The sequence below is a fragment of the Lachnoclostridium sp. An76 genome (assembly GCF_002161355.1).
GTDB classification, from domain to species: Bacteria; Bacillota; Clostridia; order Lachnospirales; family Lachnospiraceae; genus Mediterraneibacter; species Mediterraneibacter caccavium.
Genome location: NZ_NFHL01000012.1, coordinates 1 through 57,671 on the forward strand (window position 1 = coordinate 1; position 57,671 = coordinate 57,671).

Sequence of the window (57,671 nt, forward strand, 5' to 3'; positions counted from 1 at the left end):
AGCGCGGTGAAGGCATCCCCGTACTGTACGTCCCGGGGCACGCTGTTCAGGGCGCTCTCCACCTTGTCCGCGCAGCTTTTCATGGCGGAGACGTGCTCCTTGCACTGTTCCAGGATGGTCTTTAAGTCCTGGCACATGGTCTCGATCTCTGAGGTCTGGAATACTCGGTTCATTACTTTTTCCCTCTCTTTTCTTTTGTGTGCTCTGCGTGGGCGCCCCGCCTGTTTCACATTTCTCCTCTTCTCCTCACAGCAAGCGCCTCTGTTTTTGCTCATCTTCTTCCCGCTGACAGACAGAGTTGCAGCATGGTTTAAAAACGCGCACGGGCAGGTGCAGAAAATAGCGCCGATCCATATCGACGCTATTATACCTATATTTTATATGATCTGCAATATGAACTTGTAGAGGGATTTCGATGGAAGCTCACTCGTGTATCGGCGTGATTACAATATTTTCCGGTGCGATCTCCGTCTTCCTTGTCACGATATCCTGGCTGCAAGAAGCAGACTTATCCATTGGAAAATTTCCGTGTAAGAAAATAAAAATCCAGCTTCGCACTTTGCACTAAAGCCGCTTATGGAAACACTGATCTTTCAGGAACAGGAGTTTCTCTTCCCGGAACATCACATGATCCGGCATTCCTCTGCTGTCCAGCTCTTCGATCTTTTCCCTCTGGACGAACCAGCAGATGGGCTGGACTCCGCCGCATTCCCCGTCATCCCCGTGTCTCTCCGGCCGGAGATAGTAGTTTCTCTCAAACGGAAGAAGCGCAGTGCTCTCCAGGTCAAACCGGAGCATATTCTCTCCCCGCTCTCCCCAGACAGGCACAAAGTCATGGGCACGGTATCCGAACCACTGTACGTCCTCCGGGATCTCCCTCTCTGTATGCAGGGTCACTCCCCAGTCTGCCGCTTCCGCCGTATGAGCGTCCACCCGGCGGATCCGCGAGAAGTTCTTGCACCCTGTCAGGCGCGCCGCCTCCCGGCTGACCGGATTTTGGAAGAGCTCCTTTGTCTCCCCCGCTGCCGCCACATGCCCTTCGTCTATCACGACCATCTCTTCGCTGAACCGATAGAGCTCATCCCGGTTGTGCGACACCATGACCACTGTCCCTTTATAATCCGCCAGCATTTCCATCAGTTCCTGCTGCAGCCGGTCTCTCAGATACATATCCAGCGCAGAGAACGGCTCGTCCAGCAGGATCACATCCGGCTCATACGCCATGATCCTCGCCAGCGCCACTCTCTGCTGCTGCCCTCCTGAGAGCTGGACGGGCAGACGCTTTCCCAGCCCTTTGAGCTGAAATTTTCTCATCATCTCACGCACACGCGCCTCTTTTTCCCGTCTGGTCCCCTTCAGCCCTGCCGCGATATTTTTCTCCACTGTCATTGTGGGAAACAGGGCATAATTCTGGAACAGGTATCCCACATTTCGTTTCTGGGGCTTCAGGTCGGTCCGGTTCTCCCGGTCAAAGAGAGTCCGTCCTTCCACCTCTATATGCCCCTCGTCCGGCGTCTCAATACCGGCGATGCATTTCAGCGTCATGCTCTTGCCGCAGCCGGAAGCGCCCAGGATGCCGATGCGACGGGACTCGCTCTGGAACTCCATATCCAGCAGGAAACTGTCCAGTTTCTTTTTGATCTGTACTTTGATCGGCACCGGCTACCACCTCCCGATATTTTTCATCTTCTTCCCGGAGATCAGGTTCATGAAAAAAATCACGGCAAACGCGATGACCATGACCACTGCCACCCAGATCCCGGCGGTCAGATAATCTCCATCCTGTATGACCATTGCGATCTTCTGGGAAATGGTCCCTGTCTTCCCCGGGATATTGCCTGCCAGCATGGACGTTGCGCCGTACTCTCCCAGCGCCCTTGCAAATGTCAGGATCGTCCCTGAGGCGATCCCCGGTCCCGCCGTGGGGATGATGATCTCCCAGAATATCTTTATCTCGGACATTCCGAGAGTCCTTCCCGCATACACGAGATTCACGTCGATCTGCTCCATGGCTGCCCTTGCGTTCCTGTACATGAGGGGAAAGGCGATCACTGTCGCCGCGATGACGCATCCCAGCCATGTCTGGACTACTTTGAACCCGAACTCATCGAACAGGAACTCTCCGAAAGGCCTTCTCCTGCTGAATAAGAGCAGGAGAAAGAAGCCCGCCACAGTGGGCGGCAGCACCATGGGAAGGGTCAGGATCCCATCAATGAGCGCCTTTTTCCCCGGGGACGCCTTCACAGCCTTGCGCGCTGCAAATATCCCCAGGAAGAACGAGATCACCGTTGCCACGATCCCGGTCTTTATAGATATAAACAAAGGACTCCAGTCCAGCTCTTTTAAAATCTCCATGATCTCTTCCATTGTATCCGGCTCCTCCGCCTGTTGTTATTCTACATCCGTGTCAAAATAATAAGACTCAAACACTGCTTTCGCCTCATCCGAGAGAACAAAAGCGAGAAAATCTTCTGCTGCTTTTGTCTGTGCCTCATCCGCTTCCTCATTTACCACGCGGGCGATCGGATAGATCACATCTCCGGTCAGGTCGCAGCTCACTGTCTGGAGGATTTCCAGGTCATCCTCATATCCGTATGTATCGGAATAATACGTCGTTCCCACCTCGCAGGATCCTTCCGCGACCGCAGTGAGCACCTTGCTCACGTTATCCTGCTCGCTGATCTCCACGCCGCCCAGAGCCTCTGAGACCTCCTGTGTGGTAATGGACGCCGGGTCGTCCGTCTCCGGAAGCATCCCCAGGTGAATGAGCGCCTGTCTTGTATACCTGCCAGCCGGCACACTTCCTCCTGCCAGGGCGATACTCTCCGCTTTTCCCATGTCTTCCAGCCCTGTGACCTGAGTCCCGCTGTCTTTCAAAGTGACGACGACAACCTGATTATTCACGACATTTGCCCGCGTTCCTTCGACCATCAGTCCGTCCGCCTCCAGGTCGTCCATCTGCTTCTGTGCCGCGGAAAAGAAAATATCGCACTCATACCCCTCCCGGATCTGTGTCAGGAGAGTGCCTGAGCTGTCTGCGTTAAATGTGATCTTTACCTCCGGGTGCTCCTCGTGGTACAGATCCGCCAGTTCTGTCATGACGGTATCCAGGCTCGCCGCGATAAATACCTGGATCTCTGTGTCCTCTTCCCCGGCTCCGCCGCCTTCCGCCTGCGCGTCTCCGCTGCCGTCAGCGTCCGCCCTGTCTTCGCCGGCCCTGCATCCTGCCATGGAAACTATCACAGCCAACGCTGTCAGCGCTGCCAGAAACTTCTTTTTCATTCCGCTGCCTCCTTCCATTCTTTACATCAATTATATTCGAATGCTTTTTAAAAAGCAATCGATTATCCTGAAAAGACGGCTGTTTTCGCCTGCTTCTGTGTGCAATAACAGCCGTCCTGTGGATCTGTATCTTACTGCGCCGCCCGGCCCGGTCAGCCAGCCGGTATATCGTCCGGCCATCTGCCGGACACTGTTCTAGAGAAAGATTTCTCTGTACTTTTCCTCTGCCAGTTCGGTCAGTTCTTTCTCAAAGCGTTCATACCTGGAGAGCAGCCTCATGCCGTCCTTGCTGACTCTGGCGCTGCCCCCGTTCTTTCCCCCGGGGCTGCGCTCAACGATGGTATAGCCCAGCTCTCTTTCCGCCCTCTCCAGCATCTTCCTGCCTTTGCTGTAAGATAGCCCCATCTTCTCACAGGCATCGCGGACAGACCCTTCCCCGCGGATACACTCCAGGAGCGTCTTTACCCCCGGTCCGAAGAATGGCTCTGTGCCCACAAGCTGTACCTTGAGCCTGGGTCGGATCTTCTTTTCTGTCCCACTCTGTCCTGCCATAGGCTATTTCACCGCTTTCTTCTTTCTCTCATAAGGCGTATCCGACAGCGGGAGCTTTGTCTGGAATTTCCCGTTCCACTTGTAGTATGCCCCTGCCACTGCGGGCGCTGTTGGGATGGATGTGATCTCCCCGATGCCGATGGCGCCGTATCCCACATCCACGCCGGGCTTCTCTACGATGATCGGCTCCACATCCGGCGTCTTATCCGCCTTAAAGAGTCCCAGCGTGCCATAGCGGGACACCGGATACCCGTCCTTGATCTCATACTGCTCTGTGAGCGCATAGCCAAGGCTCATGACCACGCCGCCCTCGATCTGCCCTTCCACGCTGATGGGGTTGACCGCTTTTCCTACATCGTGTGCCGCAACCACTTTTTTGATGGTCCCGTCTTCGTTCAACACACAGACCTGTGTCGCGTATCCGTAAGCCACATGGGATACCGGATTCGGCACATCGCTTCCCATCTTGTCTGTCTTAGCGAGGTATTCTCCCACATAATCCCTGCCTTCCAGCGTCTCCAGATCGCTTCTTTTCAAGTCCTCCATAAGTTTCTCGCAGGCGCGCTTTGCCGCCTCGCCTGTGATCAGCGTCTGGCGGGAACCGGATGTGGTCCCCGAATCCGGGGAATTCGCCGTGTTGGGACGGCAGTACACGATCCTGTCAATGCCAAGCCCTGTCGTCTCGGACACGACCTGGGTCAGCACAGTCCCAAGTCCCTGCCCGATGCAGGACGCCCCTGCATGGATCTCTACTTTTCCGTCTTTTACAAGAAGCCTGCAGCGCCCCCAGTCGGGAAGGCCTACGCCCACGCCTGCGTTTTTCATGGCGCATGCGATGCCCGCGTAAGGCTCGCTCTCATACACTTCTTTCACCGCCTCCAGTGTCTCCGCCACCCCGGTGGACGCGTCTGCGATCTGCCCGTTGGGGAGTACCTGTCCCGGACGGATGGCGTTGCGGTAGCGGATCTCCCAGGGAGAGATACCCACCTTTTCTGCCAGCAGGTCCAGGTTCCGCTCTGAGCCAAAACAGGTCTGTGTCACCCCGAAGCCGCGGAATGCCCCCGCAGGCGGATTGTTTGTATACACTGCCTTGCCGTCAATGTCAATGACCTGGAAATTATACGGTCCTGCGGCATGGGTGCAGGCTCTCTGGAGGACCGGCCCGCCCAGGGAAGCGTATGCCCCTGTGTCGGATACGACTACTGCCTTCATGGCGGTCAGATAGCCGTTCTCATCGCATGCCGTGGTGATGTCCATCCACATGGGATGGCGTTTCGGGTGCACGACGATGCTCTCCTGGCGGGACAGCTTCACCTTCACGATCCGCTTTGTCAGATAGGCCAGCAGCGCCGCATGATGCTGTACGGACACGTCTTCCTTTCCGCCGAATCCGCCGCCTACCAGCTTATTTTCCACGATCACCTTCTCCGGCGGCAGCCCCAGCATGATGCAGCACTCGTGCTGGGTATCATAGGTACCCTGGTCCGAAGAATAGATGAACACGCCGTCGTCAAAAGGCATTGCCACCGCGCACTCCGGCTCCAGGAACGCATGTTCTGTCCAGGGCGTCTCATAATGCGTGGTCACTTTATATTTTGACTCCGCGATCACTTTGTCCGCATCCCCCCGCACAAGATGTTCGTGTGCAAGGATATTCCCGTCCCCATGGACAAGGGGCGCGTCCGGCTTCATCGCCTCAAAGGGATCCAGCACCGGGTCCAGCACTTCGTAATCGACTTTTACTTTCAGCTTTGCCTGCTCCAGGATGTCCTGATTTTCTGCCACGACAAGGCAGATCGCATCGCCCAGATAATGGGTCACCTTCCCCACCGGGATCATGGTATCCCAGTCATGTTTCAGATGTCCCACCTTGACTTCGCCCGGGATATCGTCCGCTGTGTACACTCCGATGACCCCGTCCAGTGCGAGCGCTTCTTCCGGATGGATGGCCAGCACCTTTGCCCGTGGGTATTCAGAGCGCACCGCGCTCCCGTAGACCATGCCGTCCAGATAGATGTCATCGGGATATTCACCGGTACCCAGCACCTTCTCCTTCGCGTCGATCCTCTGGATCGCCTGGCCTACACTGACCTGCCCGCTCTCCTCATGCACCGGAAGATCCTCGCGGAAGATCTTCGCGCTTAAAAGGATCCCTTCTATGATCTTTTTATACCCTGTGCACCGGCAGATATTATTCCGGATCGCAGCCACCACTTCCAGCCGGGTGGGGTCGGGATTTTTATCGATCAGTCCTTTCGCGCACATGACCATGCCCGGGATGCAGAATCCGCACTGCACTGCCCCTGCTGTGGCAAAAGCGTAAGAATAGACTTCTTTCTCCCGCTCACTTAATCCTTCTGCCGTGACGATCTCTTTTCCCTCGACCTTTGAGAGCATGGGGATGCAGGCGCGGGTCGTCTTCCCGTCCACCAGCACGGTGCAGGTCCCGCAGGCGCCCTGGCTGCATCCGTCTTTTACAGAGGTCAGGTGCAGGTCGTCCCGGAGGAACCGCATCAGTTTTTTATCTTTTTCCGCCTCGTATGTTTTTCCATTTACCAGAACCTTGATCATAAGTCTTCTTCCTTTCATAGACTCCTTAAATCTTCCCGCCGGTCCACATCGATCAGCTCTTCCGCCTCTGCCTCCACGATCCTGATCTGTTCTCTGTGGCTGTCCATGATCTGGCGGCCGCCCACATCTCCTGTAAGCTCCGCCAGCCCGGGGAAGTATCTCCTGTCCCAAAGGACCGGATTTCCTGTTTTCCCGGACCTTCCCGCGCATATGATGCTTCCCGGGTGCAGGGCCGCTGTGTTAAAGATCCTCTGCATGGTGGCAGTCTCGATCCCCGGCTGGTCGCAGACCGAAAACAGGATGCCCCGCAGGCGGTCTTCTCTTCCCGCATCGGCAAATGCTCTCTGCACTGCCTGAAGCCCCAGTCGGAGCGACAGAGCGATCCCCCTCTCCGGCTCCCGGTTCTGCACGGCTGTGATCCCTCTTTTCTCTGCGGCTTCCGCGATCTGACGGTCACCGGTCACGATAAACGACGGGAAAGAGGAAAATGCCTCCGCCTTCTCCAGCATATGTTCATAGAGAGGCTTCTCCCGGACCAGCGCCCGGAGCTTGTCGCCCCCGAATCTCGTCCCTGCTCCAGCGGCGAGTATGACGATGGCATATCTGCCCTGCATCAATGCGAATCTGTCCACCGCCTCCAGCACGCCGCCGCCGATGGCTCTCGCCTTATCGGAGATCGTATAGCAGTGGGAGATCTCTGCCCTTGCGTCAATGTCGCCGATCTTAAGATTTTCTGTGACAGCCGAGCCTTCCTGGAGCATGCCTCTGACGATCCCGCTCATCTGCGCGTATACCGGCTCCCCGCCTGTGACTGCAACGACCTGTCCGGCTTCCACAAAATCGCCTATTTTGACCCTGGGCTCGATCTTTCCCGCTGCTGACGCCCGGATCAGCCGCTCAATGGTATAGCCGCCCACATTGCCCGGCACTCCGGTGTTTGGGATCGCGCTGCCCTGCCAGATCACATTTCCCAGTGTATGCCCTCTCTTCGTCTCCACCACACAGTGGCAGTCATTTCCGGCAGTAAATCCCGGTCCCACTCCAATGACAAAGGGAGCGTCCGTGATCTCTGTCCCGAGATTTTTCTTTGCCAGGATCGCGTCCACGATCACATCCGGCTCGAACCATCTCCGGCACCGGGCCTCCGGGTCCACTATCACCGGGATATCCCCCCGGCTTAAAACCTCACCGGCTTCTTCCTGCGAATCCGCCCGGAATGCTCTCATCTCTTCCACTTCCGCGCATCCCTCATAGACTGCCCTTGACAGGGCCACTGTCCGCCGGACTGTAAGAGGTTCTGCTATTTCTGTCATCAGGATCTGATGTCCCGCTCCGTAAAGCCGGGAAGCGATCCCCGTGGCAAGGTCGCCGGCTCCTTTGATCAGTATCTTCATGCTGTCTGTCCTGCCTTCCGTGAGATCATCTGCTGATCTTCATTTCCTGCTTGATTCATTTATTGCTTGTTTTATTTATTGCTTGTTTTGTTTATTGCTTCCTGACGTCCATACGCGAGGTGACGACCACCCTGCCGATCCCCCTGTCTTTCAGCAGGCTGCATATGGCAAGCGCCGTTTCCCTTCTCTCAGCGTTGTCCGCCTTATTTAAAACAACCGTGTATGCCGCCTGTTCCGGACAGCCTTTTCTCCCTGCCTCCGGGGAGGCGGCGAGAAGAGCGATATCCTCAGGGGTGACGGGCTCCGTCCCGTTTTTTTTCAGGATCTTCTCTGCCAGCTCTTTTCGGAAGCAGACGTTTTCCAGCTTTTCCTCTACTGCGTCCAGCCCATATACGCTCAGCACATGGGTCGTCCGGGGATGGATCACGGGCTCGTGTGCCGCCGGGACTTTCATCGGCATTTTCCGGGCTCCGTCCGCCTCGACCAGCACCGGAACGTTCAGTTTCCAGATCTGTTCCATGAACAATTCCGGCAGGCCGCAGAGCTTCCCGCCCGGGGCGGGAGATCCTGTCCACACCTGTCCGAAACGGTCCAGCTTTTCCCTGACCTGATCTGCAAAAGCCCTGGCTGCTTCCCGCAGCTTCCGGTCTGCCAGCCTTTCACCGGCCGCTGCCCTCAGAAAATACGGCTCGTCTTCCTCCAGGATATGGGTGCTGGTCGTGACCACGGCCTGCTGCCCCTGCCGGGCAAATTCCTCTGCCAGCCTGTGCAGAGCCGTCGTCTTGCCGCCCGCTCCCACAGCGGAGACCACCGGACATCGGGCAGGGCATCGGCATCCAGGGGATCCCGACGCTCCCGCGGCAGAAGCCGCAGGACGTCCCTTCTGTGCCCCCAAAATCCCCAGTGCATCTGCCAGAGAGGGGATTTCACACAATCGGTCTTCTCTGTAAATCCATATCATATTATTCTGCGCCGTGGCGGACATAAGTCCCTGCCTTTTCCACAAGGATCTTCCCGTTCTCCGCTGCCAGCGTTCCTCTCAGATATACCTGCTCCGCCCTGCCCCGGATCGCTGTCCCTTCCATGGGGCAGTAATCACAGGCAGACTGCTGGTCTTCCGCGCTCAGCGTCCACTCTGTATCCGGATCCCACACGACGATATCCGCGTCCGCTCCGGGGATGAGCGCGCCTTTCCACGGATAGAGATGATAGAGCTTCGCCGGATTTTCCGACAGGTAGATGCACATCTGCTCCGGCGTGATCCTCTCCTCATTGACCCCGAACTGCCAGATCAGCGCCGGGCGCTCCTCCGCCCCGGGCATCCCGCAGGGAGTCTTCGCAAAGTCCTCTGCCCCTGCCGTCTTCTGCTCTTTTGTAAAGCTGCAGTGATCTGTGGCGATCGTCTGGATCCGACCTTCCTTCAGCGCCTGCCAGAGCGTCTCCTGGTTCTTTTTCTTCCTCAGCGGGGGCGCGATCATATAGTGCCTTGCCTCTTCCGCGGGAAGGGAATATTTCTCATCATCCAGCACAAGATACTGGGGGCATGTCTCCACATAGACAGTCTGCCCCGCTTCCCTGGCTTTTAAGATCTCCCGGTACCCTGCGGCAGTGCTTAAATGCACGACGATGACAGGGGTATCCACGCATTTCGCGATCTTTAACAGCCGGGAGACCGCCTCTGCCTCCGCCTCTTTGGGGCGGGTCCACGGATAATCGGAGACGTCCTTTCTGTCTCCTTTTCTCTTCTCTACTTCTTTCAGCCTTGCCTTAATGATCCCGTCATTCTCACAATGGACTCCCGCGATCCCACCCAGTTCCTTTAACCGGGACAGGATCTCATACATCGTCTCGTCGTCCACCATGGTGTCATAGGTCATATACAGCTTAAAGGACATGGTCTCTTTTGCCACGATCTCTTCCAGCTCCCGGCTGATCTCTTCATTCCAGTCCGTGAGCGCCAGATGGAAGGCATAGTCGCAGGAAGCCTCCCCGTCCGCCTTTTCGTGCCAGTTGTCCAACGCCTGCCGCAGGCTCTCGCCCTGATACTGGGTGGCATAGTCAATGATGCAGGTCGTTCCCCCTGCCAGCTCCGCCTTTGTCCCTGTGTCAAACTTATCTGCGGTCACTGTATTGCTCACTTCCAGCGCCATATGCGTATGGGCGTCGATAAAGCCGGGGAAAAGGAGCTTCCCGCTCACATCCACGACCTCCGCGTCCCGGAATTCCAGGTCCTCGCCCACTGCGAGGATCTTTTCCCCTTTTACAAGAAGATCCACCTTTCTCATCCCATCTCCGCTGACAATTGTACCGCCCTTGAATAACCGTTTCATCACTGACCCCTTCTTTCTGTAAGTTCCCGGCCCGGCTGCGCCCCGGGAAAGATGGCGCCGCCGGACCGGCATTTGTTTCTAGTCTCTCAGGAGATATCCGTAATCCCTGCACACTGCCTCCATCAGTTTCTGCAGGCCGTCCGGGATCCTCGTCTCTTCCCCTTTTGTCCACACATAAGTATCTCCAAAGAACCTTACCTTACACTTCACTGCTTCTCTGTCGAGCACTGCAAATCCCTGGTTTTTACTGTCCTCCATGTCTTTTTCATCGGCGAACAGGGTAAATTTGTCCAGATAAGGAGCGCTGTCATACGGGCAGAAGCTCTTACAGTTGCCGCACTCATTGCACATATAGTCCACATGGATGATCTGGTGCTTCTCTATGCCCGGGACACGGATGGCGATGTTGGCCCGGTTGGGGCATACTTCCACGCAGTTCTCGCAGATGCCTTCACAGCCGAGGCAGCGTCCGCTTTCCTCTCTGTCCTCTCTCGCATCGGCAAGGTTTCCTCTTCTATTATACACGGTTTCTTCGTCTGTCTGTGAAACAATCTCCTCTGCCAGGCTTTCTCCGATGACTGCCTCCGCCGCTCTGCGCCCGTCCCGGATCCCTTCCACGACAGTGGCCGGGCCGCCGAGCCCGTCGCCCACTACATAGACTCCGGCAAGGTTCGTCTCGCATGTCTCTTCATTCACAAGGGCGCGGCCTCTGTCATTTACATGGATGCCGTTCGCCTCATAGAACCCTGTGGGCACTTTCTCTCCCACTGCAGCGATGACCGTGTCCGCCGGGATTTCTTTTTCTTCTTCTGTCTCAACGACGCCTCTCCTGCCGGACGCGTCATGATCGCCCAGCTTCATCACTTTGCAGAGAAGCCTGCCGTTTTCTGCTTTCACCGGGGCGAGCAGTTCCATGAACTCTACGCCGTCTTCCACAGCCATCTCCAGCTCTTCCTCGTCCGCCGGCATGTATCTCTTTGTCCTTCTGTATACAAGGTACACATGCTCCACGCCTTTCGTGCGCTTCGCTGCCCTTGCGGTATCCATGGCCGTGTTTCCTCCGCCGATGACGACCACATTTCTGCCGATATCCAGGTTTCCGTCCTTTTCCTTAAAGTCAGCGAGGAACTCCAGCGCATTGACCGGATCGCCTTTTTCCAGCTTCAGCCTGCCCGGCTCTGAAGCTCCCACTGCAAGGATCACTGCCGTGTATCCGGCATTCTTCAGCATGCTGATATCCGTGATCTCTGAATTCAGGTAAATGTTTACGCCCAGCTTCTCAAGAAGCGCCGCGTCTTTATCAATGGCATTCTCCGGGATACGGAAGCCGGGGATCACATGGCGCACCACGCCGCCCAGGGCGCCGCGCTTCTCAAACAGCGTCACATCCATTCCTGCTCTTCTCAGGAAGTACGCCGCCGCCATTCCTGCCGGTCCGCCGCCGATGACTGCTGCCTTTCCGGGTCTTGTCACAGCCGGAGCCGTGATCTTTCCGGTCAGGGCGTCATAGCCGTTCTCAGCCGCGATCTTCTTCATCTCGCGGATATGTACAGAATCCTCATAGAAATTGCGGGTGCATTTTCCCATGCACGGGTGGGCGCAGATCGTTCCCGTGATAAACGGGAGCGGGTTCTTCTCCGTAATCGCCTTCAGTGCCTCTTCGTATTTTCCTGCTTTCACAAGCTGCAGGTACGCCGGGATATCCTGATGGATGGGACATCCCTCTTTGCACGGAGCGGTGAAACAGTCCAGGAGCGGCACCTGTTTTTTCATCTTTCTCGACGGCAGCGGCTTCACCGCCTTCACATGATAGGGGCTCACCTTTGCATCTGCCGCCAGCTGAGCCGTCTTTTCCGCGCTGACGCCTGTAAACACATCGTTCTCCTTCTCCAGGAGCGACGCCATCTGTGCCGTCCTGTCATATCCGCCGGGTTTGAGCAGTGTGGTGGCCACGGTGACCGGCCAGATTCCGGCGTCCACGATACCTTTGATATTATGGAAATCCGCGCCGCCCGAATAGGAGATCCTCAGTTTTCCGTCAAATTCCTTCGCCAGCTTCGCCGCAAGGGAAATAGACAGAGGATACAGGGACTTCCCTGACATATACATTTCCTCGCTGGGGAGCTCGTTCTGCTTCACATCCACGGGGAAGGTGTTCGTGATCTTTACGCCGAACTCCAGCTCCCTCTCCTGACAGACTTTCATCAGACGGTCCAGCATGGGGACAGCGTCCTCCCACTGCAGGTCGTCCTTAAAGTGGAAATCTCCGAACGCCACATAGTCATATCCCATGTCATCCATAGTCTTTCTCGCGAACTCATATCCCAGAAGGGTCGGATTGCACTTGATAAACGTGTGGAATCCTTTCTCCGTGATCAGGTACATGGCGATCCGCTCGATCTCCTGGGGCGGGCATCCGTGAAGCGTAGAGATCGTCACAGAGTTGCAGATGTCGCCGGAAATACTCTCGATATCCTCTTTCGTCACATGCTCAAACAGATCCGCATGTTCCAAAAGATATGCCCGGCAGGATTTGAATATCTCGGAATCCTGGGCGCGCTTCATGGTATTTAAGAAATTGTCGATCTTCTCGGACTGGATGCCCGCCAGATCGTAGCCCACGCTGATGTTGAACTGGAATCCGTCCATACTCCCGAGTCCAAATTCCTTAGCCGCGATCTTGCAGAGGAACCATGCCTTGATGTATTCTCCCATCGCCTGCGGCACATACAGTTCAGTGGACCACTCGCAGTTATAGCACTCGTCGTCCGCCTTGATGCACGGCTTGTTCACGCAGGCGGACAGCTCTGCGCCGTCCATGATCTGCACGGTCTTCAGCTCAAAGAAACGGCTGCCCGTGTAATATGCCGCCACGATATTCTGCGTGAGCTGGGTGTGGGGTCCCGCGGCGGGACCGATGGGCGTCTCCAGCGTCCGCCCGAAGATCGTCCTTGCATATTTCTCATCTGCATGGTACGCATGGCGGGTTCCAAAGACAGTCCCGTACTTTTTATGTTCTGTCATCATCCAGTCAAGCAGCTGGGCAAATGACATTGGTCTCATAATATCACTCATATCTTTCCTCCTGTATCAGAAAATCAGGTTATGCAGCCGCGTCCGGTTTGTCCTTTGGCAGGATCAGGTTCAGGATCACAGCGAAGATAGTCGCCAGCACCACCGGAGAGGATGCAAAGGTATTGTTGATGATGGACTGGAAGCTCTCCAGGCTCATGCTCATGTTCAGGGCGCTGTGGATGCTCTGTGTCATCTGATCCAGGCAGCCGTCGCTTAAGGATACGCCCATGCCGATAGCGATGGAAAGCCCTGCCACTGTCGTATTGCGGTAAGTCAGCTTCTCTGTCACGAGCAGCTTGATGCCGGTCATGGCGATGGACGCGAACACGGAAGCAACCGCGCCGCCGAGCACGCACTGCGGGATCGTCCGCAGCAGTGCGGAAAACTTCGGGATCAGCCCCGCTACGAGAAGGATCACTGCCGCCACGGAGAAGACCTTTCTCGCCACAACTCTCGTAGATCCGACAATACCTACATTCTGGCTGTATGTCGCCGTCGGCGGGCAGCCGAACAGCGCGCCCACGATATTACTGATGCCGTACCCGATGATACCGCCGTTCAGCTCATCGTCCGTGGGGAGGCGGTCCATGCCGCCTGTAGTCGTGGCGGAGAAATCGCCCATGGCCTGGATCGAGTTGACCAGGAACAGGATCGCCAGGGGCAGGATCGCCGAGATGTCGAATTTCAGCCCGAATGCCAGCGGCATCGGCACCTGGAACCATCCCGCGGATGAGAGGGCGGAGAAGTCCACCATCCCGAAGCAGAGCGCCACCACATACCCGCAGAGGAGACCGATCAGGATCGACGCCAGCTTAAAGAGCCCTTTGCCGTAATGGTTCAGAAGGACTACGATGCCCAGCGTGATGAACGCTACCAGCCAGTTCTGCCAGGAGCCGTATACAAGAGCCGCTGTTTTTCCCTGCTGCTCCACGATCAGTTCATATGTATTGGAAGAGTTTCCTGCCATGTAGTTGACTGCGGTGCTGTAAAGGGAAAGCCCGATGGCCAGGATCACAGTCCCGATCACAAGTGGCGGGAATACCTTCCTGATCTGACGGATAAACAGCCCTACGAGGATCGCCACAACGCCGCCGATGATCATGGCGCCGAATATGGTATTGACGTCTTTCGCCTGGGCGGCGATGGCTGTCATAGTCGGCACATAGGCAAAGCTGACGCCGATGATGACCGGCAGGCCGCTTCCCAGTTTGATCTTCTGCGCATACAGCTGTAAAAGCGTGGAGAGCGCCGCAAACACAAGGGACACCTGGATCAGCAGGCCCATGTCCACATTGCCTCCCGCATTGTTCGCCGCATTGGCGACCAGGATCGCCGGCGTCACGCATCCCACGACCGCTGCCAGCACATGCTGCGCCGCCAGGGGGAGCACCTGTCCCATCGACGGTTTCCCGTCCCATTTGAATAACTGCGAATTGTCACGTTTCAGTTTTGTATCACTCATTTTTATTCACCCAATATTGCCCCCGGCAGATACAATGCCGGGCCCTTCCTTTCATTATTATTTGTGTCTTTGATCCAGACCATGACCCCTGGCCCTGACCCTTCTTCCTGGCCTTGACCTTTCTTCCCGGCCTTATCTGCTGTTGATCCTGGACGCCAGTTCCGCCGCTGCCTGGCGGCAGTCCGCCATGACCTTTGCCTCATCGATCTGCGTCAGCCTCCGGTCTTTCATCAGGACCCTGCCGTTGGCGACGGTCGTCACTACATCATGCCCAGTCACCCCGAATACGAGATGGCCGTTGATATTGTTCTCATTCATGGGCGTCAGCGGATCATATGCCACGATGATCACATCTCCTGCCGCCCCTTCTTTCAGCACGCCCAGCTCGGGTTCAAAGTACCTTCCCGCGATCTTTGCGTTATTCTCAAAGAGCATCTGCGGGACTTCCGACCACGCCGCGTTGGGATCGCAGAGATGATGTTTGTGCAGTACGTTCGCCACCTTAAAGGACTCCATCATGTCATGGGTATATCCGTCTGTCCCAAGCCCGGTCAGGATCCCTCTGTGCACCAGCTCCATGGTGGGCGGGCAGCCGCACGCATTGCCCATATTGGACTCCGGGTTATGTACGACCATGGTGCCTGTCTCTTTGATCAGGTCCATCTCGTGGGGATTGATGTAGATGCAGTGCCCGAGCAGCGTCTTTTCTCCCAGGATCCCGTGATCCATCAGCCGGTCCACGATCCGTTTCCCGTAATGCTTCAGGCAGTGGTGGAGATCCTCGATCCCCTCCGCCACATGGATGTGGTATCCCACTTCATCGGGCTTGTTCGCCGCCGCAAGCTCAAAGGTCTCATCCGAGATCGTAAACTGCGCGTGCATGCCCATCATGCCCGCGATCATCCCGCTCTCATCTTTCAGCGCATGCCGGATAAACTCCGCGTTCTCCATCACGGACGCCCGCGCCTTGTCCATGCCGTCCCGGTCTGAGATCTCATAGCACAGACAGGACCTGACTCCCGTCTCCTTTGCCGCCTTTTCGATCTCAAAAAGAGAGCCTCCGACCGAGCCGAAACTTGCGTGATGGTCAAAGACCGTGGTCACCCCGTTTTTGATACAGTCCACATAAGTCGCCATGGCGCTTAAATATGTATCATGGAGCGTCAGGTTCCGGTCGATGGTCCACCACATCCCGTCCAGGATATCAAGGAATCCCTTCGGATCGTAGCCCTTTATGGAAAGCCCTCTTGCAAACGAACTGTAGATATGCTCATGTACATTGATAAAAGCAGGCATGATCAGGCCGCCTTTTGCATCGATATACTCCGCGTCAGGAAACGCTGACCTGATATCCTGCGACTTCCCGACCCGGCAGATCTTCGTGCCCTCGACCGCGACCGCGCCGTCTTCGATGAACGGACATGAGGCGTCTCTTGTAACTACTCTTCCATTACCTAAAACCAGCATCATTTCTTCTCCTTTTTTATTTATTTTACACACATCTTTAAAGGCACACTCTCTCCATTTTCTGTGCACTTCGCATATAAATATACTTTACTTCTTATAGAATACCATCAAATATATATAATTGCAACAAGAATTCTAATTAATTTTTAGGTGACCTAAAAAATTTTTAGAAAAACTATTGACTCTCATTTTTTTTATGCTATGATGGGTTTAGAAACACACATCACAAACACATTTTCCCGCTGGTTCACGCAATGAAAAAGGCAGGTGAAAAAATGGTTCAGAAACTCGGATTTTTAAAACAGCTCGCGCACGGGCTCACAGCCCAGTTCGGCAGTTCCTGCGAAGTGGTCATCCACGATCTGACAAAGAAAAACCTGGATAAATCCATCGTATATATTGAGAACGGGCACGTGTCCAACCGGCACGCCGGCGACGGTCCGTCCGGGATCGTACTGGAGACGCTCCGCTCAGATCCCGCGAAGATCAAGGACAGGCTCGCCTATCTCACCAGGACAGAGGACGGACGGATCTTAAAATCCAGCACGCTCTACATCCGGGATGACAACGGGAAGATTGCCTATATCTTTTCCATCAATTACGACATCACCGCCCTGCTCGCTGTGGAAAACGCAGTGCACGGGCTTGTGCAGACAGGGCCGGAAGACAGCGGGGAAGGCAGCTCATCAGATACACCTCAGACGATCACCCACAATGTGACCGAGCTTTTGGATCTGCTCATCGAGCAGGCCATCGCGAAAGTAGGGAAGCCGGTCGCTCTCATGAATAAGGATGACAAAACGGCTGTGGTACAGTATCTGAACAACGCCGGGGCATTCCTCATCACCAAATCCGGCGATAAGGTATCGTCCCTGCTGGGAATATCAAAGTTTACATTGTACAGCTACATGGACAAAGGATGAACATGCGCCAGGGACAGCATATCCTGACGCGTGAGCCGGCTCACAGGCGGCAGGATATGGCGGCACCGGCATATGGCGGCCGCCATACAGCCCGGAGGAGCCGCACAGCGGCGGATCCGGGCTGGAGCAGGTTCATATCAGCGCATGTTCACAAAAACATAATAAAGCAATCATTTTTAAGGAGGTTCCTCAATGGATACGATCAAATGGGCAGTCAACAAAATGCCGAAAACCGAAGATTCCAATCTCCCCATCATGGGGCTTGACGAGGTCAGGAAGGCGCGCGCCTTTCACGAGAGCTTTCCCCAGTACAGCGTCACTCCCCTGGCGAAGCTGGACCGCATGGCAGAGCGCCTCGGCCTGAAGGAAGTCTACGTCAAGGATGAGTCCTACCGTTTCGGGCTCAATGCCTTCAAAGTGCTGGGCGGCTCTTTCGCCATGGCGCGCTACATAGCGAAGCAGACCGGGAAAGACGTGTCGGAGCTTCCATATAATGTGCTCACCTCGGAAGAACTCAGAAAAGAATTCGGCCAGGCAACCTTTTTCACCGCGACAGACGGCAACCACGGGCGCGGAGTCGCCTGGGCTGCAAACAAGCTGGGACAGAAGGCGGTTGTCCTCATGCCGAAGGGCACCACGCAGACAAGGCTGAACAACATTCTTGCAGAGGGAGCTCAGGCAACGATCGAGGATTACAATTACGATGAATGTGTGCGCATGGCGAACGCCATGGCAGAAAAGACAGAGAACGGCGTCATGGTGCAGGATACCGCGTGGGACGGCTACGAGGAGATCCCGTCCTGGATCATGCAGGGGTACGGCACCATGGCAATGGAAGCGGACGAACAGCTCCACGATTACGGATGCGAACGTCCGACCCATGTATTCATACAGGCAGGCGTCGGTTCTCTTGCAGGCGCTGTCCAGGGATATTTCGCGAACCGGTATCCCGAGAACCCGCCAAAGGTTGTTGTCGTAGAGGCAGAAGCCGCGGCCTGTCTGTACAAAGGAGCATGTGCGGGGGACGGGGACATCCGAATCGTGGACGGCGACATGGTCACCATCATGGCAGGACTTGCCTGCGGAGAGCCCAACACGATCTCCTGGGATATCCTGAAAAACCACGTCGATACATTTATCGCATCCCCTGACTGGGTGGCAGCGCAGGGAATGCGCATGCTCGCAGCTCCGGTCAAAGGCGACCAGCCGGTCACTTCCGGTGAATCCGGAGCCGCTCCCTTCGGGACACTGGCGTGCATCATGACAATGGACGAATACAAGCCGCTCAGGGATCACCTGGGTCTGGATGAAAACTCCAGAGTCCTGCTCTTCTCCACAGAAGGCGACACGGACCCGGAGAGATATGAATCCATCGTCTGGGGCGGAAATGACAGATAGCTGTCTTTTCCCGGCATAAATCAAGGAAACCATCCAACTTTTATCCGTTCAGGCGGCCCGGTGCCGCACCCTCCGCGGCACGGCGCCTGACAAAGAGACTTTCATCATATTTTCAGATCAGAAAAGGAGAGAGAAAACTATGGATTTCAACAAGATCAAAGAAGCAGCGCAGAGTTATCAGGCGGACATGACCGCATTCCTGCGTGCCATCGTCAGGAACCCGGGCGAGAGCTGCGATGAAAAAGCACACATCGACACGATCGCCGCAGAGATGAAAAAGCTGGACTTCGATGAGGTCGTCATCGATCCCCAGGGGAATGTGATCGGCTATATGGGCACAGGCGACAGGATCATCGCATACGATGCGCATATTGACACCGTAGGTATCGGCAATATCGACAACTGGACATTTGATCCATACGAAGGATATGAGAACGAGACCGAGATCGGCGGGCGCGGCGTGTCCGACCAGTGCGGCGGCCTGGTGTCCGCAGTATACGGAGCAAAGATCATGAAGGATATGGACCTGATCCCCGAAGGATGCAAGATCATGGTCGTGGGGACCGTCCAGGAGGAAGACTGCGACGGCCTGTGCTGGCAGTACATCATCAACGAAGACAAGATCCGCCCGGAATTTGTCGTATCCACAGAGCCGACGGACGGCGGCATCTACCGCGGACAGAGAGGGCGCATGGAGATCCGCATCGACGTCAAAGGCGTCTCCTGCCACGGCTCCGCCCCGGAGCGCGGGGACAACGCGATCTACAAGATGGCTGACATCCTTCAGGATGTGCGCGCACTCAACGAAAACGACGACGCTGACGAGACAGAGATCAAAGGACTCGTAAAAATGCTCAATCCGAAATACAATCCGGACTGGGAGGAAGCGCGATTCCTCGGACGCGGCACTGTCACAGTATCACAGATCTTCTACACATCGCCGAGCCGCTGCGCGGTCGCTGACTCCTGCGCGGTATCCCTTGACCGCCGCATGACATTCGGAGAGACATGGGAGAGCTGTCTGGATGAGATCCGCGCACTCCCGAGCGTAAAGAAATACGGCGATGACGTGATCGTTTCCATGTACAACTACGACCGCCCATCCTACACCGGATGCGTCTATGAGATCGAATGCTACTTCCCGACATGGGCGATCCCGAAGGACCATAAGGTGACAAAGGCTCTCGAAAAAGCATACACCTCTCTCTACGGGGACAAAAGGATCGGCGCGGAGGAGACTCTGGAAATGCGCCAGAGCCGTCCGCTGACAGACAAGTGGACATTCTCCACAAACGGAGTTTCCATCATGGGAAGAAACGGCATCCCCTGCATCGGATTCGGACCGGGCGCGGAAGCGCAGGCACATGCGCCGAACGAGAAAACATGGAAACAGGATCTCGTCACTTGCGCGGCTGTATACGCGGCACTGCCCGGGATTTACTGCGAATAAAACGTCCGAGAGGCATCATATGTGTCCTTCGCTCCGACGTTCCCGCGGCTGCGACTAATCCACAGAGCCGTAAGGGTGCGGAGCGTTCGCCGAGTGCGGCTCCGCCCCGCGCCCTAACGGCTCTGGGATGGATTCTCCGCCGCTCCACTTGGACTTCCGCTCCGGACACACACGCCGCCTCTCTAGGTTCATCCGCCGTAAAGGAAAAATGCAGGCGGAAGTTTGCTGGAGAAACGCACAATTTTTCAAATGAGGAGTTTATAATTTCCGATCTGATGACACAGAAACGGATTTTCGTCCGCATACTATAAAATTTTTTATTTCAATATTCAAGGAGGATAAACAACATGAAAACTTTACAGGATTACATTGACAAGCTGAATGCCCTGAACTTTAAGGATATGTACAACGGGGACTTTTTCCTGACATGGGAGAAGACGGACGACGAGCTGGAGGCAGTTTTTACTGTTGCTGACGCGCTGCGTTTCATGAGAGAGAATAACATTTCCACAAAGGTATTTGAGAGCGGTCTCGGCATCTCTCTTTTCCGCGACAACTCCACGCGCACCCGCTTCTCTTTCGCTTCTGCCTGCAATCTGTTAGGGCTTGAAGTACAGGATCTGGACGAAGGCAAATCACAGGTTGCCCACGGCGAGACTGTGCGCGAGACCGCGAACATGATTTCCTTCATGGCGGATGTCATCGGGATCCGCGATGACATGTACATCGGCAAAGGAAATGCTTACATGCACGAAGTTGTCGACGCTGTAACCCAGGGCAACAAGGATGGCATCCTTGAGCAGAAACCGACGCTTGTGAACCTGCAGTGTGACATCGACCACCCGACACAGGCAATGGCTGACATGCTCCACATCATCCACGAATTCGGCGGCGTTGAGAACTTAAAAGGCAAGAAGATCGCCATGACATGGGCTTACTCCCCGTCTTACGGGAAACCGCTCTCCGTTCCCCAGGGTATCATCGGACTGATGACACGTTTCGGAATGGACGTTGTACTGGCGCATCCGGAAGGCTACGAAGTATTCCCGGAGGTCGAGGCTGTGGCTGCGGAAAATGCAAAGAAATCCGGCGGCACATTCACAAAGACAAACAGCATGGCAGAGGCATTCAAAGACGCTGACATCGTTTACCCGAAGAGCTGGGCTCCGTTCGCGGCAATGGAGAAACGCACCGAGCTTTACGGAAACGGCGACTTCGACGGCATCAAGGCTCTGGAGCAGGAACTGCTGGCACAGAACGCGGAGCACAAAGACTGGGCCTGCACAGAGGAACTGATGAAGACGACAAAGGACGGCAAAGCGCTCTACATGCACTGCCTGCCCGCTGACATCACAGGCGTGAGCTGCGAGGAAGGCGAAGTCGATGCAAGCGTATTTGACCGTTACAGAGACCCGCTGTACAAGGAAGCAAGCTACAAACCGTACATCATCGCAGCTATGATCTTCCTTGCGAAATTCGCCGATCCGGCCGACATTCTCAAAAAGCTGGAAGAGAAAGGCACGCCCAGGATCTTTAAATAAGTAAGAGCATCGATTTCTCAGACAGAGGCCAGATATCTTGAAAACAGATAAAATCTGAGGGCAAAAATATATCAACAGCCGGGACCCTGTTCCCAGGCACAGCAGACATTAGGAGGTATCACGATCATGTTAAAATATGTTGAAACAAAAAACGCACCCGCAGCTATCGGACCGTACTCACAGGGGATCATCCTGAACGGGATTGCTTTCTTCTCAGGACAGATCCCGCTCTCCCCGGAAACAGGGGAAGTCGTGGGCACGACGATCGAGGAGCAGACAGAGCAGGTCATGAAGAATATCAAGGCGCTTCTCGAGAGCCAGGGCGCTGAATTCACTGATGTTGTCAAAACGACATGCTTCCTTGCAGATATGGGTGATTTTGCGGCATTTAACGAAGTGTACGCAAAGTATTTCACAGGCAAGCCGGCGCGCTCCTGCGTTGCGGTAAAAGCGCTTCCGAAAGGAGTCCTCTGCGAGGTAGAGACGATCGCCGCTGTAAAAGAGGCTTAATGCAGGAGGCTTGATATGGAGAAAAAGAAACGTATCGTCATTGCCCTGGGCGGGAACGCCCTCGGCAATACGCTTCCCGAACAGATGAAAGCCGTGAAGATCACTTCCCGGGCCATCGTGGACCTGATCGAGGAGGGCTGCGAAGTCGTTGTCGCGCACGGGAACGGACCTCAGGTGGGTATGGTGAACAATGCCATGATCGCGCTCACCCATGAGGATCCCCAGCAGCCGAACACACCGCTGTCCGTCTGCGTTGCCATGAGCCAGGCGTACATTGGCTATGACCTGCAGAACGCGCTCAGGGAGGAGCTTTTAAACCGGGGGATCACGGATATCCCCGTAGCGACCATGATCACACAGGTCCGGGTAGATCCGGAGGATCCGGCGTTTGAGCACCCATCCAAACCCATTGGCCGCTTTATGACAAAGGAGCAGGCGGATGTAATGGCGGAAAAATATGACTATATCATGAAGGAAGACGCAGGGCGCGGCTACCGGCGCGTGGTCGCTTCCCCGAAGCCCCAGGAGATCGTAGAGATCGGGACGATCCGCAATATGGTAGACTCCGGAGACGTTGTCATCGCCTGCGGTGGCGGCGGCATCCCGGTCACCCGTCAGGGCAATCACTTAAAAGGTGCCAGCGCGGTCATTGACAAAGACTTTGCAAGCTGTCTCCTCGCGAAAGAGCTGGATGCGGACTTCCTCATCATCCTGACCGCCGTGGAAAAAGCAGCCATCAATTACGGAAAGCCGGATGAGAAATGGCTGGGAGACATCACCGTAGACGAGGCAAAGCAATACATTGATGAAGGACACTTTGCGGCGGGATCCATGCTGCCAAAGGTACAGGCTGCCGTAGAATTTGCCGAGTCCAAGCCCGGGCGCCAGGCGCTGATCACCCTGCTCGAAAAAGCAAAAGACGGGATACAGGGGAAGACCGGAACAAGGATCCATCTTTAATCCTCATGAATTATATATCGCATGCTATGTAAATATTTATGTATTGATCGCCACTGGAATTCATCTGAAAGCATGCGGCAAACTCCTAAAATATGTAATTAAATATGACAACAGGGACAGCCGCGGACTCTGCCATGAGGTCCGCGGCTGCCCCTGATTTAAATTAAAGTAGCCGTCCCACTCTCTGGTAAGATTAGACGACTACTTGTGTAGTAATATGATATTTGTCCGGAGCAGATGGGCTGCATCCATCCTTACCAGTTTTTTTGGTAAGTATATTGTAACAAGCACAGGCGAAAAGTCAATCATCTGAATGTTAGTTCATACTGAAGTTTATACTGAGGTTCATACCAGTTCATACCGAATTCTTTTCCAGCCTCTTCCGCATCGTCTTTTCCACCGCGTTCAGGATATTTTCATATCCCGTGCACCTGCACAGATGCCCTGACAGCATTTTTCTCAGCTCATCTCTTGTGTATTCTTTCCCTCTCTCAAGGATCTCCACCGCGCTCATGATCACGCCCGGCGTACAGAACCCGCACTGCACTGCCGCCTCGTCTATAAACGCCTGCTGGATGTCCGACAGCTCGCCGTTCGGTCCCATCAGCCCCTCCAGCGTGCGGATCTCTTTTCCATCTGCCCACGCTGCCAGATAGATACACGAGTTATAGCACTCGCCGTCAATGATCACATTGCAGGCGCCGCACTCTCCGACCTCACAGCCTTTTTTCACACTGGTCAGGGAATAGTCATTGCGGAGCATATCTGTCAGGGAAGCCCTCACATCCACCACTGCCTCACGGTCCACACCGTTGATCCGGCAGCGGATTAGTTTATACCGGCTGTTTCCGGTCTGTATGCTGTTATCCTCACTGTCATCCACACAATCCCTGATATTACCATCACGGACATCCGCTTTCTCCTCCTGTTCCGTTTCCTGCGCGGCCCCGCTCTCTGCCCGCTTCACAGCCTCCTCGAGCGCCCGCTTACAGAGCACTTTTGAGATATGTTCCCTGAACGCCTTACTTGCTCTCCAGCTGTCCCGGGGAGTCACATCTTCGAGGACAGTGCTGCTGATCTTTTCGATGCTGTCTTCTGTCACAGGAAGCCCTTTCCCAGCCGCCTCCGCATGCACTGCCCTCATGGGGACAGGTCCTGCCACTCCATAAGCGATCCGAATGTCAGTAAATGTTTTCCTGTCATCCGATAGTTTTACATTTACAGAGCATCCCAGTGTAGCGATATCCATGGCATTTCTCATCGCATATTTGATGTAATGCCCCTGATACCCTTCATAAGATTCCCTGCGGATCAGGATGCCGGTCTGGATCTCCGCGGGGCGAAGGTCTACTTTTCCTGCCCGTATGTAAAAGTCCCGGATTGGGATCCGGCGTACCCCTTCCGGCCCGGTCAGCTCGATCACTGCATCCCAGGCGAAAAGCGTAGAGGCAGAGTCAGCGGACGTAACGCCGTTGCATGTATTCCCTCCGATGGTCCCGATATTGCGTATCTGAGGACCACCTACCATATCTACTGCCTCACCCAGGACTCCGATATATTTCCGGATCAGCGGGTCTCTTGTGATATGGGAGAAGCTTGTAAGAGGACCGATCCGTATCGTCCCGTCCTCCTCCATGCTCACGCCGCGCAGTTCATCCAGGCCGTAGATACTCACCAGCTCGGCTCCCGCCCGTTTTCCTTCCCTCATCTGCACCAGCACATCGCTCCCCCCGGCGATGATCTGGGCCTGCGGATGCTCCTGAAGGAGCCGGATGGCATGGTCAACGCTTCGCGCTTCATACAAAGCTTTCATATCATACATTCTCTCTCACCTCCGAACGATACCTCTCTCAATTCAAACCTCTGTCAGTTCAAATCTATCCGTTCAAACCTCTGTCAGATCAATCCTGCTTTCTGGAACTCTTCAAACAGCAGATGGGGCCGCATCGGGATCTCATTGAACGCCACCCCCACTGCCTGGAGTACAGCGTTCCGGATCGCCGGCGCAGGCGAGCATGTGGGCGGCTCGCCCAGCGCTTTCGTCCCGAACGCGCTCGTGGGTTCTGGATTCTCGATGAACTCTGCTCTCAGATCCGGGTGGTCCATAAACGTAGAAAGTTTATAATCCAGCAGATTATTGTTGAGCGGTCTTCCTGTCTTTTCATCAAACAGGAGTTTCTCTGACAGCGCATATCCGATGGCCATACTCATGCCGCCGTGTACCTGGGCTTCCGCGAGAGCCGGATTGATGACCTTCCCGCAGTCATGGACATTCAGGATATCTTTGACCTCCACTCTGCATCCCGGGATATCCACCTCCACCTCAGCAAATGTACACCCGAAAGAATAGGCATTGTTCTTGATCTGGTAACTGCTCTCCGCCGTCAGATGTCCGTTGTCTGTAAGGCTGTACAGCTTCTCTGTCGCAAGCTCTCCCAGGGTCATCAGGATTTCCCCGTCTGTTATTCTGACAATATTTCCGTTTACAATATCAAGATTTTCTTTCATCTGCCTTGTAAGCTCATGAGCAGTCTCCAGGATCTTCTCTTTCAGCAGCTCCCCGGTCTGACGGATGGAGAACCCCGCCATGTAGGTCTGTCTCGACGCATACGCCCCTGTCCCGAAAGGAGTCACATCCGTATCCTGGGTGGAGATCACATGCACCATCTCAAATGGGATCCCAAGCGTCTCCGCCGCCATCTGCGCGAACGCTGTATCCGCGCCCTGCCCGATCTCCGTCTCCCCGACCTGCACCTGGATGCTCCCGTCCTGATTGAGCACCATCCGGCATGCGGACGTTTCCAGCGAGATCGGCCATACCCCGGTGTTATACCAGAAGACTGCCATCCCGACGCCTTTCCGGACATCTCCTGTCTGATGGGCATATTCTCTCAGCTTTCTGTCATAGTCAAAATCCTTCCTGCCTTTTTCCATGCACTCTCTGAAAGAATCATAATAGTTTACATTCTTTGAGAAATAATCCTTATATCCCTTTGGCATGACATTTTTCATACGGAATTCATAAGAGGGGATCCCCAACACGCGCGCCACATCCTCTGTATGGCTCTCCACGGCAAACATTGCCTGTGGGATCCCATACCCTCTCATAGCACCTGCTGTCGATTTATTTGTAAAAACAGTATATGTATCCGCCTCGATATTCGGGCAGGGATACAACTGGGGGAAGCATCCCATGCCTTTCGCCGCAATGCTGTGTCCGTGGGACGCGTACGCCCCCTGGTCTGAGAAGCTCTCAAATTTCCTCGCCGCGTACGTCCCGTCCGGGCGTACATAGGAGACGATATGGAACCGGATCGCATGACGGACTCTTGTAGATACGAAGGTCTCCTCCCGGGAAGTATCCAGCTTCACCGTCCTTCCGCCCACCTGGGTACAGAGGTAGGCGCACAGCGGTTCATAGAGGATATCCTGCTTATTCCCAAACCCGCCGCCAATATAGGGCTTTATGACTCTTACCTGCCCCCAGGGGATCCCGAGAGCCTGCCCCACGATCCGCCGGCAGATATGGGGAAGCTGGGTGGACGTCACAACTACGATCCGCCCCTGCTCCATATAGGCGTAACAGACCGGATTCTCAATATGGCAGTGCTGGACCGCGGGCGTCTCGTACCAGCCTTCCACCTTTGTAAGCCCCGGCTCTCTGACCGCCGCCTCATAATCTCCGTTCCGTATGGAAGTGTGGGCCAGGATATTATTCGGGTACTTTTCATGGAGCTGAGGCGCGCCGTCCTCCATCGCTTTCTGCACATCCAGCACAAAGGGCAGCTCCTCATACTCTGCTTTCAGGGCGCGCACTGCCTGCGCGGCAGCGACCTCATTCTCCGCCACCACTGCCGCAATGTCGTCCCCGTAATACCTGACATGCTTTACCAGCAGGAGCCGGTCCGCCACATCCTGATGCACCTCTTCTGTTGACCACGGATGCCCTGCCGTCGGATAATAATATTCCGGCACGTCAAAGCAGGTCACGATCTTTATAACTCCGGGGATCTTCTCCGCTTCAGACGTATCGATGGACTTCACATATCCGTGGGCGATCGTGGAATGCATGACCTTTGCCACATACGCATCGCGGCCGCACAGATCGTCCGTGTATTTTGCCCGCCCTGTCACCTTTTCAAAAGCATCCACTCTCTTCACGCTCTTCCCGACTGCATGCTCCCGTTCCAATGCCTTTTTTACCGGGTATTCTTTTTCAGGTACCTTCGTTCTCTCTGCTCTTCTCTCCTCCATAAATCTCACCTCCGGTCTAAGTAAGGTCGATTTCTTTTCCTTTTACATACTTCGCACGGATTTCCCTCTCATCCGCCAGATAGATCATCCTCTCCAGCCTGTTCCTGACATCCAGCGGCTGCGGATGCTTAAGCCGTGAATCATCCAGAACGACCGCGTCAAATTCATACCCTTTCTCAAAGCTCCCCACCTTTCCAAAGAAAGCGCCGCCGCCCTTTGTCGCCATGTAGAACACCTCCTCTGCGGTCAGCGCTTCCAGGCTGTCATCCGTCAGCCGCCATCTCAGCTTGGACGACTGGACCGCATGCGCCATCGCGCGGAACAGATTCTCCGTGGAACCTCCCGCCACATCGCTGCCAATCCCGACGCGAAGCCCCCGCTCCAGGAATGTGCGCACCGGCGCGATGCCCGAGGAGACATTCATGTTGGACTCCGGGCAGTGGGCGATGAAAACGCCGTTCTCCTTCATCCTCTCGATCTCCTGCTCCCCGCTGTACACACAGTGGGCCATCACGGTCGGGCAGTCCGCGCCGAAGAGCCCGAACCGGTCGTACGCGTCCCCGTAAAATCCCGCCCAGGGGCAGAGCTCCTTTACCCATGCGATCTCCCCCTGATTCTCCGAGAGATGGGACTGGAGAGGCAGCCCGTAACGCATCTGCAGCTTCTTCAGCTCTTCCATCAGCTCATCCGTACAGCTCGGGGTGAACCTGGGCGTCAGGATGGGACGGGTATTTTTATATTTCCTGTGCAGTACATCTCTGATCCACTCCAGAGTCTCCCCCGCGGATTCTTCCGTCTCTTCTATAATATAGTCCGGACAGTTCCGGTCCATGTTGACTTTCCCGATCATGGTATCCAGTCCGGTCTTTTCCATCATATCCATCAAAAGCAGCGTAGCCGACCTGTGCACTGTCCCGAATATGCAGGCTCTTGTGGTCGCGCTCCTTCTCATATTGTCGGCAAAAATCTGATACGCCTTCCGCGCATACTCCAGCGACTCGTATTTCGCTTCCTCCGGGAATGTATTTGTCTCCAGCCATTCCAAAAGCTCCATATCCATCCCAAGCCCCCGGAAGGAATACTGGGGCGCGTGGATATGCAGGTCCACCAGCCCCGGTATGATCAGGCAGTCCCCAAAATCATGGATCGGATTGCCGCCCAGCCTGAACGGAAGCGTCTGGTACACTCCATCCACCTGCCCGTCCCGGCAGACCAGGTATCCGTGCTCACATATGCTCAGTTCATTCTGATCCTTACTGTATACGATATTTCCTTTTAAAATAAAAACAGGTCCATTCATCGGCTGTTCCTCCTCTTTTCTGTCTGATATGCAAAACGGCACGCTCTGCCGCCCGCATACTTATAGTCAGCCGTTTCCGGCGGCTGGTAGAGACGTTCAACCGATTATGAACCTATATAAGTACGTGATGATTTTCTCTATGTAGTTATGGTAACACCGGATAAAATGTGTGTCAATATCAAACCCGCTCCAGCATCACTTCTACGACTCCGCCGCAGACCATCCCCTCATCCTCCGCGGCTTCCATCGCCAGGTCTTCTCTGCACACCTGGAATAACGGCTCTCCCATACGCATCATGAGGAGCGCCTTCTGGATGATCTCGCTCTCCACGCACCCGCCGCCGATCGTATCCACTGTGCTGCCGTCCTCCCGGACCAGCATCTTTGTCCCCACTCCCCGTGGAGCAGATCCCTTCCTGGAAATGATCGTCGCAAGCACAGCCTTTTGTTTCCCCTCTGTCAGCGCTTCCAGAAGTTCATCGGAATATCCGCTGCCCTGCTCCCTGCCGTTCTTGATCTGGATGATCTCCGCCATGATAGAAACCGCGATCTCCTCCGGTGTCTCCGCGCTGATCTTTAATCCTATGGGCGTATGCACACTGTCAAGCTTCTCCTGATCCACGCCGTTCTGCGCGAGCTGGTCTTTCACGACAGCCACTCTCCGCCTGCTTCCCATCATGCCCACATACGCATATTCTTTTCCAAGAGCCGCTTCCAGACATTCCGAATCATAACGGTGCCCTCTGGTCACGATCACGAACCAGGTATCAGAATCTCCTTTAATCTGTGAAAGACCTTCCCGGAACGTCTCGCAGAGGACATGATCCGCGCCTGCTGCCCTTGCATTGTCCGCGAACTTCGGGCGGTCTTCCAGCACGGTCACTGTAAAGCCAAGCATCTTTCCCAGACGGATAATGGGCATGGACACATGCCCCGCCCCGCAGATGACCAGTTTCGGCGCACGCCTGACACGCTCCCGGAACACACGGACAGGCGTGCCGCAGGCATCAGGACCGGCAGATCCCGCGGTGTCCGCATTATCCGGGCTGCCGGGATCGCCCATTACGCCGACGGTCAGACTCTTCTCCCCTGCATGCTCTCCTTCAAGCACTGTCTCTGTCCAGATATCTCCCCGTCCTTCTTTGATCGCTTTTTCCAGCTGTACATAAAACTGTCCCATAGATTTCCTCCTGTGACAAAGAGCAGCACCTGCCAGATGCTGCTCTTATTTCTAATGTCCAAAAAATATTTCTTCTGCTATTTAAATACGACTATCTATCAGATATCTAAGCTGCCAGCCTTGCCAGCACGTCCCTGAGCAGTTCATAGAAGCGCTCAAAGGAATCCAGCGGCACATGCTCGTCCGGTGTATGCACATCATACAATGTCGGTCCCACTGCGATCGCGTCAAGTCCCGGGATTGCTTCTGTGAAAAGACCGCACTCCAGTCCTGCGTGGATCGCTTCCAGTTTCAGCTCTTTGCCGAAAAGTTCCCGGTAGCTCTCCAGGAATACCTCACGGATCCTGGACTCCTCCGCGTAGCTCCAGCCCGGGTATTCTCCGCTGTACTCCGCCGTGAAGCCGAATGTGTCCGCCAGAGTCTGGAAACGCGCCTTCGTATCTTCCTGAAGAGACGCCACAGAGGAACGCGGGGATACGACAAAGACAAGCTCATCCTCATCCGCCCTTGTTACACCGATATTGGAAGAAGTCACCACAAATCCGTCCATGTGGAGATTGCGGCTGAATACTCCGTTTGGCGTAAGACGGAGCGCGCCCACAAATGCCTTTGCGTCTTCCTGCGGTACCGCTGATGCGATCCTTCCGTCTTCCACTGAGATCTCACAGGCGAAATCCGGCTCATAGGGCGTGATCTCGTCTGCCATATCCTTTGCCAGCGCGCACGCAAGCTTCTCCGCTTTCTCTGCTTCTGCTTTGTCCGCATAGATCAGAGATGCCTCACACTCCCTTGTGATCGCGTTGTCCTTTGTCCCGCCGGCAAAGCTTACGAGCTTTCCGTCTGTATTCCTCATCAGATGATCCGCCATGCGCGCCATCAGCAGGTTTGCATTCTGTCTCTCCTTGCTGATATCCATACCGGAATGTCCTCCGAGAAGCCCCTCGATCTTAATGGATACAAGGCTTCCCTCAGCAGCCTCTCTCTTGACCGGTCTTGTAAACTGGATGCGAAGGCCGCCTGCACAGCTGATCGTTGCCACGCCTTCTTCCTCAGAGTCCATGTTGATCATCGTGCGGGCTGTGATCAGGGATTTGTCCAGAGCCTGGGCGCCGTTGAGTCCGACTTCCTCTTCTGTCGTAAATACACATTCCACCGGCGGATGCTGAAGCTCTTCATCATCCAGCACCATCATCATCAAGGCAACCGCCACGCCGTTATCCGAACCGAGCGTCGTGCCGTTCGCCCAGAGGACGCCGTCTTTTACGACCAGGTCGATCCCGTCCTTTTCAAAATCATGCTCCACGCCCGCGCGCTTGTCGCATACCATGTCAAGGTGTCCCTGGAGCATGACCGGAGCCTTATCCTCCGCTCCTTTGCTCCCTGCCTTTTTGATGATGACATTATGCGCCTCATCCTGGTGCACCCAGAGTCCTCTGTCTTCTGCGAATTTAACGAGATAGTCGCTGATCCCCTTCTCATTTCCCGAACCTCTCGGGATCGCGCTGATCTCCTCAAAAAAGTGGAATAATTTTTCCGGCTTGTAGCCTGTGATCTTATACTCCATTGTCTTTCCTCTTTTCTATCTGATTTTACGCAGGTATGCATTGTATCTGTGATCCTTACCCACAGATTCGATTATAACAGATTTCACTCGGTTTTACACCTCTTTGCTTCATTTTTTATTCAAAGTACATATATTCCATGTAAAATTCCTGAAACTGCCTGTCATTGGACAACTGAACTTCCTCCGCCGTCACGGCAAGGTGTTCCATCCGCTCCAGACATTCCTCTGGCAGAAGCCCGATGGCCGCCGCCTTCGCTACATCCATCTGATGGCCGAAGCCGCCTGCGATATAGATATGGCTGATCTCATCATAAGATGTACCATACCTGGAGAGCAGCGTCTCCAACCCTGCGCGCACTGCGGATTTGGCAAGCTGGAGCTCCCTTACATCCTTCTGATAGAATCGGATCTCCCTGCCGCTGTCAGAAAGAGCCGCCTCTGACAATAAGAATCCTTCGTCAAACCACGGTTCCTCCATCAGCCCTGTCTCATCAATGATCCCGGTCTTTTTCAGCTCATATACCGTATCGATCACTCCTGTCCCGCAGATACCGGAAGCCGGTTTCCCGCCGATAGTCTGAACAGAGGCGCGTCCGTCCCGAAGTTCCACGCTGCATATAGCCCCGGGGATGCTCCCGGTCCCGCATACGATATTGCCCCCTTCGAATGCCGGTCCCGCCGCTGTGGATGTCACCAGGATCCTGTCCCTGCACCCGACTGCCATCTCCCCGTTCGTCCCCAGATCGATCAGCACGCATGGTTTCTCCTGCTTATCAAAGTCCAGGGCATACATCCCGGCGGTAATGTCCCCTCCGACAAATGTGGACGCGCCGGGGCAGACCGTGATCTCCATCTCCCGCATCCACGACTGATCTGACTTGCCGCCGAACCCTTCCCAAGCACAGTCTCCACCATCTCCGGCTCTTCGTAGCAGAGGATCATGATCTCCGTCATGTCAAGTATGCGCCCTGCAAGGGAGAACGGCCCGATGATCCCCGCAAGGACCGGGCGGTCTGTGATCATCTCTGTCACTTCCCTGATTCCTTTTACGCACTCGCCTGTGCGCCCTGCTCCCACTTCCGGCACCTTAAGTGCCTCAGCCTCGTCCTCTTCATGGACCAGGGCTGCTGTAACTGTCGGGACCTCATCCTCGCTGTAGTGCACCGGGCTTCCGAAGGCCTCCGCTTCAACGGAGAGATCCATCAGGCTGAACGCTGCCCCTGTGTCAAAACGGTCCGCCACAGCTTTCATGCACTCAGCCTGCAGATGCCCGTCGCGCACCATCTCCTCCACTGTGTGTCCCGTGATCTGCACTCCCGGGAAGGAAAGGATAGGCATTGCCTTTTTGACCGGTGAACTGATCGTATCCTGGATCCACTGTGTCATATTGATCTTCATGATGTATACCTCCTGGCACATTTTGCTTTTTACTAAATTATAACTTTTTGCGCCGGGATATCTGGTAAATGTTTCACGATTTTGGTATTAATTATGGATTATCTGGAATTTTTTCCAACACAAATAGCATGATAATATCTCCTCCAGATTTATCTACATGTTTATCAACAAAGTTTCCGTCTTATCAACAATATGCACATTGCTTTTCTGCCTTTGCAGATGATACCCTTAGCATATCCCTCTTCTTTCCCGCTTCACCGTCCCTCAGATAACACGACAGGAACAAATCCCATAATGACCCTTGCCATAACTGCACCGTTTTTTTATAATGGAGGTAATGAATGAACAAAAGCAAAAACAACAGAATATCGCACCAGGATCCTGCATCCGGCACCCATTTCCCCATCAACCGAGAATACAAAGACCGCCTTTTCTGCAAGATCTTTGAAGATAAAAAAGACCTTCTGGAGCTTTATAATGCGGTCAATGAAACAGATCCACCTTCCCACTCCTCAGTATGTAGTTTTTTACAATGGGACATCTGATGAACCGGACCGTTCGATCCTCAGACTCTCTGACGCGTACATGCAGAAGGACATCCGCCCCGCATTGGAGTGCACCGCTGTGATGCTCAACATCAACTATGGCCACAACACAGCCCTGATGGAAAAATGCAGGAATCTGCGGGATTACGCTGTCCTCATCTCTGAGATACGCCAAAAGCTCAGTCAGGGTATGCCCCTCGAACCGGCTGTGGCCGATGCTGTTGACGAATGTATCAGGAAAGGGATCCTTCACGATATTCTGGTCAAAAACAAGGTGGAGGTTATCAGCATGATCTTAACAAGTTTCGATCAGGAAGAATACGAAAAGACAATCCGCGATGAAAGCTATGAAGAGGGATTGGAGCGCGGACTGGAGCAGGGATTGGAACGCGGACGGCACGACGGCATCCGGCAGGTCATACTTTCTATGCTCAAAAAGGGATTGTCCACTGATGAGATCAAAGGTATGACAGATGTATCGGATGAGGTCATTGAACAGGTCAGGGCAATGCTTTGATCCTTTCTTCTGAAGATCTTCCGCATGATCTCAGGGGGCTAAAGTCTTGATCGACGTTAGCCCCCTGATAATTCATTTCTTAAAATCTCCTCTGTACCCCCTTACAATCTCTATCATATTCAGATAATTCTCCGCCGGCACATAGTCCGGGATGGAATTCCCTGTCCCAAATGCGAAGCCGCCATGTCCCATACATTTCCGTATCACGTCATGGATATACTCCTTCATCTCCTGCTTCGATGCGTTGCATACCACATCCACATCAATCCCGCCGAAGTTGCCGATCCGGTCTCCGTATTTCTCTACCCACACCGGGAACCGTGCGATCTGGTCTTCATTGGAATGCTTTGCATCAATCCCGACCTTATCGATCAGGTCGTCCATCACATCAAAGATCTTGCCGCAGGAGTGCAGGAGAAACGGTTTCCCATAGCTGTGCACCAGATCCACGATCGGCTTATACTGTGGGAAGATCAGATTCTTCGTGTCATCCGTGGACAAAAGAGTATTGCTCTTATATCCCAGATCATCGCCAAAACGCAGCACACAGTAGATATCTCCGAATTCTTTCATAAACCGCTTCCATATCTTCAGATCAGTCTCTCCCACCTTTTGGAACATCTTGTGATAGAGTTCCTCATCATCTGCTGCAATGTAACACAGTCCCTCATATCCGGTCAGATCCTGCACACACTCAAAGATCCCGTTTCCCACGCCGCCGATTGCCTTCATCCCCTCCGGCATTTCATCCCGCAGAGCCCGAAAATATTTCGAATATTCATTAAAATAGAGCTCTGGTATCTCATCCCAGGGGTATGCTCTAAAATCATCTTCATCCTGTATCACAGGAGTCACACGGCTGTCTCCAAGCGCCCCGGCCCCAGGCATGACCAGACCGATACACTGTTCAAATGTCACCACATCATATCCGTATTCTTCGAAAAATCCGCAGTATATTCTGAAAAACTCATGGATATCCCTGTCATCTCCCTGGAACAGGGACTGCATGTCCACGCCTTTGATCTCCCCGATCTTGTTCATTGATACATTGTGCTCGTACAGCGGCAGCCTGGCCGCCTCCTTATTCCGGGCTGCGTTTACGATATTTCTGTAATCCGGTTCAAACATGGTTTTGTCTCCTCTCTGTTTTTTAACGTCTGCTTTTTGACTGCTTCTCTGAAAATTTGTCTGCCTGCGTTGAAAATTTGTCTGCTTGACTTGTTCCCTATACCATTATATAATCTTTAAAATTGTATTGCATCCATTTATATACGGCGTATAAATTTAAAGATTTTCCGCATAGAGGGCATTATCATGGATAACGCATTTGATCTCCGCGATCATTACATGTATACAAAAGACCGCATCGTGCTGACTGAAAAAGAGCTTGGCATCCCCGGCATCCGCATGTTCGGCAGACATGTGATGAATAATGCCACCTCTTCCATTTTCTGGCATTATCACAGGGATGCATTCGAATTTTCCATCCCCGCAGGGGGAACGTTCTCATTTTCCACAGAAACTGCAGACTATGATCTCCCCGGCGGCGATGTATTTGTCTCCTTTCCGAATGAAGTACACGGGACAAATCTGGTGCCGGTCACTGCCGGCGACCTGTACTGGTTCCAGCTCGATGTCAGCGATGAGGAGAACCTGCTTTTCCTCAGCCGTGACGCCGGACGTTACTTAAAAGAGAAGCTGCTCGCACTGCCCCATCACCTGATCCGCACGGAGCTGCGCAGGACTGTCCCCTTTATCCGGCAGATGTTTGACCTTGCGGTCAGCGGAGCGGACTCCCATCTTACGGCTGCCTGTTTCCACCTGTTCCTGCAGATGCTGATCGTCTATGCCATCCGGGAACCGTTTCCCATGTCCCCGGATATCAGGAAAGCCCATGACGAGATACTGTCAGATCCTTGCAGGGATTTTGCTCTTGAGGACCTTGCCCGGACAGCCGGGCTGTCCTGCTCCCAGTTTAAGCAGAAATTCAAAGCCCAGCTCGGCGTATCCCCGCGTCATTTCATCAACGCAAAAAAGATCGATCACGCAAAAAAACTTCTGTCAGAGGGGAGATCCGTGACAGAAGTTTCCATGCTGCTGAATTTTACGACCAGCAGTTATTTTGCAACTGTATTTAAAAAATATACGATGGAAACGCCGACAGAGTACCAAAAGAAACTGAAAAAACGCCTCGGCAGCCCCGATCATACTTAAAACCTGCCCCGTTTCAGCATGGCATACGCCATCTCAAATGTCGGCTGTTTCGCCGATTTCAATGGAAGGAAGGCGCAGAAAATTCCCCGCACCTTCCAATCTTTCCATTCTTTATAAGTTCATATGCTCAGCTCCTGGTTTCTGGCAGCATTACCTGCATTTTCTTCTGTACACACCAGTCCATGCAGCCGCACCTGCTGCCAGCACCGCGGCTGCCATCAGCCCGAACGGAGCCGCCTCATCCCCGGTCTTCGGAGCATCCGCGCCGCTGCCCTGCTGTCCGCCGGTTCCTTCGCTGCCGTCACCGGTATCGCCAGTATGATCACCGCCGGTTTCATCTCCGTCACCTTCATCGCCGGAGCCGGAACCTGATTTTTCTGTCAGCCCGTCCTTCGCCGCCTGCAGTTCAGCCACAGCATCATCCACTGTCTTCTGCTCATAAATACTCAGGCTCTCATCGTCCATCACAGCCTGCGCTGCCGCCAGTGCTGTCCTGTATACAGCGACGCTCTCGTCTGTGTAAATACTTAAGTCAAGCCCTTCCACTGCCTTTAACAGCTCTTCCAGGTTGGTCTTGTCCGCTTTGAGCCTTAACTCAGAGATCGCGTCCACCAGATCCTGCCATGCTGACGTTACCTCTTCCTGGAGAGCATTGCCATTCTCATACACTTCTTTCGCTTTTTCCAGCGCTTCCGTGAATTCCGCCTTGCCATCTTCTACATATTTGTCCAGGTCATACCTGCCGCCCAGGTCGATGGCTTCTTTCAGTGCCGCTTTATCCGGCGCGGTAAAGCTCAGCGAATGGAGCGCCAGGGATACCATCTTGTAGTCGCCAGGGAAATCGCCGAATCCGTCGTCATGCGGTTTCCCGTTGCTGACTCCCGGAGCGCTCTCCCCATTTTCATCATATGTATTAAAGTGCCACCAGCTGTTGCCTGCCACCTGATCATAGTAATAAGATACATCGATCGCCAGGTTGGAGACAACGGTGCCGCTCGGGATCTCCAGCACATCCGCAATGCTTCCGCTCGGATATTCCATCCTGCCTGTGCCCTTCTCCCACGCGATCACATCATATCCGTCAAAAGTGCCCATATGCGGGTTTTCTCCGCTCATCACCGGATCGCCCAGCGGTCTCTCCCACTGCCCGTAAGCAATGTCAAACGCATCGAGAGCTGCCTGAAGGGCTACCGTCTGTGCTTTCATCTCGCTAAAGGAAGCATCTTCTGTCTCATACACAGCTTTTGCCGCGTCAATCGCATCGCTCAGCGCTTTATTTGCCTCCTCATCGTAAGGATCACTGTCCGGCGTCTTGTTTTCAAGCATAAGCACTCCCTCATCACTATACTCTGTCTCTCCGTCTGCATCGTACTGCTCATAGTAAGGGATCTTGCCCTCGGTCGTCTCTACTTCGCTGCCGCTCTCATCTGTTACAGTTACAGAGCCTCCCCACGGGCTGACAAGCTTACACTCATTTCCAAGCGTGCTTGTGATCTCCACATGGCTTACCGCCTGCTCTGTACCGTCATATCCTGCGGATACTGTAAAGCCGCCCTTTGCCGCAAAACCTGCATATTCTGCATCCTTATCTGACAGCCAGTTCGGGAAGATATCGATCATGCCGCACTCGCTGTTGAGCATCATCTGGTTCACTGTCTCAATGGAGCCTGCTTTTTCAAAGCCGTGGTTATTATCTTCGATCGTCAGATTTTTCTGAAGCTTTCCATTTAACTGTCCCACGAACGCGTTCACGATCGTGTTGATATCATATCCGGCTTCCACTGCCTCCGGGAAGATACGCGGGAAGTTGTTGATCTGTCCCCACGGATTCCCGTTATCCACAAAGGTCTGGATCGTATTTGTCACAAGCTCCAGATCCTCCGGTGAAGAATAGTGGTTATACACATTGCCCGGGAGCACCGCATCAAGCGGGATCGCATTCCCGTCTCCCGGGATCGGGCTTGCCATGGGCTTCCACTGGGAAACATCAGCAACCCACTGTCCGTTTTCTTTCGGAGTTTCCAGTTCTGCCAGAGCTAAGGATTCCCCGCCGCTCGCCATAGCTGTCGGCTGTTCCGGAAGGTGTGCCAGGATCTCGTTCCACTGATCTCTCTTTGCCTCATCCCTGCCGAGGATCTCACTGTATTCAATGAGATGTGAGAACAGATTTTTCACTGTCGCCAGCTCGACCGCCGGGTTCTTGGAGAAGGAACCCTCATTGTAAGCCGCGTAGAGCGCATACTCGTAATCTCCGTCCTCTGTGTCTTCCTTTGTCAGCCATGCCTCATAGTATGCTCCGCAGGCTTTCAGCAGGTCGTAAAGTCCTCCTTCAAGATAACTCTTATCCTGCGTATAATCATAGTACTCCATCATGGGATACGCGCTGTATGCTGCATTCATTGCCTCTTGATGATAGTTGTCATCACAGGTAATGCCAAACGGCCCAATGCCTACCGGATAAAGCGCTGCGCCCTCGATCCCGTCCGTCTCATCGATCAGCCCGGCATCGATCTTCGGCTGGATCAGGAGTCCTTCCAACTCATCCGGGACGATCTCCCTTAACTCTGATGTGCTCTGCCCGCGGCTTAACCCCTCCTCCATATAGTCCAGCAGGGCCTGTCCTGCCGGGAGAGTCAGGTCAGAGTGGTTCGTAGAGTTCAATCCGTAATATGCTGCGATAAAGTTGTAATTCAGATGATAGTCTGCATTCCAGTTCGGGTTATCTGTGGTAAACCAGTTGCCGTACAGGCCGGAAGCCAGCCCGTCCTCGCGCAGTGCGGAACCAAGCAGATAAAGAGAACCATAATAGTAGGACTGGATCTTGTTCAGGTTTGCATCCTCTGTCCCGAGATCGATGTAGGACCGTGTCCAGAAATCCTGCCACCACTCGTCATGCTCTGTGCGGAGACCTGCGATATCATCCGCATCTTTTACTGCGCTGCCGAGCTCTTCCGCCTACTGGACCGGGTCGTCCCCGATCAGGGACATATCGGACGCTTTGTAAGTCTGTCCGCCTCCGCCTACAGCAGTTACCAGATAGACCGTTCCGCCTGCCGGAAGCGTTACATACTGCTCTGCACTCGTGCCATCTTCATTTGCTTTCTGCTCTTCGACGTCCGCCCCAACTACATAGGTTGTCAGTGCAGCTTCTGATACATAGGATTTTTCATTTCCCGTATCTTTTTTCGCTGTCTGGCGGGTCACATAGATCTGGCCGTCCTTCTCTGTCACATCGGTCGGATACTGGCCGTTATCATTCTTGACCCATGTGCTGATCTCCAGATCCAGATCTTCCTCTGACCTGGAAGTCATTTCCTGGATGAGAAGGTTTTTGCCCTCTGCTGTCCATGTGTTGATGTCAACTTCTTTATCTCCAAAATAGATCGAAGTGTCCACATCCGCTGTATCCAGGTTCATAGTCTCGCTGAACGGTCCGTTGGAGCCGGTACCGGGCGTACTGCCTTCATAAACCCCGCTCCTGTCGCCGTCGATGGAAGTTACCGGATCCTGCTCTGCATAGAACTCAAAGCGCCCCATCCTTACGCGGGGATCTGCTTCGTTGTCGTCCTGGACCGGCTTGTCGACCCATATACGCACATATTTCGCCTCATAAGTCTGATCCAGGCTGCGCAGTGTAGTGCCTGCTGCATTGCCCTCGACCGTATCCACGGTCGTCCACAGGCTGCTGTCTGTCTCTTCATTATATTCGTCTGACCACACCCTGTCGTCTGTGCTGACCTGGACCTTAAAGTCCTTTGCATTATGGCGGACTCTCCCGCTCCTTTATTGTCCCCGTAAAGGAATATCTGTGTCACACGCGCCCGCGGGTTATTGATCGAATCACCGTCTGATTCCTGGGTAGGAGTTGTAAAATAGAACCGGATATGTTTTGTCGTTCCTCCACTTCGAACGGCTGCGGGTTAAACACAACAACTGCCTGTTTTCCTTCTGTCTCGGCGCCCAGGTCCAGCTTCCGTATGATCGCGTATGCCGCCTCATCGCAGAGGACCTGCCCCATCTCCAGAGCCTGGAGCAGAGATCCCGGTATCCCGATGATCAGCTCCAGGGCTACGATCAGATAAGTATTCTTATGGGCTTCCCAGAAAGCCGGGGACTTCAGGGTAGTGATATAGTTGTCAAATCCGACCCATCCCAGGGACGCAGCCCCGTTATGGTTCTGAAGGCTCATAATAAAGCACGGGATGATCGAATAGATGACAAACAGCGTAAACAAAATAAATCCCGGCAGTAAGAAAACCAGTTTTGACCGGTTAGAATAGAAACTTTTCATTTCAGATTTCCTCCTCTTTTTCTGCTGACTTTATTGTAAAGTCAGGCTTCATTCCGAGGGGGACATATTTTTAGAACCGGGAGCGTTTTTTTTAGCTTTTACCGGCGCCCGTATCTCCAGTCGCCGCTGTCCTCCGGCTCAGGGGGCATGTATTTATGCATCCCCGGCTCGGAGAGATAAGAGAGCGCCAGCGCGGAAAGTGACGGTACAATGATCACAAGAGGGATCGAAATCCATATGAGCAGCGCCCCCGCCGCGATGATCAGCAGCATCGGAACACCTCTTAAAATATAACGTGATGAAATTACATAATCCAATCGGAGGATATTTCCAAATGAGTCAGAAAATCTCGAAAATACCGGGATCCTCCAGATCAGGTTCTCCGCGTACAGGAAGCTGACAAGCAGCATGACCGCCGCCGGGAACACACCCGCTCCTGTCCCCGAAGCAGCCATCCCCAGGACATAATGATCTCCTGCCGCGATCACCCCTCCAACCGCACCGTACAGGATACCAAGAGGAATGCCCTGTTTCAGATTCTTTTTATAAGCATCCTTAAATTCCTCAAACACTTTTCCCCTGTCATACCGGATACACTTGACTGTCGTGTGGTACATACTCGCAGTGGATGTAAAAAATGTAACGACCGGGATACATCCCACAGCCCACAAAACAGTAATGACCACCATATCGCAGATCTTGCCCGTAACTGTAAAAAAGGCGCCTTCCACGCTGAAAAAGCCTTTCATTCCCTTTGTTCTCCTTCCGTTTCCTGTTCCGCTGATTTTTCTATATCTGGATTATTATACTCAATGATCTTTCTGTTGCGGGGTAGATATTTTGTTATTTTCAGGCTTTATAAATATATCCTGTCTGATACTCCGGGATCTTTACAGGGGAAACGGTCAGCGTGAACAGCAGCAGAAGCTCAAAAAATTTTCAGATCTAACAAAAATTTTCAGATCTGCTTGACACGACACTGTCTGCCGGACTACAATAGGACAAGTAAAAACAACAGATTATCCCGTTTTCGACACTTTAACGAATTAGAAGAGCCGGAGACCCTTTAAACTTAAGGGTTTCCGGCTCAAACTGACAGAGAAAGATGTTGTATGTGAATGCTATTGTAAAAATTTTTTTATCATACTGTTTAATTCTTTTGGTCTGTAGTGAAGTCTGTCCAGTGGTAGCATAGTCAATCTGGTTAATGCGTCAAGGGCTTTGCTTCCGTTATAAAGCGCCATGTATTCAATATCGTGGACATTAGCGACGTTCATATTCTTTAAGGTGGTTATGAGATTGCTGGCTGTTACATGTGTTCCCTGATCATCTAGCCGGGCTTCCAGCAGGCGATAGACCAGAAGTGCGGTATAACAGATCAGAAAATGTGCCTTAATACGTTCCTGAAGCCTATGGTTGACCGGACGGCCGTCAAAGTTGGTTTTCATGATCCGAAAGCATTCTTCTATCTGGTATCTCTTATTGGATACTGCGAGGATATCTTTTGCGTGATCCTGCAGATTGGTCGCTACGGCATAGTAACCATCATATTTTTCTTCTTCGGCAATCTTATCCTGATCCAGGATATATTCCACGACTGCTGTTTCCCCCGATTTTGTTTTCGCTGTTCTTTTTAAGAAACGTTTTACATCGTTCGGACCTTTTTTGATCTCTTCAGGATCTTTTAACTCTAATAACTTCTTTGCCCGCTCAATCTGCCTGCTGCGGACAGATCTCTGATATTCCATCACCTTTCGGGAAAAAGTAATGATAATGCGCTGTTTAAGGACACCCTTCGCTTTCCGTTTCATAGTGCGTCCGTTCTTTAACGTCACATCTTCGTAGAGGCCGAGATCCAGTACCTTATCGGCATCTACCACTTTATAAGCAAAATCGTTATATAATTTCAGGTTTTCCTCTTCAAATCGGTCAAAGCTTTTCATTCCAGCGATCGTGACAGGTTTGTCATTGGAAAGAAGCCGGTAATCGTAGTCGTTGAAAACGGATTGTTTTAAAACACCGCTCATTTTTTTGATCGATTGCGTGACAATGAACGTCCTGCCGCCCATACTGTTAAATTTTCGGATGTTGTAAGAACCGAGACCGGCATCTGCGCAGTAGATAAATTTTGCATCCGGCAGCATTTTCATCACTTCTTTTTCCAGTGGGATAGCGGTAAGCTGTTCACTGGTGTTGCCGGGGTGGAGACACATGGTGATAGGGATGCCCCGCGAATCCATAAACAGCCCCATCTCTACGATCGGGTTAGGCCGATGCTCTTTGCTGAAACCGTACTGACGCATTCCCTTCATGATTTCTCCCGTGACTTCATCTACGACGTCTTCATCCGGCTGCTCTGATTCAAAATAGAAGTTGGAACAGTCATAGTAAAGGACAGAAGTATCTCTTTTTACGATCGTATTACTCTGCCTGAACAGCCATGCCAGGTAATCGTCATGGTTTTCTTCCAGTAAATCCATAAAACGCAGGATGTGCTGGTAATCAAAATCCGGCTGTTCATAGTAGGTGTCAAGCTTATGCCATGTGGCATGTTTTGAAAGCGGGTCGAGGATCCTTGCATAGGTAAGGAAACGGGATATCGTGTAACAATCGAAAGTAATCTTCCGGTCTTTCGTTTTCTGATGGAAGAAATCTCTGAGCCGGAGACCTTTCATAAGTTCCTGGAGGAAAAAGTATCCAATGTTCAGCCAGGTAGAGGAAGAAGCAGGGTCGTTTGTATGAGGAACACGTTGATTGAAATCAGCGGACAAAGTATATTCCACTTTTCCGGACCGGTATTCTTCATTCCACTTTCGTATCTCCTCGCGGACATAAGCCTCCGGGTCGTCCGTGATTTTCAGGAGTTCAGAATGTTTGCCGAACTTGATTATATTTTTAGATGTAACTTTTTTCCCGTTGCGAAATCCCTGCTGACCATAATAGGTAGGGTCTTTCAGGCGTTTATCAAAATAGAGCTTCAATCATTATCACCTCAAGACCATTATACCATAAACATGCAACACATGCAACATATAAAAAGATAAAATTTGACAAAAAAATACCGCATTTCTGCGGTTTGTAAGAATTTATTGATGATTCAACTGTTGAAAACCCGAACAGCAGCAGAAGCTCAAAAAATTTTCAGATCTAACAAAAATTTTCAGATCTGCTTGACACGACACTGTCTGCCGGACTACAATAGGACAAGTAAAAACAACAGATTATTTCGGTAGGTGAGGTTACCACAGGGATTGGGATTTTATCCCGAAGATTGCTGCCGCGGGACCGTGGAGACACGGTTAGATGGTCAGCAGGCCGCGTCGTGAAGGCGCAGCCTAATGCAATTGATATGCCCTGTGATGCTAAAGCTTGAACGATGCATGTTTCCATTGGGCATGGTTTTTGTTATGGAACTCTGTGGCTCCGTCATTGTTCAGGCAGTGACAGGGCTTTTTCTTTTGCAGCGCACATACCGATCAAAAAGTCCAGCTAAGAAATGTCAAGAGGTGATATGAAAAAAATTAATTTTTTACAATAGCGCAAAAAATGGTAACCTTAACAGACCATTCCGATATATTGGATTGGTCGCAAACTAAATATTGAGAATGCCGTGCTGATTATGCGGCTTTTCGTATCTTATCTGGATGCTCTGCGGCAAAGCGCCTGCAGTGCTCCTCCGGAGTGATGACCTCGAAGGGTTTGTTATCCCGAAGCATGGCAAAAATGATGTTGCAGATTTTATGCATGACAGCGCCCATTGCTACCGTCTTTTTCTTGCCGGAACACTTCCGGGTGTAATAGTCGTAAACCACAGGATTCACAGGCGTGCCGCTTCCCTTATCAACTTTTACGTTATTGAGCGCGACCATGTGAAGGACCCGTCTGGCAAGGCTGGAGCCACGTTTGGACATATGGACTTTATCGCCATTGAGTTTCCCAGACTGTTTGACGGCAGGATCAAGCCCAAAGTAAGCATAAAGCTTTTTCGGGGAAGAAAAAAGTTTAAAATCGCCCATCTCCGCAATCAGGACGATTGCGCTTAAGAAACCGATCCCGCGCAGGGACTGCAGAAGGCAGATCTGGTCGTAGATCAAAGTATCCTGCAGCCGGTCGACCGTCTCGTGGAGCGCCTTCAGGAGTGCGTCCAGATGCTTCTGGTATTCCTGGTAAGTATCGATATAAAGGCGAATGCGGACAGCATTGCTTGGAAGCGCCCTTCCGAAAACAGCAGCATCCTGTGCGGCAGCAATGATGGTGTCATACTTACGCAGGGCATAAGCTTCGCCAAAACGTGCTGTGCTGCGGATGATCTTCACGATATCGTCTTTAGAAGCGGCAAGCATGTCTTCAGCAAGAGGATAAGAGCTTAGCAGCTTTAAGGAAGACTGTGTGGTGACTTTGCTGAAGACTTTCGCATAAGCGGGGAAAGACACTTTCAGTTCCGCAGTAAGTTTGAGGGCGACAGCAGACTGGAGGTCCTTGAAATAATAGTAATCACGGACCAGGTTCCTCAGATCGACAACGGAATCATCCGGAATGATGGAAGTCTTAAGAGAAACGTTCAGGCCGACAAGGGCAGCCTTTTTCGAGTCGAATTTATCATTATGCAGTTTCCTTATGTTGATATTTGTGCTATTCTTAGTGATGATAGGATTAATGACTGAGCAGTCAAACCCCTTATCACGAAGGAAGCACAGGAGCGGGATGTGGTAGATCCCGGTAGACTCAAGGAAGCAGCGGCTTTTGAGAGAATACGTTTCTTGTGCTTCTTTTATTTTTGCGACAGCAAGGTCTCTGGACCTTGGATCAGAATGGACGATCTTAAAGGGCTTCCCGATAAAAGAACCGTTAGGGAGGGCAATAGACATCCAGGTAAAATCAGCGCCAACATCAAGGCCGACAGAGAGGTAAGAAGAAACGCTGTCAATCAATGTAAGTAATCTTTTGTAATGCATAGTAAACATCCTTTCCGGCAGGCATCCATTTCCAAAAGGTGGATACACAACCTAGCGGCTTATACAGGTATAGCCTGAGGCTTCCCAACCAGCCAAACCATAAATCACCACCGAATGGACAGACAGACTTTCTAAGAGGTTTCCCCGGCGGGAGGCCGGGTCCCAAGGAGGCGTCGTCAATCGCCCTGCCTCAGTGATTATACCTCATGATCTGATCTGATGCATCATGGAAGCCTCAGACACGGTAAGGAACAATAACTTCTGATGGAGAGAGAATCCCTCCTTCAGTTATTCATTTAGACTTTGTAACTATTAACCCGTAGTCATTATTGACTACACCATTATCATACTAGGAGGTGAGGTTATGGACTCTGGCGCCGGTTGTCATTTGTGCAGCTTAAAAGACGAAAATTACATAAAGAGAGGTACTTATCATGAACAGAGAACTTTTTGTAAAGCTTCTCCAGCAGCGGCAGTTCAAAGCTGTGAGAAGTATTTTGGATGTAATGAACGAAGTGGACATAGCCTCACTGCTCTCGGAGCTCGATGACCGTGAGCTTGCTCTCGCCTTCCGCCTCATCCCGAAGGATAAGGCAGCGGAAGTATTTTCCAACATGGAGACTTCCATGCAGACATACCTTGTGGAGATCTTTTCGGAGAAAGAGTTAAAAGAGCTGCTGGATGACCTGTACATGGACGATACTGTGGATCTTCTCGAAGAACTTCCGGCAAATCTTGTGAACCGTATCCTGGATACGGTCAGCGCGCCGGACCGGAAGCTGATCAACCAGCTCCTGAACTATCCCGACGACAGTGCCGGGAGCATTATGACCACAGAATATGTAGATATCAGGGAAACCATGACTGTATCCCAGTCCATGGCGCATATCAAAGAGACCGGGATCCATAAAGAAACGATCTACACCTGCTATGTTACGAATAAGAGAAAACTGGTCGGCATCGTCAGCGCCAAAGACCTGATGACTTCCGATGATGATCTGCTGATCAGAGACCTGATGGAGACGGAGATCATCTCCGTGAACACGCACACAGACCAGGAGGAAGTGGCGCGGCTCTTCACCAGGTACGACCTGCTCGCTCTCCCTGTCCTGGATCAGGACGGGCTGATGGTGGGCATTGTCACAGTCGATGATGCCATGGACGTCATGGTGGACGAGGCGACCGAGGATATCACGAAGATGGCGGCCATGAGCCCCGGAGAGAAAGACTATTTTGAAATGTCCGTGTTCGAGCACGCGCGGCACCGGATCGTATGGCTGCTGATCCTTATGTTTTCCGCCACCATCACGGGCACGATCATCACCAGATATGAGGATGCCTTTGCAGCGGTCCCGATCCTGGTATCCTTCATCCCCATGCTCATGGACACAGGCGGGAACTGCGGCTCCCAGAGCGCTACGCTGATCATCCGCGGGATCGCGCTGGATCAGATCCGTTTTAAGGACATTTTCCGGGTCATCTTCAAAGAATTCCGTGTATCCCTGATCGTGAGCGTAGTGCTCGCACTGGCGAACGGACTGCGGATCCTGATCATGTATAAAGACGCAGCTCTGGCCCTTGTGATCGCTCTGTCGCTGATCGGCACGGTCATCATCTCCAAGCTGATCGGATGCATCCTGCCGCTCCTGGCAAAGAAAGTCCGCCTGGACCCGGCGATCATGGCCTCGCCCCTGATCACGACGCTTGTTGACACTTGTTCGATATTGATCTATTTTAATATAGCGACAATGCTGTTCAATCTGTGAAGCGAAAAATCTGTATGCCAGATCCGCGCGGAAAGCTCAGCCGGCAGATGATCCCTGGCGGGAAAAGCAGACGGCAGAAAGTCCCGGACTGGCAGCAAAGATGGCAGAAAGCAGGACAGCCCGTGGAAATCCAGAAGATCTGAAACCTGGATTTCCACGGGCTGTCCTTTTATTTTCATTCTGAGCTTTTATATTTTGTTTTCCAGAGCCTCTGCCTGATTACTCGATCACCTTGAGCCATCCTTCCGGAGCCTCGATGTGTCCCATCTGGATGCCTGTCAGCGTATCGTACAGTTTCTGCGTAACCGGTCCCATCTTCTCCATCCCGCTCGGGAAGCAGATCTCTTTGCCGTGGTCCACCACTTTTCCGACCGGAGAGATCACTGCCGCTGTCCCGCACAGTCCGCACTCCGCGAAGTCTTTTACTTCGTCGAAGTATACGTCTCTCTCCTCGACTTCCAGTCCGAGATAGTGCTCAGCGACATACATGATGGATCTTCTCGTGATGGACGGAAGGATCGTTGTAGAATGCGGGGTAACGATCTTGTTGTCCTTTGTCACGAAGATAAAGTTCGCCCCGCCGGTCTCCTCCACCTTTGTCCTTGTCGCGGAATCCAGGTACATATTTTCATCGAAACCATTTGCGTGCGCAGTCACGATCGCATGGAGGCTCATGGCATAGTTGAGTCCCGCCTTGATATGGCCTGTGCCGTGCGGCGCCGCGCGGTCAAAGTCTGAGACGCAGATCGTGATGGGCTTTGCCCCACCTTTGAAGTACGGTCCCACCGGAGTCGTGAATACACGGAACTGATACTCATCCGCAGGCTTCACTCCGATGACAGGGTTGATGCCGAACATATACGGTCTGATATACAGGGTCGCGCCGGAACCATAGGGCGGCACATACGCTGCATTTGCCTTTACTGTCTGCACTACCGCGTCCACAAAACGGTCCTCCGGGAATACCGGCATCTCCAGGCGCTTCGCGGAATCTACCATACGCGCCGCGTTGAGGTCCGGGCGGAAGGTAACGATACGCCCGTCTTCTGTTGTGTATGCCTTCATTCCTTCAAAGACAGTCTGCGCATACTGGAGCACGCCCGCGCATTCATTCATCGTAATGTTCGCGTCATCGACAAGCGCTCCTTCATCCCATTTTCCGTCCTTATAGTTGGATACATACCTCTTGTCTGTCTGTATATAGCCAAACCCGAGATTTTCCCAGTCAATATTTTTCTTCTCCATTGTGAATCCTCCATTCCTCCGGTCAAAACAGGCCTTTCATTTGTTCTGGTGACATTATAATACTGTGGTTAAGAAAAATCAAGAGTGCGCTCTGTTTTTTACCTTTCCATCATACTGATGGACTCGATGCCCACGCTTCCGCCTCTTACGACCTCAATCCGTTTGAACTCTTCCTTCATCAGTTTCACCACCGCGTCGTTCTTTGTCGCAGTCTGCACGAACTCCACGAGCACGCTGTCCCGCCCGTAATCGATGACCTTTGCCTTAAATGTCTCCGCGATCTGGAATACTTCTACTTTCGCCGCCGGCGTACAGTTAAATACTTTTACATAGAGGATTTCCTTCATCCTCACGAAGATATCCGTAAAGTCAATGACCTTTATGACCTCAACCATACGGTTCAGCTGTTTTTTGATCTGCTCAAATGTCTCGTCGTCACTGACCGTGGCGATGGTCATCCTGGAGACTGTGGGATCCTCTGTCGTTCCCACAGTCAGGCTGTCCAGGTTGTAAGATTTCCCGGAAAAAAGCCCTGATATCTTCGAAAGTACGCCCACCTGGTTCTCCACATAGAGAGAGATCCATCTCTTTTTCATGCCGTTATCCATTCTTACGCTCTCCTTTCCATCAGCAGTCGATGATCATCTCTTCCAGCGTGCCGCCGGGCTGGATCATCGGATAGACTAAATCTTCGGGATCTATGATAAATTCGATCAGTGTCGGGACCTTTGTCTCTGCCTTTGCCGCCTCAAACGCCGCAGCGATCTCTTCTTTCTTTGTCACGCGGATCCCTTTCGCACCGTAGCTCTCCGCCAGCTTTACAAAATCCGGTGTGTACTCCGGCATCTGCTCCCCGTTGGTCCTGCGGTAGAGAGCGCCTGCGCGCAGATTGGTCATGCCGTATCTCTTTCCGTAGAACAGCTTCTGCCACTGGCGCACCATGCCCAGATATTCATTGTTGAATACGCACAGGATGAGCGGCAGCTCCTCCAGGACCGCGGTGGCGAATTCCTGGATATTCATCTGCATGCCCCCGTCCCCGGAGATTGCGATGACCGTCTTGTCGGGATTGCCCAGCTTCGCGCCGATGGCAGCGGGGAAGCCGTAACCCATCGTTCCCAGTCCGCCGGATGTGACGAGCTGCTTCTTCTCTGTGATCTCCGCGTACTGGGTGACGAACATCTGATGCTGTCCCACGTCCGTTGCGATGATCGCATCGTCAAACTGGCGGTTCATTTCTTCGATAATGTCCATGGGAGTCATATGGCTGTGGTTCTTCATGGTGAGCGGGTGCTCTGCCTTCCACTCCCGGATCCGCTCCAGCCATTCTGAGGTCTCACACGGTTCTACATACTCGTTCATCTTAGTGACCGCTTCCAGGGCATCCGCCACGATAGGCACATGTACATGGATGTTCCTCGAGATGGATGCTGTGTCAATATCAATGTGTACGATCTCCGCATTCGGAGCAAATGCGTGGAGCTTTCCCGTGATACGGTCATTAAACCTGGTCCCGATGGAGAAGAGCAGGTCGCACTCCCCGACCGCCATGTTCGCCGCATACTGCCCGTGCATCCCCAGATTGCCGATAAACAGCGGATGGTTCGTCGGGATCGCTCCCCTTCCCATGATCGTCGTCACGACCGGCACATTCGTCTTTTCGACCACTTCCGTAAACACCTGGTTCGCCCGCGCGATATTCACGCCGCCCCCTGCGAGGAATAACGGCTTTTTCGCTTTTTTCAGCATCTTCAGCGCGCGCTTTAACTGACCCATGTGGACGCTCGTATTCGGCTTATAGCCGCGGATGTTGACTGTCTCCGGGTAATCCGGGCTTCCCAGCTCTCCCATCACATCCTTCGGAAGGTCGATGAGCACCGGTCCCGGACGCCCTGTCCTTGCGATATAAAACGCCTCTTTGATGATCCGCCCCAGATCTTCCCTGTTCCGCACAGTCACCCCGTACTTTGTGATGCTCCGGGTAATGCCCACGATATCCACTTCCTGGAACGCGTCGTTCCCGATCAGGTGCTTCGCCACCTGCCCGGTAAAACATACAAGCGGGACACTGTCATAATTCGCCGTCGCAAGGCCTGTGACCAGGTTGGTCGCTCCCGGGCCGCTTGTGACAAGGCAGACCCCCACCTTACCCGTAGTCCTCGCATACGCGTCCGCCTCATGGACCAACGCCTGCTCGTGGCGCGGGAGGATGACGCGGATATCATCCTGCTTATACAGCTCGTCGCTGATATCAATGGTGCACGCCCCCGGGTAGCCGAAGATCGTGTCCACTCCTTCCTCTTTCAAAGCTCTTACCAGTAATTTGTTCCCTGTGATCTTTCTCAATTTCCCTGCCTCCTTTTCCCGTATAAGACCTTTACGCCGACTGTATCCATACGTCTGTCCATATCCGTACACAGCCGTGTACAGTGCAGTGTAAAAGAAAACCCTGAGCATACAATGCTCAGGGCGAATGTACCATCCGTGTTACCACCTAAATTCAGAGAATCCTCTCTGCACTCTGCCGGTACGGGAATGCCTCTGCATCCGATACCGTTTCCCAGTAACGCGGGAACCACGTTGGAGCCTACTTGGCGCTCTGCCGTTCAGTCCACTGCTCGAAGGCTACCTTCCATAACTTCTTCACGGAGATTCACACCTGCCATCTCCTCTCTTTGCATCGGAAACTATGTACTCCTCCTTGTCACTGCATTTGATGTATGGTCTTAAAACTGAAATTTAAGTACATTATAGTGTGTATAATTATCATTGTCAATCGCATTTTCTTGATCTTTTTTAAGGGTCAGACCCCTCTTAACAGGGGTCTGACCCCTTTTGCCAAAGCTGTCAGAATATTCTACTCTTTTTCCAGACTTTCCCCATCCTCAGAATACCCGTGAATACCATCCGCATAACTGTCCCCGTCGATCACAAGATACCCATTATAGCTCACCGTGTGCTCTGTGCCGTCCTTCATTGTGATATACAGTGTCCTGGACATCCCCATTATTGGCTCCGGATCTCTGATATACCTTCCGGTACTCTGGTTGATCAGGCTGACAACGTCCCCAAACTCCTCTTCCTCAAAGCTCCGGTGCCTTTCATCTTCTGCTGAAGGCATGACGGTCATCTCGATCTGCGCCACATCGGACGCTTCCAGATTGCGCGCCCAAGTCATGCTCTCCCGCCGGGACGGGATCTTCCAGTAAGCCAGGATACCGATAAGGACGAGTAAAACGAGGGCAATAACTGTGAACACTGCAATGCGCATCTTCTTATCTGTTCTTTTTCCCATAACGCATCCTCCTCCCCCTTCCAGACAAACTCCGGTCATTTTCTGCCGCTGTATCTTTTTCTGTTTCTATATATCAGAGCCTCTGAAAGAAGATTTTGTTGCATGCCGGGCAAAGCCGGATTTTCTATTTTGTACCCCGGTTCTTCACAGTCCCGAAAATGGTATACAGGAGAAGCGCCGCTATATTCGCCATGACTACGCTCGCTCCCGCAGGAGTCGCCCATACATAGGAAACCGTGATCCCGATGACCAGGCATACGACAGAGATCACAGCAGAATTGATGATGACGCTTTTAAATGTCCTGCACACCCGCATGGATGTGAGCGCCGGGAAAATGATCAGGCTTGAGATCAGGAGCGCCCCCATCATCCGCATCCCCAGCACGATGGTGACCGCCGTCAGGATCGCGATCAGCGTGTTGTACAGGTCTGCCTTCACACCGGTCGCCTGGGCAAATGTCTCGTCAAATGTAATGGCAAAGATCTTGTGGTAAAAAAATACATACAGCGCCAGCACGATCACTGCCAGCACCACGCTCAGCCTGACGTCCCCTGCGCTCATGGCAAGGATACTCCCGAACATATAGTTGTACACATCTGTATTCATTCCTGTTGTCATGGAGATCACCATGACGCCCACTGCAAGCGAGCTGGTGGAGATCAGCGCGATCGCCGCGTCGCCTTTGATCCGGCTGTTCCCCCGGATGCGCAGGAGCAGGACCGCCGCAACGATGACCACCGGGATCGCCACGGCAAGAGGAGCCGCGTTCAGCGCCGCCGCCACGGCGAGGGCGCCGAATCCCACATGGGAAAGCCCGTCCCCGATCATGGAATAGCGTTTCAGCACAAGGCTCACTCCCAGAAGGGAAGAGCACAGCGCCACGAGCGCGCCCACAATGAACGCCCGCACCATGAACGGATAGGAAAACATCTCGATCACATTTTCAAGCATGGCGTTCACCTCCGTTTTCTGCTTTATCCGCTCCTTCCAGGAATCTCCTTCCGATCCGGCTCTTCCTGTATTCCTCCGCTGTCCCGAAGAAAAGCATCTTCTCCTGGAGGTGCAGGATGTGGCTTGCGTCCTCCACCGCGCTCTCGATATCATGGGAGACCATCACTACCGCGATGCCGGACTCCCGGTTGATCCTGCGGATAAGCTGATAGAATTCTGCCGTCACGATGGGATCGAGCCCGGTCACAGGCTCATCCAGCAGGAGCATTGTCTTCGTAGCACAGAGCGCGCGCGCAAGGAGAGCCCTCTGCTTCTGTCCCCCGGACAGTTCCCGGTAGCACTGCTTCGCCAGATCCCGGATCCCCAGAAGCTCCAGTTTCTCTTCCGCCGCCTTTTTGTCCGCATTTGTATAAAAAGGCTTAAGCCCGCGGCTGTTCAGCCTCCCTGAGAGGACCACCTCGTACACGCTGGCCGGAAAATCCTTCTGCGTGTCTGTCTGCTGAGGCAGGTATCCGATCTCGTTTTTCTTCAGCCCATCTCCGTAGATGATACGCCCCTTTTCTACATTTTTCAGCCCGAGAAGGCTCTTCACAAGGGTGCTCTTCCCGGAACCATTTTCTCCGACGATACAGAGATAATCCCCTGCGCCGATGGAAAAATCCAGGTCGCGCACTACTGTCTGCCCCTCATATCCGATGGAAACATCCTCACATCTGATCAGCGCCATCCGTTCAAAACCTCCTTCAGCGTCTCCACGTTTTTCTGCATCATACTCAGATAAGTCTCTCCGCTCTCAAAATCTTCCGCCGACAGATTGTGGCAGCTGTAAAATACTTTCACCTCTGTCCCAGTCGCCTCTGCGATGGCATTAGCAATATCGTCATTGCTCAGCTCCATCTTCAGTACAGCGGGAACCTTCTCCTCTTTCACCTTGTCGATCAGGAATGCCATCGTCGCAGCGCTCGGCTCAGTGTCGCCCGCACATCCCGGGAACGCGGCATAATAGTCCAGACCATACTCGTCCGCAAAATACCGGAACGGGAAGCGGTCGCCAAAGATCAGGAGCTTTCTCCGGGCATGGTCCGCCACATCGCGGAATTCCTGGTCCAGCTTCGCCAGCTCTTCCTCATATGCCGCCGCATTCTCCTCATAAACCGCTTCGCCGGACGGATCTGCCTGGATCAGGATTTCTTTGATCCTCTCCACGATCAGAGCAGCGTTTACCGGAGAGGTCCACACATGCTCGTCGATCTCATGGACAGAATGTGTATCCTCCCCTGCTTCCCCGCCGTAAGGATCCGCGTCATCCTCCTCATGGTCATCATGGTCATGGCCGGGGGATTCTTTCATCCCCTCAACGTGCTCCTCTTCAACGGTATCCACGCAGTCGATCATCCGAAGCGTCAGACGGCCGCCTTCCGGCATGGAGCTTAAGATATCCTCCACCCAGACGTCATTTTCCCCGCCTGTGTAGATAAAAACATCGCTCTCCTGTATCGCAATGATATCCTGGGGAGTCGGCTCATAGGAATGGCTCTCCTCCCCAGGTTTTAAAAGCATTTTCAGCTCCACACGGTCTCCCGCGATCTCCCGGACAAAGTCATAAGGCGGAAAGATCGTGGTCACCACGCTGATCCTTGCTTCTGACCGCCCGTTTTCTCCGCTCTGCTGGTCACTGCCCTGCTGCCCGCTGGCAGTCTGATCGCTGTTTTGCTGTGCGCCGCCCTGGTGTTTACTGCCCTGCTGCCCGCTGTCTTTCTGCGTGCTGCAGGCGGTAAGGAGCGACACGGACGCGAGCACTGCCACAGACAGGAGCATAACTGATTTAAGCCAGCTGAATATCCGAGTCGGCTTAATGTATCTCTTTATCTTCTTATTTTCTCTCATATTTCGTAAAACGGAACTCCAGGTCAAAGCAAGTCTGCTCTTCCCCTTCCTCCGTCATCTCCCATTCTTCCATCTCATCCAGGTTCGGGAAAAATGTGTCCGCCTGGAACGCACGGTCGATCTTGGTCACAAAAACCGTGTCGCAGAAGGGAAGCATCATCCGGTAAACGCTCTCCCCGCCGATCACATACACTCTTTCCGTATCGTATTTCTTCAGTTCCTCCAACAGCTCATCCTGTGAGTGCACGATCACCGCGTCCTTCACCTGATAACTCTGATTCCCCGTGAGCACGATGTTTACGCGGTTCTTAAGCGGAAGCCCGTTGGGGAAACTCTCCAGTGTCTTACGCCCCATTACCACCACATTTCCTGTCGTCGTCTCCCTGAAAAACTTCATATCCGAAGGAATGCTGACAAGCAGTTTGTTCTGATATCCGATCCCCCAGTTTTTATCTGCTGATAATATTGCTTTCATAATATTTCCTTTCTTTCTCTGGCTCTTCACTTCCCGGAGCATAACGCTTTTCTTCCGGCGGCTTTATTCTTCATTTAAATCCGCCTACACCGCGACCGGGATATTTTTGATCTGCGGATGAGTCTCATAATGGTCCAGCCTCACGTCATCCGGCGTAAAGTCATAGAAGTCTTTGATCTCCGGGTTCAGCCAGAATGTCGGCGCCGGAAGAGGCTCCCTTGAGATCAGCTCCTCGATCATGGGCACATGTCTGTCATAGATATGTGCGTCCGCCATCACATGGACAAACTCTCCGGGCTTCATGCCGCACACCTGCGCCAGCATGTAGATCAGCACCGCATACTGGCAGACATTCCAGTTATTCGCAGTCAGGACGTCCTGGGATCTCTGGTTCAGGATACCGTTCAGAGTCAGGACATCACTGTCTTTCTCCTTCGTCACGTTAAACGTCATGCTGTACGCGCACGGATACAGGTTCATTTCATGCAGGTCCTGATGCACATAGATATTCGTCATGATCCGGCGGCTGTACGGGTTATTCTTCAGATCATAGATCACCCGGTCCGTCTGGTCCATCATCCCTTCCTTGTACTGATGCTTCACCCCCATCTGATAGCCGTATGCCTTGCCAATAGAACCGCTCTCGTCCGCCCAGCTGTCCCAGATATGGCTCTTTAATTCATTCACATTATTGGACTTCTTCTGCCAGATCCACAGAAGCTCGTCCACACAGCTCTTGATCGCTGTGCGCCGCAGTGTCAGCGCCGGGAACTCCTTTGACAGGTCATACCGGTTGACCACCCCGAACTTCTTGATCGTATACGCGGAAGTGCCGTCCTCCCAGACAGGGCGCACCTTCTCCCCTTCTGTACTCGTGCCATTTTCAATAATATCTCTGCACATGTCGATAAAAACTTTGTCTGCGTAGCTCATAATATTCTCCTTTTTCTGACAATTCTCCCCAAAGGGGTCAGACCCCTCTTAACAGGGGTCTGACCCCTTTTCCTCAAATCGTCTGTCAATCATCACGGATCTGCAATATTGTACAACAACTTTTCCAAATATCTCCGCAGCGCCTCCACTTCCCGCTTTGTCATCCCGCGGGTCAGTTCCCGGTCCAGCTTTCTCCTGTCCGATTCCATCCGTCTCTGGATATCATATGCCTTTTCCGTAAGATAGATATTTTTCTTCCTTTTATCATTTGCATTGGGCACGCACAGGATATACCCTTTCTCGTCCAGTCTCTTTAAGATCCCGGTCACAGTCGGGTTTTTGAGGTTCAGATTCTTCTCTACATCCCGCTGGCTCACTTCCTCTTTGCTCGTATGGAACAGGTAATCAAGCACCGCGCACTGTGAGGACGTGATCCCTGTGTCACGCAGCCGCTCATTCAATTCTTTTTCAAATACATTATTGATCTGCTTGATCAAAAAGCCCATTGGCCTGCCGCGCCGCTCCATTTTCCTCTCTCCGTATCTTCTTAAAGCTGATTATCTCTGATTTCCAATCAGTCCTCAGTATAGCATAGAATGCTCCCGCAAAAAAGCCCTGTGAATGATGATTATCTTCAACATCCTGTGTTCTTAATACATCTGGTCAGTAAATGCTGTAAAATACTATATCGGACATACGAAAAAGCACCCGCATCTCTTCTGAGATATCAGGTGCTTCTTTCAGAGCGACAGACGGGGTTCGAACCCGCGACCCCGACCTTGGCAAGGTCGTACTCTACCAACTGAGCCACTGTCGCATTTCCTGTGTTCCTGACCGGAACAATAAATACTATACTATAAGGTCCAGGAAATGTCAACAGCTTTTTTAAAGTTTTTTTGCAAGTTTTTTGCAAACCCTTTACAGCCGCTTCAGCGCGGGATAAAATCCCACAAATTTCCGATACTGCCTCTCATATTTTTCAACCAGCTCTTCTTCCGGCTCCACGGTAGAAATAACCTTCACCAATTTCTCTGCCGCCATTTCAACAGAGGGGAACACACCACATCCCACTGCCGCCAGGATCGCTGCCCCGTACCCCGGGCCCTCCTCGCTCTCGATAAGATCCACTTTCATATCCATGACATTCGCTATGATCTTTCTCCACAGCGGGCTTCTTGCGCCTCCGCCGCAGAGCATAGTCCTCTTCGGCGCCGCGCCGATACTCCTCGCCGCCTCCAGCGAATCCCGCAGGCCGAAAGCGACGCCCTCCAGAACAGCAAGAGTCATATCCGCCCGGGTCGTATCCATACTCATGCCGATAAATGCAGCCCTTGCGTCCGGATCATTATGCGGAGAGCGCTCGCCCATCAGATAGGGGAGAAAAAATACCTGATTCTCTCCGAGTCCGGCTGCATCCGCCTGCTCCCCTGCATAATCTTTTGTCTTCAGGATCTCATCCATCCACCATTTATTGCAGGACGCCGCACTGAGCATACATCCCATGAGATGATAATGACCATCCGCATGCGCGAACGAATGAAGCGCATTATTTTCATCCACGCCGAACTTCCCCCGCGAAATAAACAACGTGCCAGAAGTGCCCAGAGAGAGATTACATTTTCCGTCTCCCACGGTCCCCGTACCGACTGCCGCGGCGGCATTGTCCCCTGCCCCGGCAATGATCTTCACGTCTTCCGTCAGCCCCAGCTCTGCTGCCACTTCCGGCTTCAATGTCCCCACAGGCTCCCAGCTCTCATACAGCCCGGGGAGCTGCTCCCGCGCGATCCCGCAGAGCCTGAGCATCTCCCCGGACCAGCATTTATGTTCCACATCGAGAAGGAGCGTGCCTGACGCATCGGAATAGTCTGTACAGAATGTTCCCGAAAGCCGGTATGCCAGATAATCTTTCGGGAGCATGATCTTTCTGATCCTGGCAAAATTTTCGGGTTCATTGTCTTTCATCCAGAGTATCTTTGGAGCAGTAA

Annotated in this window: 45 protein-coding genes, 1 tRNA gene, 1 pseudogene, 2 riboswitches and 1 other annotated feature (1 of these 50 running past the window's edge); of the genes and pseudogenes, 9 read left to right on the plus strand and 38 right to left on the minus strand. The window is 53.0% G+C overall.

Translation table 11 applies throughout. The features are described from left to right. Positions 1–564: 564 nt before the first annotated feature. The 11 genes from B5G27_RS14835 to ssnA form a co-directional block, all read right to left on the minus strand. Positions 565–1,659, minus strand: coding sequence for a sulfate/molybdate ABC transporter ATP-binding protein (locus B5G27_RS14835; protein WP_087179631.1), 1,095 nt, complete (start codon positions 1,657–1,659; stop codon positions 565–567). A 3-nt stretch (positions 1,660–1,662) separates the two neighbouring features. Continuing rightward, positions 1,663–2,367 (minus strand): molybdate ABC transporter permease subunit, encoded by a 705-nt coding sequence (gene modB / locus B5G27_RS14840; RefSeq protein ID WP_087179632.1) that lies wholly within the window; start codon positions 2,365–2,367, stop codon positions 1,663–1,665. A 24-nt stretch (positions 2,368–2,391) separates the two neighbouring features. Beyond that, entirely contained in the window at positions 2,392–3,282 is an 891-nt protein-coding gene (gene modA, locus B5G27_RS14845; protein ID WP_087179633.1) for a molybdate ABC transporter substrate-binding protein, read from the minus strand. Positions 3,283–3,477: 195 nt separating this feature from the next. Beyond that, positions 3,478–3,834 carry a winged helix-turn-helix domain-containing protein gene (locus tag B5G27_RS14850; protein ID WP_087179634.1) on the minus strand — a complete coding sequence of 119 codons (357 nt, stop codon included), beginning with the start codon at positions 3,832–3,834 and terminating at the stop codon, positions 3,478–3,480. Between the two features lie 3 nt (positions 3,835–3,837). Next, entirely contained in the window at positions 3,838–6,405 is a 2,568-nt protein-coding gene (gene xdh / locus B5G27_RS14855; RefSeq protein WP_087179635.1) for a selenium-dependent xanthine dehydrogenase, read from the minus strand. A gap of 14 nt (positions 6,406–6,419) precedes the next feature. Further along, positions 6,420–7,799, minus strand: coding sequence for a selenium-dependent molybdenum cofactor biosynthesis protein YqeB (gene yqeB, locus B5G27_RS14860; RefSeq protein ID WP_087179636.1), 1,380 nt, complete (start codon positions 7,797–7,799; stop codon positions 6,420–6,422). 91 nt (positions 7,800–7,890) lie between these two features. Continuing rightward, positions 7,891–8,760 (minus strand): selenium cofactor biosynthesis protein YqeC, encoded by an 870-nt coding sequence (gene yqeC / locus B5G27_RS14865; protein WP_162611267.1) that lies wholly within the window; start codon positions 8,758–8,760, stop codon positions 7,891–7,893. A 1-nt stretch (position 8,761) separates the two neighbouring features. Beyond that, complete coding sequence (gene hydA, locus B5G27_RS14870) at positions 8,762–10,129, minus strand: dihydropyrimidinase (RefSeq protein WP_087179673.1); 1,368 nt, start codon at positions 10,127–10,129, stop codon at positions 8,762–8,764. A 78-nt stretch (positions 10,130–10,207) separates the two neighbouring features. Continuing rightward, positions 10,208–13,204, minus strand: a complete 2,997-nt coding sequence (gene ygfK / locus B5G27_RS14875) for a putative selenate reductase subunit YgfK (protein WP_087179638.1) — start codon at positions 13,202–13,204, stop codon at positions 10,208–10,210. A 28-nt stretch (positions 13,205–13,232) separates the two neighbouring features. Continuing rightward, positions 13,233–14,666: a uracil-xanthine permease family protein gene (locus B5G27_RS14880; RefSeq protein ID WP_087179639.1), complete on the minus strand. Its 1,434-nt coding sequence runs from the start codon at positions 14,664–14,666 to the stop codon at positions 13,233–13,235. Between the two features lie 132 nt (positions 14,667–14,798). Further along, the gene (ssnA, locus tag B5G27_RS14885; protein ID WP_087179640.1) at positions 14,799–16,133 is read right to left on the minus strand and encodes a putative aminohydrolase SsnA; all 1,335 of its coding nucleotides are present in this window, start codon (positions 16,131–16,133) and stop codon (positions 14,799–14,801) included. A gap of 275 nt (positions 16,134–16,408) precedes the next feature. Between ssnA and B5G27_RS14890 the strand changes: the two genes are divergently transcribed. The 6 genes from B5G27_RS14890 to arcC all read left to right on the plus strand — a co-directional run bounded on the left by B5G27_RS14890 (position 16,409) and on the right by arcC (position 22,915). Further along, positions 16,409–17,056: a helix-turn-helix transcriptional regulator gene (locus B5G27_RS14890; RefSeq protein ID WP_087179641.1), complete on the plus strand. Its 648-nt coding sequence runs from the start codon at positions 16,409–16,411 to the stop codon at positions 17,054–17,056. A gap of 192 nt (positions 17,057–17,248) precedes the next feature. Next, positions 17,249–18,454: a diaminopropionate ammonia-lyase gene (gene dpaL, locus B5G27_RS14895; RefSeq protein WP_087179642.1), complete on the plus strand. Its 1,206-nt coding sequence runs from the start codon at positions 17,249–17,251 to the stop codon at positions 18,452–18,454. Between the two features lie 139 nt (positions 18,455–18,593). After that, positions 18,594–19,904 (plus strand): YgeY family selenium metabolism-linked hydrolase, encoded by a 1,311-nt coding sequence (locus B5G27_RS14900; RefSeq protein ID WP_087179643.1) that lies wholly within the window; start codon positions 18,594–18,596, stop codon positions 19,902–19,904. Between the two features lie 347 nt (positions 19,905–20,251). Further along, a complete protein-coding gene (gene ygeW, locus B5G27_RS14905) occupies positions 20,252–21,445 on the plus strand; it encodes a knotted carbamoyltransferase YgeW (RefSeq protein WP_087179644.1) in 1,194 nt (397 codons plus the stop codon). Positions 21,446–21,571: 126 nt separating this feature from the next. Next, positions 21,572–21,955 carry a RidA family protein gene (locus tag B5G27_RS14910; protein ID WP_087179645.1) on the plus strand — a complete coding sequence of 128 codons (384 nt, stop codon included), beginning with the start codon at positions 21,572–21,574 and terminating at the stop codon, positions 21,953–21,955. A gap of 15 nt (positions 21,956–21,970) precedes the next feature. After that, a complete protein-coding gene (gene arcC / locus B5G27_RS14915) occupies positions 21,971–22,915 on the plus strand; it encodes a carbamate kinase (protein WP_087179646.1) in 945 nt (314 codons plus the stop codon). 355 nt (positions 22,916–23,270) lie between these two features. Here arcC and xdhC read toward each other — a convergent pair whose 3' ends face one another. The 8 genes and pseudogenes from xdhC to B5G27_RS14955 all read right to left on the minus strand — a co-directional run bounded on the left by xdhC (position 23,271) and on the right by B5G27_RS14955 (position 32,611). Beyond that, on the minus strand, positions 23,271–23,774 hold the full coding sequence (gene xdhC, locus B5G27_RS16960) for a xanthine dehydrogenase subunit XdhC (protein WP_087179674.1): 504 nt from the start codon (positions 23,772–23,774) through the stop codon (positions 23,271–23,273). A gap of 96 nt (positions 23,775–23,870) precedes the next feature. Then, positions 23,871–24,737, minus strand: a pseudogene (xdhB, locus tag B5G27_RS16965) (xanthine dehydrogenase subunit XdhB); the annotation flags it as partial. Positions 24,738–24,811: 74 nt separating this feature from the next. Continuing rightward, entirely contained in the window at positions 24,812–27,169 is a 2,358-nt protein-coding gene (gene xdhA, locus B5G27_RS14930; RefSeq protein WP_087179647.1) for a xanthine dehydrogenase subunit XdhA, read from the minus strand. A 16-nt stretch (positions 27,170–27,185) separates the two neighbouring features. Further along, positions 27,186–28,469: an amidohydrolase family protein gene (locus tag B5G27_RS14935; RefSeq protein ID WP_087179648.1), complete on the minus strand. Its 1,284-nt coding sequence runs from the start codon at positions 28,467–28,469 to the stop codon at positions 27,186–27,188. Positions 28,470–28,512: 43 nt separating this feature from the next. Further along, positions 28,513–28,609: riboswitch (purine riboswitch) on the minus strand. A gap of 38 nt (positions 28,610–28,647) precedes the next feature. Next, positions 28,648–29,649 carry an XdhC family protein gene (locus B5G27_RS14940; protein WP_087179649.1) on the minus strand — a complete coding sequence of 334 codons (1,002 nt, stop codon included), beginning with the start codon at positions 29,647–29,649 and terminating at the stop codon, positions 28,648–28,650. A gap of 106 nt (positions 29,650–29,755) precedes the next feature. After that, on the minus strand, positions 29,756–31,213 hold the full coding sequence (locus tag B5G27_RS14945) for an aminoacyl-histidine dipeptidase (protein WP_087179650.1): 1,458 nt from the start codon (positions 31,211–31,213) through the stop codon (positions 29,756–29,758). A 115-nt stretch (positions 31,214–31,328) separates the two neighbouring features. Further along, positions 31,329–32,066 (minus strand): ASKHA domain-containing protein, encoded by a 738-nt coding sequence (locus tag B5G27_RS14950; protein ID WP_162611268.1) that lies wholly within the window; start codon positions 32,064–32,066, stop codon positions 31,329–31,331. Then, positions 31,961–32,611 (minus strand): uroporphyrinogen decarboxylase family protein, encoded by a 651-nt coding sequence (locus B5G27_RS14955; protein ID WP_162611269.1) that lies wholly within the window; start codon positions 32,609–32,611, stop codon positions 31,961–31,963. The genes B5G27_RS14950 and B5G27_RS14955 overlap by 106 nt, the downstream gene beginning before the upstream one ends. Before the next feature lie 477 nt (positions 32,612–33,088). Between B5G27_RS14955 and B5G27_RS14960 the strand changes: the two genes are divergently transcribed. After that, positions 33,089–33,673, plus strand: coding sequence for a hypothetical protein (locus B5G27_RS14960; protein WP_143449745.1), 585 nt, complete (start codon positions 33,089–33,091; stop codon positions 33,671–33,673). Positions 33,674–33,745: 72 nt separating this feature from the next. Here B5G27_RS14960 and B5G27_RS14965 read toward each other — a convergent pair whose 3' ends face one another. Beyond that, positions 33,746–34,801 (minus strand): uroporphyrinogen decarboxylase family protein, encoded by a 1,056-nt coding sequence (locus B5G27_RS14965; RefSeq protein ID WP_087179654.1) that lies wholly within the window; start codon positions 34,799–34,801, stop codon positions 33,746–33,748. Positions 34,802–34,987: 186 nt separating this feature from the next. Between B5G27_RS14965 and B5G27_RS14970 the strand changes: the two genes are divergently transcribed. Next, a complete protein-coding gene (locus B5G27_RS14970) occupies positions 34,988–35,887 on the plus strand; it encodes a helix-turn-helix transcriptional regulator (RefSeq protein WP_087179655.1) in 900 nt (299 codons plus the stop codon). Between the two features lie 150 nt (positions 35,888–36,037). On the opposite strand, the gene B5G27_RS14975 is transcribed toward B5G27_RS14970, so the two are convergent. From B5G27_RS14975 to B5G27_RS15000, 6 genes are all read right to left on the minus strand, one after another. Next, on the minus strand, positions 36,038–38,803 hold the full coding sequence (locus B5G27_RS14975) for an FIVAR domain-containing protein (protein ID WP_442911433.1): 2,766 nt from the start codon (positions 38,801–38,803) through the stop codon (positions 36,038–36,040). Between the two features lie 39 nt (positions 38,804–38,842). Then, on the minus strand, positions 38,843–39,607 hold the full coding sequence (locus B5G27_RS14980) for a hypothetical protein (RefSeq protein WP_087179657.1): 765 nt from the start codon (positions 39,605–39,607) through the stop codon (positions 38,843–38,845). A gap of 91 nt (positions 39,608–39,698) precedes the next feature. After that, positions 39,699–40,178 (minus strand): sugar ABC transporter permease, encoded by a 480-nt coding sequence (locus tag B5G27_RS16275; protein WP_191415551.1) that lies wholly within the window; start codon positions 40,176–40,178, stop codon positions 39,699–39,701. Positions 40,179–40,276: 98 nt separating this feature from the next. Next, positions 40,277–40,927: a YesL family protein gene (locus B5G27_RS14990; RefSeq protein WP_087179658.1), complete on the minus strand. Its 651-nt coding sequence runs from the start codon at positions 40,925–40,927 to the stop codon at positions 40,277–40,279. 372 nt (positions 40,928–41,299) lie between these two features. Beyond that, positions 41,300–43,159 carry an IS1634 family transposase gene (locus B5G27_RS14995; RefSeq protein WP_087178621.1) on the minus strand — a complete coding sequence of 620 codons (1,860 nt, stop codon included), beginning with the start codon at positions 43,157–43,159 and terminating at the stop codon, positions 41,300–41,302. Between the two features lie 237 nt (positions 43,160–43,396). After that, a riboswitch (M-box (ykoK) riboswitch) is annotated at positions 43,397–43,567 on the plus strand. A 228-nt stretch (positions 43,568–43,795) separates the two neighbouring features. Continuing rightward, on the minus strand, positions 43,796–45,133 hold the full coding sequence (locus B5G27_RS15000; protein WP_087178827.1) for an IS110 family transposase: 1,338 nt from the start codon (positions 45,131–45,133) through the stop codon (positions 43,796–43,798). A 434-nt stretch (positions 45,134–45,567) separates the two neighbouring features. Between B5G27_RS15000 and mgtE the strand changes: the two genes are divergently transcribed. Continuing rightward, a complete protein-coding gene (gene mgtE, locus B5G27_RS15005; protein ID WP_087179659.1) occupies positions 45,568–46,899 on the plus strand; it encodes a magnesium transporter in 1,332 nt (443 codons plus the stop codon). A 219-nt stretch (positions 46,900–47,118) separates the two neighbouring features. Here the strand turns inward: mgtE and B5G27_RS15010 are convergent, their stop codons facing one another. The 12 genes from B5G27_RS15010 to xylB form a co-directional block, all read right to left on the minus strand. Then, positions 47,119–48,144 carry a branched-chain amino acid aminotransferase gene (locus B5G27_RS15010; protein WP_087179660.1) on the minus strand — a complete coding sequence of 342 codons (1,026 nt, stop codon included), beginning with the start codon at positions 48,142–48,144 and terminating at the stop codon, positions 47,119–47,121. Positions 48,145–48,242: 98 nt separating this feature from the next. Beyond that, on the minus strand, positions 48,243–48,752 hold the full coding sequence (ilvN, locus tag B5G27_RS15015; protein ID WP_087179661.1) for an acetolactate synthase small subunit: 510 nt from the start codon (positions 48,750–48,752) through the stop codon (positions 48,243–48,245). Between the two features lie 19 nt (positions 48,753–48,771). Beyond that, positions 48,772–50,490, minus strand: coding sequence for a biosynthetic-type acetolactate synthase large subunit (ilvB, locus tag B5G27_RS15020; protein WP_087179662.1), 1,719 nt, complete (start codon positions 50,488–50,490; stop codon positions 48,772–48,774). Positions 50,491–50,606: 116 nt separating this feature from the next. Continuing rightward, positions 50,607–50,861: a binding site (T-box leader), on the minus strand. A gap of 140 nt (positions 50,862–51,001) precedes the next feature. Beyond that, on the minus strand, positions 51,002–51,439 hold the full coding sequence (locus B5G27_RS15030) for a hypothetical protein (protein ID WP_087179664.1): 438 nt from the start codon (positions 51,437–51,439) through the stop codon (positions 51,002–51,004). A 124-nt stretch (positions 51,440–51,563) separates the two neighbouring features. Next, on the minus strand, positions 51,564–52,391 hold the full coding sequence (locus B5G27_RS15035) for a metal ABC transporter permease (RefSeq protein WP_087179665.1): 828 nt from the start codon (positions 52,389–52,391) through the stop codon (positions 51,564–51,566). Further along, the gene (locus B5G27_RS15040; protein WP_087179666.1) at positions 52,384–53,118 is read right to left on the minus strand and encodes a metal ABC transporter ATP-binding protein; all 735 of its coding nucleotides are present in this window, start codon (positions 53,116–53,118) and stop codon (positions 52,384–52,386) included. The genes B5G27_RS15035 and B5G27_RS15040 overlap by 8 nt, the downstream gene beginning before the upstream one ends. Beyond that, entirely contained in the window at positions 53,109–54,278 is a 1,170-nt protein-coding gene (locus tag B5G27_RS15045; protein ID WP_242958335.1) for a metal ABC transporter solute-binding protein, Zn/Mn family, read from the minus strand. Before B5G27_RS15045 ends, B5G27_RS15040 begins: the two co-directional genes overlap by 10 nt. Next, a complete protein-coding gene (locus B5G27_RS15050) occupies positions 54,265–54,753 on the minus strand; it encodes a dihydrofolate reductase (RefSeq protein WP_087179676.1) in 489 nt (162 codons plus the stop codon). The genes B5G27_RS15045 and B5G27_RS15050 overlap by 14 nt, the downstream gene beginning before the upstream one ends. 84 nt (positions 54,754–54,837) lie before the next feature. After that, entirely contained in the window at positions 54,838–55,686 is an 849-nt protein-coding gene (gene thyA / locus B5G27_RS15055) for a thymidylate synthase (protein ID WP_087179667.1), read from the minus strand. 92 nt (positions 55,687–55,778) lie between these two features. Continuing rightward, positions 55,779–56,213: a MarR family winged helix-turn-helix transcriptional regulator gene (locus B5G27_RS15060; RefSeq protein ID WP_087179668.1), complete on the minus strand. Its 435-nt coding sequence runs from the start codon at positions 56,211–56,213 to the stop codon at positions 55,779–55,781. Between the two features lie 217 nt (positions 56,214–56,430). Continuing rightward, positions 56,431–56,503, minus strand: a tRNA-Gly gene (locus tag B5G27_RS15065). Positions 56,504–56,604: 101 nt separating this feature from the next. Beyond that, positions 56,605–57,671, minus strand: the 3' portion of a protein-coding gene (xylB, locus tag B5G27_RS15070; protein ID WP_087179669.1) for a xylulokinase. The gene runs 388 nt beyond the window's last position; 1,067 of the gene's 1,455 nt are visible here — the last part of the coding sequence; the start codon falls outside the window, past its right edge; the stop codon is at positions 56,605–56,607.

What these genes read in the sequence shown, in the direction of transcription:
- modB (WP_087179632.1), bottom strand. Translation starts at nt 2,367, where the DNA reads ATGGAAGAGATCATGGAGATTTTAAAAGAGCTGGACTGGAGTCCTTTG.
- modA (WP_087179633.1), bottom strand. Translation starts at nt 3,282, where the DNA reads ATGAAAAAGAAGTTTCTGGCAGCGCTGACAGCGTTGGCTGTGATAGTT.
- B5G27_RS14850 (WP_087179634.1), bottom strand. Translation starts at nt 3,834, where the DNA reads ATGGCAGGACAGAGTGGGACAGAAAAGAAGATCCGACCCAGGCTCAAG.
- xdh (WP_087179635.1), bottom strand. Translation starts at nt 6,405, where the DNA reads ATGATCAAGGTTCTGGTAAATGGAAAAACATACGAGGCGGAAAAAGAT.
- yqeB (WP_087179636.1), bottom strand. Translation starts at nt 7,799, where the DNA reads ATGAAGATACTGATCAAAGGAGCCGGCGACCTTGCCACGGGGATCGCT.
- yqeC (WP_162611267.1), bottom strand. Translation starts at nt 8,760, where the DNA reads ATGATATGGATTTACAGAGAAGACCGATTGTGTGAAATCCCCTCTCTG.
- hydA (WP_087179673.1), bottom strand. Translation starts at nt 10,129, where the DNA reads ATGAAACGGTTATTCAAGGGCGGTACAATTGTCAGCGGAGATGGGATG.
- ygfK (WP_087179638.1), bottom strand. Translation starts at nt 13,204, where the DNA reads ATGAGTGATATTATGAGACCAATGTCATTTGCCCAGCTGCTTGACTGG.
- B5G27_RS14880 (WP_087179639.1), bottom strand. Translation starts at nt 14,666, where the DNA reads ATGAGTGATACAAAACTGAAACGTGACAATTCGCAGTTATTCAAATGG.
- ssnA (WP_087179640.1), bottom strand. Translation starts at nt 16,133, where the DNA reads ATGCTGGTTTTAGGTAATGGAAGAGTAGTTACAAGAGACGCCTCATGT.
- B5G27_RS14890 (WP_087179641.1), top strand. Translation starts at nt 16,409, where the DNA reads ATGGTTCAGAAACTCGGATTTTTAAAACAGCTCGCGCACGGGCTCACA.
- dpaL (WP_087179642.1), top strand. Translation starts at nt 17,249, where the DNA reads ATGGATACGATCAAATGGGCAGTCAACAAAATGCCGAAAACCGAAGAT.
- B5G27_RS14900 (WP_087179643.1), top strand. Translation starts at nt 18,594, where the DNA reads ATGGATTTCAACAAGATCAAAGAAGCAGCGCAGAGTTATCAGGCGGAC.
- ygeW (WP_087179644.1), top strand. Translation starts at nt 20,252, where the DNA reads ATGAAAACTTTACAGGATTACATTGACAAGCTGAATGCCCTGAACTTT.
- B5G27_RS14910 (WP_087179645.1), top strand. Translation starts at nt 21,572, where the DNA reads ATGTTAAAATATGTTGAAACAAAAAACGCACCCGCAGCTATCGGACCG.
- arcC (WP_087179646.1), top strand. Translation starts at nt 21,971, where the DNA reads ATGGAGAAAAAGAAACGTATCGTCATTGCCCTGGGCGGGAACGCCCTC.
- xdhA (WP_087179647.1), bottom strand. Translation starts at nt 27,169, where the DNA reads ATGGAGGAGAGAAGAGCAGAGAGAACGAAGGTACCTGAAAAAGAATAC.
- B5G27_RS14935 (WP_087179648.1), bottom strand. Translation starts at nt 28,469, where the DNA reads ATGAATGGACCTGTTTTTATTTTAAAAGGAAATATCGTATACAGTAAG.
- B5G27_RS14940 (WP_087179649.1), bottom strand. Translation starts at nt 29,649, where the DNA reads ATGGGACAGTTTTATGTACAGCTGGAAAAAGCGATCAAAGAAGGACGG.
- B5G27_RS14945 (WP_087179650.1), bottom strand. Translation starts at nt 31,213, where the DNA reads ATGGAGTATAAGATCACAGGCTACAAGCCGGAAAAATTATTCCACTTT.
- B5G27_RS14950 (WP_162611268.1), bottom strand. Translation starts at nt 32,066, where the DNA reads ATGGAGATCACGGTCTGCCCCGGCGCGTCCACATTTGTCGGAGGGGAC.
- B5G27_RS14955 (WP_162611269.1), bottom strand. Translation starts at nt 32,611, where the DNA reads ATGAAGATCAATATGACACAGTGGATCCAGGATACGATCAGTTCACCG.
- B5G27_RS14960 (WP_143449745.1), top strand. Translation starts at nt 33,089, where the DNA reads ATGCGGTCAATGAAACAGATCCACCTTCCCACTCCTCAGTATGTAGTT.
- B5G27_RS14965 (WP_087179654.1), bottom strand. Translation starts at nt 34,801, where the DNA reads ATGTTTGAACCGGATTACAGAAATATCGTAAACGCAGCCCGGAATAAG.
- B5G27_RS14970 (WP_087179655.1), top strand. Translation starts at nt 34,988, where the DNA reads ATGGATAACGCATTTGATCTCCGCGATCATTACATGTATACAAAAGAC.
- B5G27_RS16275 (WP_191415551.1), bottom strand. Translation starts at nt 40,178, where the DNA reads ATGAAAAGTTTCTATTCTAACCGGTCAAAACTGGTTTTCTTACTGCCG.
- B5G27_RS14990 (WP_087179658.1), bottom strand. Translation starts at nt 40,927, where the DNA reads ATGAAAGGCTTTTTCAGCGTGGAAGGCGCCTTTTTTACAGTTACGGGC.
- B5G27_RS15000 (WP_087178827.1), bottom strand. Translation starts at nt 45,133, where the DNA reads ATGCATTACAAAAGATTACTTACATTGATTGACAGCGTTTCTTCTTAC.
- mgtE (WP_087179659.1), top strand. Translation starts at nt 45,568, where the DNA reads ATGAACAGAGAACTTTTTGTAAAGCTTCTCCAGCAGCGGCAGTTCAAA.
- B5G27_RS15010 (WP_087179660.1), bottom strand. Translation starts at nt 48,144, where the DNA reads ATGGAGAAGAAAAATATTGACTGGGAAAATCTCGGGTTTGGCTATATA.
- ilvN (WP_087179661.1), bottom strand. Translation starts at nt 48,752, where the DNA reads ATGGATAACGGCATGAAAAAGAGATGGATCTCTCTCTATGTGGAGAAC.
- B5G27_RS15030 (WP_087179664.1), bottom strand. Translation starts at nt 51,439, where the DNA reads ATGGGAAAAAGAACAGATAAGAAGATGCGCATTGCAGTGTTCACAGTT.
- B5G27_RS15035 (WP_087179665.1), bottom strand. Translation starts at nt 52,391, where the DNA reads ATGCTTGAAAATGTGATCGAGATGTTTTCCTATCCGTTCATGGTGCGG.
- B5G27_RS15040 (WP_087179666.1), bottom strand. Translation starts at nt 53,118, where the DNA reads ATGGCGCTGATCAGATGTGAGGATGTTTCCATCGGATATGAGGGGCAG.
- B5G27_RS15045 (WP_242958335.1), bottom strand. Translation starts at nt 54,278, where the DNA reads ATGAGAGAAAATAAGAAGATAAAGAGATACATTAAGCCGACTCGGATA.
- B5G27_RS15050 (WP_087179676.1), bottom strand. Translation starts at nt 54,753, where the DNA reads ATGAAAGCAATATTATCAGCAGATAAAAACTGGGGGATCGGATATCAG.
- thyA (WP_087179667.1), bottom strand. Translation starts at nt 55,686, where the DNA reads ATGAGCTACGCAGACAAAGTTTTTATCGACATGTGCAGAGATATTATT.
- B5G27_RS15060 (WP_087179668.1), bottom strand. Translation starts at nt 56,213, where the DNA reads ATGGAGCGGCGCGGCAGGCCAATGGGCTTTTTGATCAAGCAGATCAAT.